Consider the following 55,973-nt stretch of genomic DNA (forward strand, 5'->3'; position numbering starts at 1 on the left):
CCTCCGGCCTGAATGCAGCGCCGCTGGCAAGCGCCGGCCTCGGCCCGCTTCAACTTGCCGCCAATGGCAGCTTCGCCCGCAACAGGGTGCAGCTTGCAAGCCTCACCGCCAATGATCCCAATGGTCTCGCCATTCAGGCCAGCGGCAGCGTGCCCCTTTCGGGCTCGGGCCTCGGCATCAATGTGTCGGGCACCGCGCCCCTGTCCATCGCCAACCGCATGCTTGCGACGCGCGGGACGCAGCTTTCCGGCACAGCGACGGCAGATGTGCGTGTTTCGGGCGCTCTCTCCAATCCGGTGATCAACGGCACGATCTCCACCGCCAATGCAGCAGCCGTCGATCCGCTCACCAATCTGCGCGTCAATGATGTGCGGCTTGCCGCCACGCTGACAGGCGACCGCGTGTCGATCACCGAAGGTTCGGCAGCACTTGCCGCCGGCGGCCGGGTTTCCATCTCGGGATCGGTCTCGACCAATGCCCAGGCCGGCTTCCCCGCCGATCTGCGGATCAGCCTCGACAATGCCCGCCACACGGATGGCGAGATGGTGACCGCCACGGTGGATGGCGCACTGTCGCTGACAGGCGCCCTCACCCGTGATCCGCTTCTGGCCGGCGAGGTCAATATCGAGCGCGCCGAAATCATCGTCCCGGAAAATCTGGGCGGCGGCGCTGCGGCCATCAATGTGCGCCATGTCGATCCGCCCCGCGCGGTGGCGCTCACGCTTGAACGCGCCCGCGCCGACGACGGCACGCCGATGCCAACCGCGCGACCGAGCGTCATGCGGCTGAACGTCAATGTCACGGCCCCTGCCCGCATCTTCGTGCGCGGCCGCGGCCTCGACGCCGAGCTTGGCGGTTCGGTCCGCCTCACCGGCCCGGTCACCAACATCCAGCCGGTCGGCGGCTTCAAGCTCATTCGCGGCCGTCTCTCCATCATCGGCCAGCGTATCACCTTCGATGAAGGCGAAGTCACGCTGGTTGGCGATCTCGACCCGCAGCTCAACTTCGTCGCCCGCTCGCGCGGCAATGACATCATCGTCTTCATCAATGTTCGTGGCCGTGTTTCCGATCTCAACATCTCGTTCTCCTCGCAGCCGGAGCTGCCGGAAGACGAAGTGCTCGCCCGATTGATCTTCAATCGCGGCGTGAACGAGCTTTCCGCCGTGCAGATCGCGCAGCTGGCCGCAGCGGCGGCGGAGCTTGCCGGTGGCGCCAACACGTCGCTTCTCGGCTCGCTGCGCAACGCCACCGGGCTTGATGACCTGGATGTGATCACCGACAGCGAAGGCAACGCGGCGGTGCGCGCCGGGCGCTACATCCAGGACAACATCTATCTGGGCGTGGAGGCCGGTGCGAAGGGCACGACGCGCGGTACGGTCAATCTGGACATCACCGAAGACCTGAAAGCGCGCGGTTCGCTCGGCTCCGATGGCGATTCAAGCGTCGGCATCTTCTTCGAGAAGGACTACTAGGGTCAGGACGCCAAGTCGTCGACAGAGCAAAAAGAAAGCCGGCCAGAAAACTGGCCGGCAATCGGCGCGCATGGTTCGGGTCGGGGGGATGGTGGGGCGCGCGCCTGGAGCAAGAACACACACGCCCCGCAAAGGTTCCACACCGTTTCAATTTTATCGAACGCGCACGAACACCTGCGCGTGAGACCGCCTCAGCGCTGCCAGCCCTGTGCGCCGATGAGCGGAACGAAGGACACCGGCGCGAGATCCTCGGTGCGGAAGTTCTCCTCCCCGTCCCGCGTCACGCATGTCAGCTTCTGGGGACCGGAGGCGGAGCCGACGGGCATGATCAGCCGCCCGCCCATGGCAAGCTGCGCGCGCAGTGCCTCCGGCACACGTGGCCCGGCCGCAGCGATGATGATCGCATCAAACGGCGCTTTCTCGGGAAGCCCGAGCGTTCCATCGCCCACGGAAAGCGTGACATTGTCGAGATAACCGCCCGTCTCCAGCCGCTCGCGGGCGGCTGTGGCAAGCGTGTCATGCCGCTCGATCGAAAAGACGTGGCCGGCGAGCAGAGAGAGGATTGCGGTGGAGTAGCCAGACCCCGTGCCCACTTCGAGAACCCGGCTTTCAGGCCCGAGCTCCGCCGCTTCCGTCATCAGGGCAACGATATAGGGTTGGGAAATGGTCTGCCCGTCGCCAATGGGCAGGGCCCCGTCTTCATAGGCGAGTTCGGCGAGATGATTGGGAACGAAGCGTTCGCGCGGCACCTGCGCCATGGCGTCCAGAACCGCTTCGGAGGCAATGCCGCGCCGCCTGAGCACCGCCAGCATCTCTGCGCGGCGCACTGTCTGCATGTCTGTGTCGTCGTCTCTGCTCACGCCTGCCCGGCTCGATCAAGGATTGGTTCCACAATCCCTATAATGTCGCCAAAGGGGCTGCAACGTCCATAGTTGGATGTGATGCGGCAGGCATTCCGGCGGACAAGATCCACTAGGAGGGCTGTAACGATCTGAGCCGCTTCAGAACGGGCTTTGCGTAACGGGCGGCAAAACGCCTTGCCCGGCGATATGCGACCTGAGGAAGCCAACCGAACCGGCCCCAGAAATAGACGCTCCTGATCTTCTTCTCCTGCGTTTCCCAGGAGTACTCCTGATCAAAAATACGTCTGCTTTCTGCAGTATAGGCATAGTTAGAAGGATTACCGAGCAACGTGCGAATGCCACGTGCGATATCGGACGGATCTGTAGGGTTGACCACTTCACCAATGCCCAATCGCTGCACGAAGGTGCGCATGTCGGGGAAGTCAGAAGCGCAGATCGGAATGCGGGCAAGCGTCGCCTCGAACAGTTTGTTCGGCATGGAGTAGCGATAGCTCAGGGCAACCGGCTCAATCACACAGATGGCAACATCCGCATCACTGATGGCAGAAGGCACCTGGTGGTGCTCGACGGGATCAAGCAGATGCACACGATCACCGACACCGTTCTCCTCCGCCACCGACATAAACCATTCATCGCGATTGCTGCGAGGGCCCATCACCGCGAGATGCGCGTCGGGCAATTCGCACAAGGCTTTCACCGACGGCACAAGGCCTCTTCCGGTTTTCATGACATGCCCCGTGTAAACAATCAGTGGCGTGTTTTCCGGAAGGCCAATGCGTGAACGGAGATTCGGCACCGCCAAACTGTCAGTTTCAACTGCTTTCGGCGCATTGAACACGACGGTTGGACGCGAACCAAAGCGCTTTCCATATTCTGCAGCGATGGACTCACTGCACGTAATCATGTGCCCTACCGAAGGAAACAGCGCATTCTCGGTCCTGATGGCCATGCTCTTGGCATCTCTGGACATCGGTGGATTGCGGTCATACTCCAGTTCATGCGCATCATAGATCACACGTCCGCCGACACGACGCGACAGAGCCACGCCAGCCGCAAGTGTCTCGATGTCGTGGCAGTGGATGAAAGCGGCGGGCTCTGATATCGCCTGCTTCATCAGAGCTTCAGAATAGAAGTAGCGCTCAGTAATTCTCAGCTGTTCTCGTCTAGCGGTGCGCTCATGCCAGGGCTTTTCGAATTTCCTCGCCTGCTCATCCCAATCCAGCGTCAATCGCTGGACCATCTCCTCTCGCAATGCGCCGAAGGCCTGAAGCGTTTCCTCGCAGAATGGCGGCTCTGACCTGAAATGCCGGATATCAAAACGACGAATCTCGAAGCCATTCCTCGTTTCCCTTTCCGGATGATCAGGGCTGAAACGCGCGAAAACGATTACGCGAAACCCCTGTTTCGCTATCGCTTCTGTTTCCTTCAACACCCGTGCATCCTGAGCACAATGGTTGTTGACCAAAACATACACAATCTTCTGAGGCAAAATTCAGCTCCCGAGCTCTGCGCAAGCTGTAAAGCGAAACCGACCGGTCGCACAAGTCATCAATTACGACTGACTTTAAAGCCGCTTGAATCCTGCTGTCGCGTCCTCAAAAAAGGAGCGCTGTTCACGATGAGCGAGATAGGCAAACGCCGACGCGCCCTGGCAGCACAACCGCTTTGGCAGATGATCTTCGACAATTCATCGCCAGCCCCCCGGCTCAGCGGAGTTTCTTTCTGCAAACCAGAGGGAAATACCCAATTCGACCGGGCACAACCGTCGAACAAGGAATAATGCGATACAATGTCTGAAGGAAATTTGGTGGGTGATACAGGGCTCGAACCTGTGACCCGCTGATTAAGAGTCAGCTGCTCTACCAACTGAGCTAATCACCCGACCGATCCGTGCGGCGAAGAAGTTGCCGTCAACCGAATGACCGGCTCCTTAAAGGGTTTTTCTCAAGCTGGCAAGACACTCTGACACGGGTTTGTCACTTTTCTCAAATGAACAGCCTTCCCTCCGCCACGCGAACCGCCTGGCCACCGATCCGGGCAGCCTCGATACGGCCCGCAAACGCTTCAATTTCAAGGCGTATGCTCGATGGACGGCCCATTTCCAGCCCCTGCTCGATCAGAAAGCCGTGCGCGCCGTCCACAAGCGCGTCATGGCGCATTATTGCGCCGGCAAAGGCTGCCGCGGCCGATCCCGTGGCCGGATCTTCACTGATTCCCAGATCATTGCCGAACATGCGGGCATGAAAGGCGTGATCGTGATTCACCGTCTCGCGGCAATAGACATAGGGATTGGCCACGCGCCCGTTCAGCTCCGGCACCAGAGAGGACCAGAGCGCCGGATCGAACCTGGCGCGCGCGGCCACATCGAGATTGGCGACCGGCACGCAGACATAGGGAACGCCAGCGCTCCACACGCCAACAACGTGGTTCTCAAAGCCGATCTCGTGATGGCCGAGCCCAAGTGCGGCCGCCACCGCCTCCGGCTCAAAAGAACCTGCCACGGGTTCGGGAAGCTTCGGCAGGTCGAATTCGGCATAAGCGGCCTGCGCGCCAAGCGACACCGCACAGCGCACCGGCCCGACCGTCTCTTCCAGCATAAGAATCGAAGTCTGCGCGCTCCCCCGCCCTTCGCCCGCCCGTTCCGCCAGGGCAATGGCCGTGCCCACCGTGGGATGGCCGGCAAAGGGCAGTTCACACCCCGGCGTGAAGATGCGCAGTCTGGCGGCGTGGTTCTTTTCGTCAGGCGGAAAGACGAACACGGTCTCGGACAGATTGAACTCGCCGGCGATCCGCTGCATGGCCGCATCGTCCAGTCCTTCGCTGTCAAGAACGATGGCCAGCGGGTTTCCCGTGAGGGCCTCGGCGGAAAAAACGTCATAAATATAATAGTTTCGCCCGTTCATCCTGCCTCCAGATAAAAATGCACTGCCCGGAGCGAAAGAGTGCTCTCGTCCAGTTTCCTGCCATCTTTTGTCCACTTTCCTGTTACCACGTTAACGTCATAGGCGCGCGCTCAATGCTGCGATGGGTCCATGAAAAAGACAGGCAGCGATCCACAGGGGATCGCATCGACGCATGTTCGAGGCACTAGCCAAAAAGCCAAGCCTTCCCAGAGAAAAAAACGCCGATGGCCGCTAGCGCTGCCAGTCGCCGGGCTTGTTGCGACCGGCGCATGGTTTTTCGCCGGCGCGCAATCCGGCCAGACCATGGCAGGCTATATGAGCCAGCCGGTGGAACGCGGCGATCTGGTGGCGCGCGTGGCAACGACCGCCGTCTTGCGGCCACGCACGCAGATCCAGATCTCCAGTGAGCTGAAAGGAACAGTGCAGTCCGTCCCCGTGATGCAGAACCAGCGCGTGAAACGCGGCGATATCCTCATCCAGCTTGATTCCACCATATTCGAGTATGAGCTGGAGCGCTCGGCCGCACTGGTCGAAGCCGCCGAGGCGGGCCTTTCCGATGCGCTGATCGCCCTTGAAGAAACCGACCAGAAGCTCACCCGCGCAAAGGCGCTGCGCCATCGCAATGCGCTCAGCGAGCAGAAGCTGGAAGACGTGCAGGCCGAGCGAAACCGCGCCGCCAACCGCGTCGAGACAGCCAAGGCCGATCTTGCGGTCAAGCAGGTGGATCTGAAACTCCGGCGCTTCGACCTGAGCCGCAGCAGAATCCGCTCGCCCATTGATGGCATCGTGCTGGCGAGAAAGGCCGAACCCGGCCGCACCGTCTATGCATCTTCGGAAGACAGCGTGCTGTTCATCCTCGCCGAGGATCTGGAAAGGATGGAACTCATCGCCAAGGTGAACGAAGCCGATATCGGATCGATTGCCGAGGGACAGGAAGCAACCTTCCTGGTGGACGCCTATCCCGACCGCACCTTCAGGGCGACGATCCGTGACGTGTCGTTCGCACACCGGCGCGAAAACAATCTCGTGACCTATGAAGCCAATCTGGATGTGCGCAATGACGATCTGAAGCTCAGGCCGGGGATGACCGCATCCGTTTCGATCACCACCGACGAAACGACAAATGCGCTTCTGATCCCCACCAGCGCGCTGCGCTATCGGCCGCAGACGGTTGAGCCCGAAAGCTCCGAGGAAACGAACGCCGAAGACGCACCGGGCAAGGCGCTCGTTCATGTGCTCGGAGAGGATGGAGAGCCGCAGCCGGTGCGGGTTGAGCTCGGGGTGCGCAACTGGGAGAAAGCGGAGGTTCTTTCCGGCTTGACAGAGGGGCAGCGCGTCATCACCGGTGATGCGCTGCACACGCAATAGGGATGGACGCCGAAAGCGCTCCCACGCCGCTCATCGCCTTCGAGGCCGTCTGGCGCAGCTATGGCGCCGGAGACACGCAGGTGCATGCGCTGGCCGGCGCGAGCTTTGACATTGCCCGTGGCTCCTTCGTGGCGGTGACCGGTCCCTCAGGCTCGGGAAAATCGACCGCGATGAACATTCTGGGCTCGCTCGACGTGCCGACGGGTGGCGCGTACCACTTCATGGGCGAAGATGCCGGCACGTTCGACAAGCCCCGCCGCGCCGACCTGCGCAACCGGCATATCGGCTTCGTCTTCCAGGGCTACAATCTCCTGCCCCGCACCACTGCGCTGGAAAACATCGAGCTCCCCCTTATCTATCGGGGCCTGCCAGGGCGCACCCGGCAGGAACTCGCGGAAGAAGCGCTCCTGCAAGTGGGGCTTGAAGGCCGTGGCCACCACAAACCAAACGAGCTTTCCGGCGGACAGCAGCAGCGCGTGGCGATTGCGCGCGCACTGGTTTCTGAACCCACACTCCTTCTGGCGGACGAGCCGACCGGCAATCTCGACACCGAACGCAGCCATGAGATCATGGAGCTTCTGACCGCGCTCAACCGCGAACACGGGCTCACAATCGTGATGGTGACGCATGAGCCGGACATCGCGGCATTCGCCGGTCGGCAGATCGGGTTTCGCGACGGGCGCATCGCCTTCGACAGCGCCACGGGGGATGCGGCGTCATGCTGATGCAGTCGATCCTGCTTGCGCTGCGCTCCATCGCTCGCAACAAGCTGCGCTCGCTGCTCACGCTTCTTGGCGTGATCATCGGCGTTGCCGCAGTGATCGCGCTTCTCACCATCGGCGGAGGCGCACGCGAACACATAAATGCGGGAATGGCGAATATGGGCAGCCGCCTCATCTTCGTGTTCGCAGGCGAACGGCCAGATCCCTCGGCTCCGGTGATAAACGAGGCCAAACCACTCACCAATGCGCATTTCAACGGCCTCGAAAAGGCCATTGGCAGTCAGGCCATTGTCGCGGCCGTCGCCACGACCAGTATGCGCGCCTCTTTTGGTGCGCGAAGCGTTTCTGCGCAGGTCACGGGCGCCAGCGAAAATCACTTCCTGCAACGCGAATGGAAGCTTGGACGTGGTCGCCTCTTTTCACCAGTGGAAGCCGAGAGCAGCGCCAGCGTCTGCGTTATCGGCAGCCAGGTTTCAAAAGCGCTGTTCGGCCAGGAGAGTGCGCTAAGCGCGCGCATCAGGATCGGCCCGGCGCATTGCAGGGTGGTCGGCGAGTTGAGCGCGAGAGGCTCTTCCTTCTCCGGCCAGCAGGACATGCAGGTCTATGTCCCGCTCGGCCTGTTCCAGACCCGGCTCAGCGGCAAGTCGCAAATCGATGAAATATTGATCAATGCGCCAAACCAGGCCGCAATCGAACCGCTGAAAGCCCAGATCACGCAGGAAATGCGCAATCTGCGCCGCATAGGCCCCGGCCGCAATGACGATTTTCAGGTCGAAGACATGGCGGAATACATCCAGCAGACGAATGAATTCATCGGCGGCATCACGGCCTTTCTGAGCGCTATCGCCGCCATCAGCCTTCTGGTGGGCGGCATCGGCATCATGAACATCATGCTGGTCTCGGTCACCGAGCGCACACGGGAGATCGGCATCCGCATGGCAATAGGCGCGCGTCAGCGGGACATTCTGGTGCAGTTTCTGACCGAGGCTTGCGTGCTGTCGCTGCTGGGCGGCCTGACCGGCATAGCGCTTGGGCTCGCCATCGCATGGGGCGTGACCACACTCATGGGGGTGCACTTCGCGCCCGGCCTTGCCGACATTGCCGCCATCACAGCCATCTCCATCGCCATCGGCATCGTTTTCGGCTTTTTCCCGGCGCTGCGCGGCGCGCGGCTCGATCCAATCGAGGCCCTGCGGCACGAATAGAGCAATTTTGGGAAAAGTGGACACCGGATTTCAGCCCGGAATTGCGCAAAAACGCTCTCGATCAGGCGATGTCGAGCTGAACCACAACCGGGCAATGATCGGATGCCTTGGGGCGGTCCCAGCCGACGCGCGGGAAACGCGGCACATCCTGCTCGGGCGGAAAGATGGTGCGCCAGGGCTGGCCGGCGCGGATGATCTCCGGCACGGCCCGCGTGTTGTGGCGGGCGAGCGCCTGCGACGCCAGAAGATAGTCGAGCTGGCACAGATGCCGCTCTTCCGGCCCGCGCGTGTGATAAAGCGTCCAGCGGTCCATTTCCGGGCGGCGCTCCACGAGGTTTTCGCAGAAATCGCCCGCCGTCAGCGCATTAACGCTCGATTGTTCTTCCGTCGCCGGCTCGAACCGATAGCCCAGATGCGCCTCACCGGTGATGATGACGCGCTCGCGATAATCGTTGAGATCGCCGCAAATGACCCAGCGCTTTTCCGCCGCCCGTTCAGCACCACCAAAACGCTGCTCGATGATGTGGCGCACCGCCGCCGCTTCAGCCATGCGCACCGGCATGGAAGCCGTGCGCCCGTCCATGCCATTGCGCGGCGGGCTCATCGCCTTGAAATGCACCACATAAAGCGTGAGCGGCCGGCCACCGACCTTGATGTCCAGCTCCAGACAATCGCGCCGGAAAATGCGCTCATGCGGCTCGATGCCAAGTTCGGCCAGTTCCTCATTGTGCAGATCGAGATCGGCGAAGGTCAGATGCGCATGGCTGGTCATGCGCACGAACTCGATGGGCTGGCCATGCGCGGTCTCCGGCCGCATCATCACCGCCACATCAATGCCGCGGGAATCATTGCCGGAAGCGGAATATTTCTCCCGGTAGCCATTGCCGATCATCTTGAACAGATAGCCATATTCGAACGCCTTGAGCGCTGCGAGATTGTCGACCTCCTGAAGGCACAGAATGTCCGCGCGCGTTGCGGCAATGGCCAGCGCCGTCAGCTGGCGCGCATCATCCGTCAGCGCAATGGCACGGGCCTGTTCAAGCGCACGGTAATGCGCCTCGTCCTCGATCTCATAGAGCGCGAGGGCGCGATCCCTGCGCAGATCATTGCGGAAACCGGAGAAATCGAACCGGTTCATCAGGTTTTCGACGTTGAATGTGGCAAGGCGGAGGGACATGCAAGCACGTTTAACCGGCATGGCGATGAATACAAGCCCGCGTTTTGACGAACCCGCCTCGCAACCGTCTCATTCATCACGCGTTCATGGTGGATATGATTGGTTATGATACCATCAGCACATGCAACAATTCTTGGAAAATGGGGTTGAAGGGCATCTTGGGGGCGCCTGAAAACAGGAGACCATCATGAAACGCAATCTCGTCAACATCGCCTGTTCAGGGCTGCTTGCGTTAGGCTTCGCTGTCATCGGCGCACCGGCCAACGCCAATGCACTGGGCATTGCCGGCAGCGCGACGACAAACGCGGTCGAGCGCTCTGCAACGCAGGCACCCGTCGTGCAGGTTGACCGCCGCGACCGCCGGAACTGGCGCAGGCACAATGACCGTCGCAAATGGCGGCACCGCCACAATCGCCGCGACTGGCACAGACGGGGCCCAAGCGCCGGCTTCTATTTCGAGTTCGGCCGCCCTGCCCCGTATTACTACCGTCCGCGCTATGTGCGCCCGCCGCAGTATCGCCGGCCGGTAAGGCTTTCGCGCGCACATGTGAACTGGTGCTATGACCGCTACCGCTCCTATCGCGCGTCGGACAACACGTTCCAGCCCTATCACGGCCCGCGCAAGCGCTGCATCTCGCCCTATTACCGCTAGGGCACCGGTCTGACGGAACACGAAATGGCGCGGCGAAAGCTGCGCCATTTTTCGTTCACCCGGGCAATCTGAATTTTCAAAAAGTCTGAATACAATCAGACTTTTAAATCGAAACGGCACGCATAGGCTTCAGGACGTCACCCTGGAGTTGCGCCTCATGTTTCATCTGAGACTTATCCTGATTGCCCTGTTTTGCCTGCTCGGTGTGGAAACGACTTCTGCCGGCAGCCTCGTCGGCTGGGTGGATGCGAACCGCGCCTGCGCCGATGGCTGGGCCGATGACTGGGCCGATGGCTGGAACGAGCGCCGCGCCATGCGCCGGCTGTTTCCGGGCCGCATGCAGCTGACGCTCGGCGAAGCACACCGCCGGCACTGGCGCGAGCGCTGCGCCCACGAACGCCGCTGGCGCGACCGCGCCGTGCCCTTCTGGTCACGCTGGCACGATCCCCATGGCCGCTTTGCCGGCGAATTCTATGGCTTCAACGATGTCTACGGACCCGGCCGGCCGATCCTGCGCCCGCGCCATGGCGCGCGCAGCTTTCACTGGCGGTATGAACGGCAGCCGGAACAGCGCAGCACCGCAAGGCGGGCCTATCCCGGCCACGATGCCCGCGCGGCGCATCTTGCCTGGTGTCACGACCGCTATCGCTCCTACCGCGCGCACGACAACACGTTCCAGCCTTATAAAGGGGGGCGCAGAGCGTGTGTTTCGCCTTATGGGCGTTAGGGCGCGATTGGCCCGGTCGGGTGTCACGACGTGGGGTATATGAGGATTTCAGGTGCGCTCGATCCTGTTGCAGCAGCGTTGTGCGTGGTTCGCCCTTCGACAAGCTCAGGAAGCTCACCATGAGGGGGTGGGTTAATCACTGCAGTCACGGAGCCAGACGCACTGCAAAGCGCCCCCTCCCTCATGGTGAGCTTGTCGAAGGGCGAACCACGCGCAACGTCAATGCAACGCGCCATCATGCACAGTGCAACACTGATGGCGTATCAGACCTTTCACGGTGCTCGACTTCCCCGAAAGCCAACAGCACCCCCATCAGCCGCGAAAGAGTGCGCGATAGGCGCGTGGCGTCATGCCGCGCAGCGCCTTGAACTGGCGGTTGAAATTCGCCAAAGCGCGATAGCCGACCGCCTCGGCCACATGGCCGATGGGCTGATCGCCGGATGAAAGCCGGGCGCACGCCTCGCCGATGCGCAGCCGCATCACATAGTCCGAAATGCTGGTGCGCATGTGGCGGCGAAAGAGCCGGTGCAGGCCGGACGGGCTGAGCGCCGCGATCCCGGCCAGATCCTCATTGGCGATGCCGGCGGCATAATGCCTGTGAATGTGAAGCAGCACGCGGTCGATGCGCTCGCGGTCGGCGCTGTCGAGATCACGGGCGGCAACCGTGCCCGCCAGCGGCGCGGCCCCGTCATCGCCGGCCAGAACCAGAAGCACCCGCACCAGCGCCAGAAAGCGCTCGGCCAGCTCCGCCTCGAACAGCGCCTCGATCATCGGCCGGGCGCGCGACGCCGCCTGCGGCGAAAAGGCGAGCCCCGCCTCCGCCCGCGCCAGAAGCCCGGCAATGGGCCGCAACTCGGCAAACCCCTCGCCCAGCGCCTGCGCCCATTCATGGCGAAACCACATGACCAGCGCCACATGCGGGTGCGCGGGGTCCGGTCTGGTGCGCGAGGCCCAGGTGTGCGGCAGGTTCGCGCCCACCAGAACCAGATCGCCATCGCCATATTCGCCCACATGATCACCAACAAAACGCTGCCCCTGAGAATTAAGCGTCAGCGTCAGCTCATATTCGGGATGGTGGTGCCACTCGAAGGGAATGCCCTCCTCCAGCCGCCGGTTCAAAAGGCTCCACGACGCGCCGGGAATGGCGGGCAGCTTTTCCAGAAACGGTCTCATAGAGCGCACTCACAGGACATGACGCCAGAATAGTATCAATATCGGCCATGTGAGTACAACACCGCCCGCGCAAGCGCGCTAGGCTTGCAAGGCAGGATATCTGGGAGGAAGCCATGCAGGAAGCAGCCATCAAGCGCGATGCGCATCCCTCGTCGACCAAGGTCGGCTCACAGCTCAAGGACATCGAGAAGACCCTGCCGCTGCGCGTTCTCTCGAAGGACGACTGGCAGCACTGGATCACCAAGGGCTATGTGATCGTGCGGCAGGCCGTGCCGCGCGAGAATGTGGAGCGGCTGGCGGACCTCCTGTGGGCGTTCGACGAGAAAGACCCGAACGATCCCTCCACCTGGTATGCCCCGCAGCGCCGCGCGCACAAGATGAAGGAGCTCAACAACACCGGCATGCTGGAGATCTACAATCACCAGTATCTGTGGGACAACCGCATGGAGCCGCGCATCTATGACGCCTTCGTGGACATATGGGACCGCGAAGATCTGTGGGTGACCATCGACCGCGCCAATCTGAACGTGCCGAAGAAGAGCCCCGGCAATCCCGATGGCTTCATCCACTGGGACGCCGACACCTCGCTCCGCCCGCTGCCCATCGGCGTTCAGGGCGTGCTGAGCCTGAAGAAGCAGGACGGCGATGTGGGCGGTTTCCAGTGCATTCCCGAACTGTTCGAGCATTTTGACGAATGGGTGAAGACCCAGCCCGCCGACCGCGACCCGATGCACCCGGACATAACGGGCCTTTCGATCACCAATATCGACATGGAAGCCGGCGACCTCCTGATCTTCAACTCGCTTCTGGCGCATGGCGTGCGGCCCAACCATTCGAAGGACCGGGTGCGGATGGCGCAATATGTGTCGATGCATCCGGCCGAGTTCGAGAACGAAGCGGAGCGGCGCGAGCGCATCCACCTGTGGCGCGAACGCGACCACCCCAAACGCGACGCCTTCCCCGGCGACCCGCGCGAATGGGAGAAGAAGAATGCGAAAACGGCGAAGCTTACGGAGCTGGGGGAGAAGCTCTTGGGCTTGAAGGGGTGGGATTGAGGGGTGAGCGAATGGCGCGGCTCGAAACCTGCCCTCCGCTGAAGGAGGATGTGGGGCCGCAAGGAGACTGGCCACTAATCTGCTCCGATTGCGGTTAGCTGACATTCGGTGGTGCTGAATGCGCTGGTGCTTCCGGCCCAAACCAGACATTCAAGGTATATTCGGACGTTACGTCAGAACCTTCGCGAAGCTGCCGTTTCCTCCTCGAACCACAAATGCAGAGGCGGTCGCTGCGGGATAGGACTGATGTCGTTCTGTTGAGCAGTCAGATCCGAGCCATCAAAACAATGGAAACGAGGTGCAGAATTGCCGGGTGCGTAACCCTCAAGAGTTGCCGGGTCGAAGGTTTTAGGGCAGAGTCTAGTCATAAGACTAAGAGCAGCGTGTTGAATGTCAAACCCTTACCAAATTGCCCCCAATTGTATTCTAACTCGACTTACCGAATCGAATGAAAGCTTGGAGAGCTATTGCGCAGGCTTCGAACTATCCGAGTGGCGTTGCTCTGGTCTCGCTGACAATCTGATAGAATGGATTATAGACTACGCTCTAAAGTCTGACGAACTTCGCGACACGAACCATACTAACACCTTTGTTCGCCTCAAGCAGGCAGCCTCCAGAGTTTACACCAGTGAGAAATATGAGCGGCGTGGCGAGGTAGGCGAGGTTGCTGCTCACGCTGTTTGCCGGACCTATTTCAATACAATACCCGTCGCGGCTAGAGTTAACTATCTGAGTGCGTCAAACGATCCGGTAAAGGCATTTGACCTGGTTCATGTGCGGTACGTCGGAGTTGATGATATAGAACTTTGGTTGGGCGAAGCGAAGTTTTTCAAAGACCGGAATGACGCGATTAAGGATGCAATCGGATCCATAAAAGGGCACATCACGGCGGGTTTCCTCAAGAACGAGAAGTTATTGCTTGGGCCACAGGTATCCAACGACATTCCACACAGCGCAAAGATCAAGAAACTCCTGTCGGCGGAAGCTTCTTTAGACGATCTAATTGCGAGTGCAGTTTTCCCCGTTTTGATCGCCGCGAATAGCGATGCGACAGCGAGCCACGTGTCAGCAAGTGAAGATTACAGCGCGGAGGTGGACGCCGAGATGAAAGCCTTGTGGGAAAAATTGAGGGCATCAGAGCTGACTGAAAAAATAAAACTCAAACTCATTTACGTCCCGTTGGGTGACAAGGATGCGCTCAACAAAGCCTTCGATGACCGCCTTAAAGGGCTGCAAATTGGATAAGGTGTAATAAATGCCAGTTTTGGATATTAACTGGAATGACCTAAATTTGCTTTCTGGCTCCGATTTGAAGCGCGAAACGTTTCGAGTGCTGCAAGCCGCGTCCTTTGCCATTCAGTCAACCGACGCCGATGACCCAAACTTGCTTGAGGTTGTTCCCAGACTTGCCGACCTCTTAGACACCCACCCAGAAGAACTCCTAAGTTATCGGCCCCTAGTAAGCTCTTTGGCCCGTTCAACAGGACTGTGGAACTACATCGAAACGGAGTGGGCAGACGAGACAGACGCACTTGTCGCTGAAGCTGTAACTGCTCCCGAATTAGGAGGGGTAACGTTTCACCGCGAACAAATCAAAGCTCTGGATGCTCTCCTTGCGGGCCGTAATCTCATCTTGAGCGCCCCAACCAGCTTTGGAAAGAGCCTGCTGATCGACGCTCTGCTCTCGACTGAACGTTATCGTCGTGTGGCTGTTGTACTGCCGACGATTGCGCTACTCGACGAATTCAGAAGGCGCTTTCGGGATCGTTTTTCCGAAAAGTTCAAGCTGGTGATGCACCAGAGCGAAACATCGACGGATGATCCGACCATTTTCCTTGGGACCCAAGAACGACTGATATATCGAGAAGACTTGGGAGATTTGGACCTCACCGTTGTTGACGAGTTTTACAAACTTGATCCGGACAGGCGTGACGAGCGAAGCATCACACTTAACGCTGCGGTCTACCGTTTGCTCAAGAGGTCGAAGCAGTTCTTTTTTCTTGGCCCCAATATCGACAAGATATCTGTTGCACCAGATGCCCGCTGGAACTTTGAATTTCTGCGAACTCGGTTTTCTACGGTCGCGGTAGAGACCTTGGACCTTCGAGCGGTATCGGACAAGCGTGAGCGCTTGATCGAAGAAATTGGCGAGGATAAAAACTGGCCTGCGCTTGTCTTTATCTCGTCACCGGGCAAAGCCAACAAACTTGCAATCGAGCTTTCTGAAAAGATGGCCGTGGCAGAAGACACAAGCGACTTCTCCGTTTGGTTGAAGAACAATATTGGGCGAAACAATTTCCTATCTGTGGCAGTCGACTATGGGTTTGGTGTCCATCATGGCCGCATTCCGCGAGCAATTGCTGCGCAAATGGTTCGCCTCTTTAATCAAGGTAAACTGCCCATACTGCTTTGCACCTCAACGCTCATTGAAGGCGTCAACACGGCGGCAAAGACAGTCATGATCTTTGACAAAAAGATTAATCGGGATTCGTATGACTTCTTCACTTACTCAAATATCAAGGGACGCGCTGGGCGGCTCGGACAGCATCACGTCGGCCAAGTTATGGTCTTCAATGATATCCCTGAGCACACCGAACTGGAAGTCAGCCCAACACTGTTTTCAGAGGATGACGATTTACCCGACGAGTACATCGTACATATCGAAAAACCGGATAGGTCAAAGCGGTCAGATGACAGATTTCGTTACTACCGGGATAGGTTAGGTCTTGAGGGCGACGAACTTAAATTGGCGTCTTCGATCGGGTTGGAAAAAGCTATAGCCATAAAAGAGCAAGTAATCGGCTCCCTTGAAGAGAGCGACCGATTGATTTGGGCAAACCGGCCAAGATGGCCCGAGATTCTCGAAGTCTGTGATGTATTCTGCTCTCAACAGAAGGTCGGCTCCTTTGGAGCGTTCAATACCAAACAACTTGCTACACTCATCGACAGACTTCGAAAGGCAACAAGCCTAAAAAATTTCCTTCTGAGTCAGGATCAAAGCTACAAAGGGCAACCCGAGAACCAAGACAACATCTTCAAATTCTTGCGGGCTTGCGAGTATGGATTGCCGCAAAACTTTGCATTGGTAGAGCTATTTGTCCGCCAGTCGTCGCCACAAGCCGACTACAGTCTGTTTCTTGGCAGCATTGGTAGCTGGTTTCAGCCGGAAATTCTCAAGGAATTGGACGAGGAAGGCGTGCCCATTCAGATTTCGCAGGCGTTCTACGTTGATGGTGACACCAAGACTACCTTGAGGAACCGCTTGTACGAAGCCATTCAGGATCCTAAGGGAGCGCTATCAGAATTTGAGCGTGAGTGGTTACAGCAAGCGCTGTGAAGGTGGTTCGGCTAAAAACATAAGTAATTTACGTGCCAGTTCTCGCATTTGCGGCAAACGTCCGCTGCCCACCCGGCGTGCCTGAGCTGGTAGGTTCTGGCCAGGTATGCGGTTGAATGTCCGCTTCCTCATGGTGCACGAGATTCCTTCGCACGCGCAGCGAATTCACACTTCCCGCCCATATGAGCTTTTCTACGCCGCACATCGAACGGCACAGCAGGAGCCGCGTTGCCGCAAAAGTGTAGTCGGGACCCAAATGACCGCCTCCCCAAATTGGTCGCCAGCCCCCCCCTCACTCAAACGCCACACCAATCTCCGTCAGGCTGCGCCAGCGGATGACCGCCGAGCGGACGCGGTCGCTGCCTTCTATCTCTATGTAGAAGGCGTCCGGCACGGCGCAGATGTCGCCGAAGCGGATGCGCGCACCGTGCGCGTTCTGGTCCAGAACAACGCCCAGAAGCATGCAGCCGCCATGGTTCCAGAAGAGCCTCGCGTGACGCGTCGCATCCTCACGCCCGGCCGCGCGGCGCTCTGAGGGAAACGGGCTGCCTGCGTGCGCCGGTTTTCCGCCCGCCCGTCTTTCGTCCACCCGCCTTTCCCCCACCGGCCTTTTCATGTCCGACATCATCTTCGCCTCCTAGTCTTTCCCGCGCCCGCAGGCGCGGCTGGCTTTTCGCCTCCATGCCTCTTCGCCTCCATGCCCGTCAGGCGCGCCTGACCGGTGGCAAGAGGCACATGCGGTTCTTGCGGTACTTACGGGTCATGCAGCGAAAACCGTGCCAGAAACCTGTTTCATCGCGGGACGGGCAGGCGGAAGACCGGCAAAGAAAAAGGCCGCGGGCAATGCCGCGGCCTTCTGTCTGAGACTTTGGAAAAGATCAGTTCTTTTCCTTGTCCACCAGCTTGTTCTTGGAGATCCACGGCATCATGCCGCGCAGCTTCTCGCCAACTTCCTCGATCGGATGCTCGTCGTTCAGGCGACGGGTCGCCTTGAAGCGGGCCGCACCTGCGTGCCACTCCTGCATCCACTCGGTGGTGAAACGGCCGGACTGGATGTCGTGCAGAACGCGCTTCATCTCTGCCTTGGTCTCTGCCGTGATGATGCGCGGGCCAGAGACATACTCGCCCCACTCAGCGGTGTTGGAGATCGAGTAGTTCATGTTGGCAATGCCGCCCTCATAGATGAGGTCGACGATCAGCTTCACTTCGTGCAGGCACTCGAAATAGGCCATTTCGGGAGCGTAACCGCCCTCGACCAGCGTCTCGAAGCCGGCGCGGATGAGCTCGACCAGACCGCCGCACAGAACGACCTGCTCACCGAACAGATCCGTCTCGCACTCTTCGCGGAACGTGGTCTCGATGATGCCCGAACGGCCGCCGCCAACGCCGCAGGCGTAGGACAGGCCGAGGTCCAGCGCATTGCCGGAAGCGTCCTGGTGAACGGCGACCAGGCACGGCACGCCGCCGCCCTTCTCATATTCGCCGCGCACGGTGTGACCCGGGCCCTTCGGCGCGACCATCAGCACGTCGACGGTCTTCTTCGGCTCGATCAGGCCGAAATGCACGTTGAGGCCGTGCGCGAAGGCAATGGCCGCACCGTCGCGGATGTTCGGCGCGATCTCGGAATTGTAGATGCCGGCCTGCAGCTCGTCGGGCGTGGCCATCATCATCAGGTCGGCCCATGCAGCAGCCTCGGCCACCGACATCACCTTGAGGCCATCGGCCTCGACCTTCTTGGCGGTTGCAGAACCCGGACGCAGCGCCACGGCGATTTCCTTGGCGCCGGAATCCTTCAGGTTCAGCGCGTGCGCGCGACCCTGGCTGCCATAACCGATAATGGCGACCTTCTTGCTCTTGATGAGATTGAGATCGGCATCGCGATCATAATACACCCGCATACTCAATTCCTTTCCTGATCCAACTGACTGTAGTTCACCTTCGACCGCCTTAGACGCTGTCGCGGCCGGTCGTCTCGTTTTTCCGCACCCCGAAAAGCACGAAAAACTGGTCCACCGCCTCTTCTGCAAGGACGGCGTAATGTTCAGGCCGGCGCACACCGGCCTCGCCCAGAAGCATGCGCACATGAAGGTCGCGCACGATCAGGCCGTATAATGTGTGATAGGCAGTTTCGCGGTCGTGATAGGCAATAAGGCCGCGCTGCCTGCCGGCCTCCAAAAGCGCGCCGGCACGTTTATCAATACCATGCCGACCCCGCTCAATAAGAAGCGCGCCAAGCCGGCTACCTTCCCGGCTCGCCTGTCCAATGGCCAACCGGTTAAGCGCCAGCGATACATCTCCACCGAGAACCTGCAAGAGGTCATTTGCGAAATCCACCAGATGCGTGCGGAACCGGCCAAGATCCAGCCGCTCGCCGCCGTCGATCTGGGCGCGCACCTTGCTCGCCTGATGGGAGATCATGGCCGCCAGAAGACCGTCGCGGTCCCCGAACCATTTGTAGAGGCTTTCCTTGGAGCAGTTGGCCGCGCGCGCCAGCCCGGCGGTCGTCAGCGCGCGCTCGCCACCTTCCAGCAGGAGGCCCAGCGCCTTGTCCAGAACCGCGCGCTGGCGCGGTGTGAATGTATCCTGCATTTCCGACATGTGGCGCACGAAGGTCTCTGTTCCCGTTTACGGATCGTACCGTACGGTACGGTTCTGTCATAGGGAAAAACAAAATGCAAGCCGCTTTGCCACAGGGTCCGGGGAGATTGCGCCCTCTCCCGCCCGGCCCTGCGAAACGGCATCGGCCCCGCATCCGGTGGATACGGGGCCGAGCGATGAAGAGATGCGGTCAGGCGAATGCGGAAAGCAGGTCGTTCAGCGCCCGCACTGGCGCATCTGGCGGCCGTAATTGCTGGACATGGTCGCCGCTTTGCGGGCGGATTTCTGCATCTGCGGATTGTTGCGCCATACGCCGCGCCGATAGCCCGCATGGCCGGCATAATAGTTCAGGTAAAGGCTGTAGGCGTCGTTGAGCGCCACGCCATTGGTGCGGTTGCTGGTCTGGTGATACCAGCCGACGAAATCCACCGCATCGGCGAAGCTGCTGCGCCGCGCCATCATATTGCCGGTCTCGCGCTTGTAGCGCTGCCAGGTGCCATCAAGCGCCTGCGAATAGCCATAGGCGCTGGAGGCGCGCTTCCACGGAATGAAGCCAAGCAGCTTGCGGCGCGGCGGGCGCGCATCGGCGTCGAAGCCGGATTCGATGCGGATGGTGGCCATCAGCACTTCCGCCGGCACGCCATATTTGCGCTCGGCGCGCTTGGCCTGCGTATACCAGCCGCCGAAAAAGCTCTGCTTCTGGTCGAACACGGTACAAACATTGTTGATGCTGCGCGGCGTCGAGGCACAGCCTGCCAACGCCAGCGCGAGCAGCACGGTCACTGCAACGATACGCATTAAAACACCTCAAAACCCACCCCATGCATAGGTCAGGGAATCCTAAGAAACCCTGTCCATGCGCGTTAACGGTCTGGGCAATGCCGTGACCATTTGCGGGCGATTTGGAGGTGGATCAGCCCTCGCAGGCGCGGATGAAGCGGCGCACGGTTTCCGCCATGCCGTATTCCAGCGCGTCGGCGGTGAGACCGTGGCCAATGGAAACCTCGCAGAGTTCCGGCATGCGGCGCGCAAGGGCCGGAAGGTTCGCCACCGTCAGATCGTGACCGGCATTGACGCCGAGCCCGTGCGCAGCAGCGGCGTCCGCCGTTTTGCCGAGCTTTTCCAGTTCGATAGCGGCCTTTTCGGAATCATCATGGCAACCGCCATAAGGGCCGGTGTAAAGCTCGATCCGGTCCGCCCCGAGTGCTGCCGCCGCCGGCACCTGATCGGGATCGGGGTCTGCGAAAAGCGAAACGCGAAAGCCCTGCTTCTTGAGCCGCGCGATGACGGGTTTTAGAAAACCGCCCTGCCCGGCAAAGTCCCAGCCATGGTCGGAGGTGGCCTGTGCCGGATCGTCGGGCACCAGCGTCACCTGTTCGGGCTGATGCTCTTCGACGAGCGCCAGGAATTCCTCGGTGGGAAAGCCCTCGATGTTGAACTCGCGGCCGGGGAACTCGTCATCGAGCAGCGCGCGAATCTCCGGCAGGTCGGAAAAGCGGATATGGCGCTGGTCGGGGCGCGGATGCACGGTCAGCCCGCAGGCGCCCGCTTGAAGCGCGATGCGGCCAAGCCCGGTCACGCTCGGCCATGGCAGATCGCGCCGGTTGCGCAGCATGGCGACAGCGTTGAGATTGACGGAGAGTTTTGCCGGCATTGTTGCGTCCCGCTTTTCTGTTGCGCTCGATGCGTTACCATCGCTCCATACCGCGTTCGGGTCGGAACGGACAGGCCCAGATCGCGTTGTCGATACAGACAAGCCGGGTCGATAGAGGCAAACCGGAAAGCGTCAGGAGCAGACCATGACCGTCAACGACAATCCCCCCAATGTGCGGCGCATCGAGACAGACCGCGACGACGCCTATGCCTTCGAGATCGTCGGCCACATCACGGCAGCCGACATGGAAAACCTCTACGGTCTTCTCGAAGGCGCTTATGAAGTGCACGACAAGATCGACGTGCTGGTCATCATTCACGACTATGAAGGCTTCGACTGGCATGCCGCCTTCAAGGAACAGACGATGATCGGCAAGACCAACGCACTGAAGCACATCCGCAAATATGCAGTGGCCGGCGGACCGGCCTGGATGGGCACGACCATCGCCTTTTTCCGTCCGTTCTTCTCCATGGAGATGGAGTATTTTCCCTATGAGAAGGTGGAGGACGCCTGGAATTGGCTGGGCGCGGAACCAGCCCCGCCGCCGGGCTGACCGGCATTGGCCAGTGCCCTATCGCATTTGTGCTGCGCCGGATGCGCACATCCGGCTGCAAAATGCTCTCTGCATTCCCGCATTTATGCGACGCCGGATGCGCGCATCCGGCTGCAAAATGCTCTTTGATTTCCCGCATTTGTGCGACACCGGATGGACGCATCCGGCTGCAAAATGCTCTCTGCATTCCCGCATTTGTGCGACGCCGGATGCGCGCATCCGGCTGCAAAATGCTTTAGCGCACGATGGTCAGGCGCTCGGAGGCACGGGTAATGGCGGTGTAGAGCCAGCGCTGGCGCGTGTCGCGGAAGGCATAGCTCTCATCAAAGAGCACCACCTCATCCCACTGCGAACCCTGCGCCTTGTGCACGGTCAGCGCGTAGCCATAGTCGAAATCGTCGTAACGCTTCTTGGTCTGCCACGGAATTTCCGCCGTGGGATCCTCGAACGCCGCCTTTAAAAGCTTGATCTTGGCCACCCCGCGATCGGGATCGTCCTCTTCGGGCGAGACCAGAAGGTTGATGCCCGGCTTCACGGTCTCGCGCGACGAGGTCATCACCTTCCACAGCGAGCCGTTCAACAGCCCCTTGGCGGGATCGTTGCGCAGACACACCAGCTTGTCGCCGGCCTGCGGATAGTCGGCGTCGAACCCCTTCAGCTCGCGCAGGCGCTGATTGTAGCGGCGGCGCGTGCGGTTGGTGCCGACAAGCACCTGATCGGCAGAAAGCACCAGATCCTGATCGACCTCGGCCTTTGAAATGACCCTGGCCGCACCATAATCCCCATAGGAGATATCCCGCCCCTCGCGCACATCGAGCGCAAGCTGGATGATGGGATTGTCGCGCGCCTGCCGGTGGATTTCGGTCAGGAGATGGTCCGGCTCATGCTCGGTGAAGAACCCGCCACCGGAGATCGGCGGAAGCTGGCCGGGATCGCCCAGAACGAGGATCGGCGTGCCGAACGACAGGAGGTCGCGACCAAGCGCCTCATCCACCATGGAGCATTCATCGATGATCACCATCGCAGCCTTGGCGATGGGGCTCTGGCGGTTGAGCGAGAAGGTGGGCGACATGGAGGTCCGTCCCGTCACCTCGTCTTCCACCTCTTCCTCGCCGCGCGGGCGATAGATCAGCGAATGGATGGTGCGGGCATTCTTGGCGCCGCGCGAGCGCAGCACCTGCGCGGCCTTGCCGGTGAATGCGGCGAACTGCACCTCGCCATCGACATGCTCTGCGAAATAGCGCGCCAGCGTGGTCTTGCCCGTTCCGGCGTAGCCGAACAGACGGAAAACCTGGGTCTGACCGGCCTTGAGCCAGCTCGCCACAGCGTTAAGCGCTGCATCCTGTTGCGGGGAGAATTCCATGCCGTCCAGAAAGCAGATTCGGCCCGAAATGAACAGGCTGCAATCACACCGGAGGCAGCAGGATCGCTCACGCCATTCGTGCTCAAACCCGTTGCAACAGTGTTGTGCGTGGTTCGACAGGCTCACCATGAGGGTGGGGTATGGGACGGCAAAAACCCGTCTGAAGCATCATGGAACAAGCCTCTGGCGCAAAGCCGGCCTCCCTCATGGTGAGCCTGTCGAACCACGCACAGCAGCGCAATGCAGCGGGGCATTGAAACCGGTGTCCGCCCCCTCCCTAGCGCGTGTGCGGCGAGAGGTCCCGGCCGGGCCAGGTGGTCAGGGGCGGCTCGGGCATCACGTCTTCGCCCAGATGGCTGCTCACATAGATGATGTCGCTCCACAGCTCTTCCTCGCCCTGATCGTTCAGAACCCGCAGCATGACGAGATAGCGCTTGCGCGCCCGCACCCCGCAAACGGGCGGTGAACGCAGGCTGTAGCGCTTGCGCCAGCGCTGCACGCGCTCGCGCACCACATAATAGCCATTGCCCGCAGGGTCCTCGAAGTCGGCCTCGATGATCATGCCGTGGCGCAGATGGCGGATCTCCCGCACCGCCAGATCGTAGTGAATTTCCGAAGAGTTGTGATCGATCGTGAAACCACCGCCCAGGACGGCGAGCAGCGGCTTCTCCTCGGCGCGCTCACAGGTCACCCAGCCTATGGCCAACAGCACAAGGCATATGCCAGACGTCACCAGAAACAGTCGCCAGGTAACGGCGGCCTCGTCGAATTCCGCCATTTGCTCGCTCCGCGTTTCACGCGGGGCGCATTCAATCATATAGCCGACTAACTATCTAGCCGCAGAAATTGTGGCTGAGAGACCCGCTCACCCCGCATTTTGTGGAATGGATTGTTGTCAGCCTGCCCGCGAATGCTAGCGCATCATCGGCCATAAGGTGGCGGCGAGCGCCAGCCCCATGGCGATGTTGAACCATTTGAGCCGCACGGGATCGGCCAGAAAGCCGCGCAGAACCACGCCGAACCCGGCCCATACGGAAACGCTCGGGAAATTCACGATGACGAAGGCGAGCGCGACAAGGAGAACCGTCGCAAAAGGTGCGGTGGGGTCGGTGTAGACCGCCATGGCGGTCAGCGCCATGACCCAGGCCTTCGGATTGACCCACTGGAACGCGGCGGCCTGCAGGAATGTCATCGGCTGCGCATTGCCTTCACCGCCCTGCCCCAGCGCGCGCGACATGGCGATGCGCCAGGCGAGGTAGAGAAGATAGGCCCCGCCGGCGATTTTCAGGATCGTGTGGAGCGCGGGAAACGCCGTCAGAACAGCGCCAAGCCCGAAGCCAACCGCGAGCAGGAGCGACGCGAAGCCACCGGCAATGCCAAGCATGTGGGGGATGGTGCGGCGGAAACCGAAATTCACGCCCGAGGCCAGCAACATGAAATTGTTCGGCCCCGGCGTCACCGAAGCGACGAAGGAGAAAACCAAGAGGGCAAGGAAAACGTCCGGCGACATCCGCCAACTCCCAAACGGTCGCCCGGCACAGGGGCAATTAGGTCAGTATTATTGACCTTATTTTTCCTGCGAGCAAGATACAGATCGCCCTGCCCGCAGAAAATATCCGTTCACTGAGAGGCTGCGCCTACATGCCTTCCGGGCCGCGGTTCATGGCGGCAACGCCCGTGCGGCACACTTCGACCAGGCCGAGCGGCTTCATGATGGCGATGAACTGCTCGATCTTGGAGACACGCCCCGTGATCTCGAAGATGAAGTGCTCGGTGTTGGCGTCGATCACCTGAGCGCGGAAAGCGTCTGCCAGGCGCAGCGCCTCGACGCGGTCCTCGCCCTGTCCGCGAACCTTGACCAGCGCCAGTTCACGCTCCATCGGGCGGTCATGGCCGCGCTCATCGGCGACGATGGAGAGGTCCACCACGCGGTGTACCGGAACGATGCGCTCGAGCTGATGCTTGATCTGCTGAAGCACATGGCCCGTGCCGCGCGTCACGATGGTGATGCGCGAAAGGTGGCGTTCGTGCTCGGTCTCGGAGACGGTGAGGCTGTCGATGTTGTAGCCGCGACCGGAAAACAGGCCGATCACGCGGGCAAGAACGCCCGGTTCGTTGTCGACGAGGACGGCCAGGGTGCGCGTCTCGGCAACCTGGGTTTCCTTGGTGATGAAATAGGCAGAGCCGGTGGGTTGTAGCTGCGCGTTCATTGCATGAATCTCTTTTGCAAAACCATCGTGTAACTGACTGAAAACAAAGCGTCCTGCCGCTGAGACAGGACGCCTCATAACCGTCACACCAATTGCCGGCCCTCTTCGTCGATGGCGTTGGCCACCGCCTCGTCGCTGGCCTCGTCGGGAAGCAGCATCTCGTTATGCGCCTTGCCCGACGGGATCATCGGGAAGCAGTTGGCGAGTGCGGCAACACGGCAATCGAAGATCACCGGCTTGTCGACTTCAATCATCTCGCGGATGGCGTCATCCAGCTTGCCCGGCTTGTCGCACATGATGCCGTGGCAGCCATAGGCTTCGGCCAGTTTGACGAAGTCAGGCATCGCTTCCGTATAGGAGTGCGACAGGCGGTTGCCATGCAGCAGCTGCTGCCACTGACGCACCATGCCCATATACTGGTTGTTCAGGATGAAGATCTTGATCGGCGCATTGTGCTGCACCGCCGCACTCATCTCCTGAATGGTCATCTGCACCGACGCATCGCCTGCAATGTCGATGACCAGCGCGTCGGGATGCGCGATCTGCACGCCAAGCGCCGCCGGCAGGCCGTAGCCCATCGTGCCCAGACCACCGGAGGTCATCCAGTGGTTCGGCGCATCGAAACCGAAATGCTGCGCCGCCCACATCTGGTGCTGACCGACTTCGGTCGTCACATAGACATCGCGCTCCCTGGTCAGCTCATAGAGCCGCTGGATCGCGTATTGCGGCATGATGATGTCGTCATTCGGCTTGTAGGCGAGCGAGTCGCGTGCGCGCCAGATGTCGATCTGCGTCCACCAGGGTTTGAGCGCGGCCTTGTCCGCCTTCGCAGTCGCGCGCCACAGGCGCACCATGTCTTCCAGAATGCGGCCTGCATCGCCGATGATCGGCACGTCGACATGCACGTTCTTGTTGATCGAGGACGGGTCGATGTCGATGTGGATCTTGCGCGAATGCGGCGCAAAGGCGTCGAGACGGCCGGTGATGCGGTCATCGAAGCGCGCACCGATGCACAGCATGACGTCGCAGTCATGCATCGCCATGTTGGCTTCATAGGTGCCGTGCATGCCCAGCATGCCGAGCCAGTTGTCGCCGGATGCCGGATAAGCGCCCAGTCCCATCAGCGTGGAGGTGATCGGGAAGCCCGTCAGATCCACCAGCTCGCGCAGCAGATGGCTCGCCTCCGGACCGGCATTGATGACGCCGCCACCCGAATAGATCACCGGCCGCTTGGCGTTGGCCATCAGTTCGATGGCCGCCTTGATCTGGTTGATGTCGCCCTGCTCCTGCGGGTGATAGCTGGTGCGCGGCGCGGTCTGCGGCGGGGTGTAGGTGCCCTTGGCAAACTGGATGTCCTTGGGAATGTCCACGACGACCGGTCCCGGGCGGCCCGTGGTCGCCACGTGGAAAGCCTCGTGAATGATCGCGGCAAGCTGGTTCACGTCCTTCACCAGCCAGTTGTGCTTGGTGCAGGGACGGGTAATGCCGACCGTGTCGCACTCCTGGAAGGCGTCCGAGCCGATCAGCGCGGTGGGAACCTGACCACTGATGCAGACGAGCGGGATGGAATCCATCAGCGCGTCCTGCAGCGGCGTCACCGCATTGGTAGCGCCGGGGCCGGAGGTCACCAGCATGACGCCGGCCTTGCCGGTAGCGCGCGCATAGCCCTCGGCTGCGTGGCCTGCTCCCTGCTCGTGGCGTACAAGAATGTGCCGGACATCTTCCTGCTGGAAGAGCTCGTCGTAGATGGGAAGTACGGCACCGCCCGGATATCCGAAAATATCCTCGACACCATTGTCCTTGAGCGCCTGCACGACGATCTCTGCGCCCGTCATCTCGTTTTGGGCGGATGCGTCCGCTGCTGGCTCCGACACTGCCTTGTTCATCTTGGTCTTTCCGTTCTCTCTACCGGCGATTTGTTTAGCTGCCCAACGCCCCCAAGGAAACACCGGGCCAATAAAAAAGGCCCCCGAGGGAGCCTGTGTTTCGCGCATGGGGTGCTTTCGCCAGACAGCTACGCTGCCTTGCCCATGCGCCTTCCTACGATAAGAATGTTTCCTGTCATCATGGCTGCGCACAATAAGGTTGCTTGAACGCATCGTCAACCAGCTTGATAAGGCCAATTTGAAGAGCCCCGTTTACCCCTCCTCAACCATCCCGCGACACGCCGCCTTAACTTCGCGGCACTAGCCTTGAGCGTTAGGGATAATGGGGTGGCATGATGTTTGTGGAACGCGGAACGACGCAGGGCGAGACGACATCTCAGGAAAGGCGCGCAGCCGATCAGCCGCGCACGCGCCTGCTTGGCCATGTCGTGCATTGCGACGGCTCCCGCGCCACGATTGCCGCCGAGACCGACACCGATGACAGCGGCCAGTCCAATTACTGGACCGTCGGCAAGATGATCTCCATCAATCTCGGCGCAATCCGCACGGTCGGTCTCGTCTATGCGGTGGAGCGGCCCGAACACCGCTGGCGCGATGGCGAGGCGAACCCCATCGCGATCTCGGTCGAGCTGGTCGGCGAAGTGCGCGACCGTGGCGCCGAGCCCGTGTTCGACCGCGGCATCACGGAATATCCGCATATCGGCGCTCCCGCCCACCGCATCCGCTCGCGCGACCTGCAGGCGGTCTACGATCTGGCCGGCCGCCAGCAGGCCGTGATCGGCAAGCTGTCGCAGGACGAAAGCATCGATGCCTGTATTGCGGTGGATGACACGCTGAACCGCCATTTCGCAGTGGTCGGCACCACCGGTGTCGGCAAATCGTCGGCCGTATCGCTTCTCCTGCGCAAGACCATCGCCTCACGCCCGGATCTGCGCGTGCTCATTCTCGACCCGCACAATGAATTCGCCTCCGCCCTGCCGGAATACGCGGTGCGTATCGACACCAACACGCTGGACCTGCCGTTCTGGCTGTTTCGCCTTGAAGAACTGGTGGAAGTGCTTTTCCGGGGCCGCGAGCCGGTGACGGAAGAGGTGGAATTGCTGCGCGAGATCATTCCCGCTGCCAAGCATCTCTACCGCAATCCGGGAAGCGCTGCCTCGCTGCGACGGTCAAACGACACGGGCGGGCTGACGGCGGACACGCCGGTCCCCTACCGCATGGCCGATGTGCTGAAGGAAATCGAGGAGCGCACCGGCCAGCTTGCCAACAAGTCCGACCGGCCGATCTATCGCAGCCTGCGCACACGCATCGAGGCTGCACAGAACGATCCGCGTTACCGTTTCATGTTCGCCTCTCGCCTCATTGAGGATTCGATCCACGAAACGATCGGCAGGCTCTTCCGCATCCCCAGCCACGGCAAGACGGTGACCTGTTTCGAAATGGCCGGCATGCCGCCGGAGGTGGTCAATTCCGTCTGCTCGGTCATGGCCCGCCTCGCCTTCGATCTGGCGCTGTGGAGCAATGGAAAGCTCAATCTTCTGGTGGTCTGCGAGGAAGCACACCGCTACATGCCCGCCGATCCGCGCCTGGGCTTTGCGCCGACGCGCCATGCGCTCGCACGCATCGCCAAGGAAGGCCGCAAATATGGCTGCTATCTCGGTGTGGTGACACAGCGCCCGGGCGAACTCGACCCGACGGTCCTGTCGCAGTGCTCCACCGTGTTCGCCATGCGGCTCGCCAATGACCAGGACAAGGCGATCATCCGTTCGGCAATCGCGGACTCCTCTGCGTCCATGCTGTCATTCCTCTCGGCCATGGGCCGGCGCGAAGCCATCGCCTTTGGCGAGGGTGTCGCGACGACCATGCGCATGAAGTTCGAGCAATTGCCGGCACATGCGCTTCCGGGCCAGCGGGACGATGCGAAGAAAAAGGCGTCGCGCCCCGAAGACATCGACAATGACGTGGATCTCGCCTCGATCGTGGCAAATCTGCGCGATGCCGGCCGCTCCATGCGCTCGCAGGTGCAGTCGCCACCGGATATCGGCTCGCCCGTCCCCGCAGACATGCAGGCCGGCGACCGCGACTACCGGCCCCGGCCGGCAAGGACGCCTGTTCAGCCCGAGACCTTCGAACAATGGTCCCGGCCGTCCGACGATTACGCGCGTCCGGCGAGCTACACAGTGCCGTCGCGCAGCCATTTCGGAAACCGCTAGCGCTCTTCATTTTTTCAGTGCACGGCTCATGAAGGTTCCGGCAAGCTGCCGGAGCCGGACGCCATGCATGCGGGAGCACGCCACGCGCCAGCGCAGCGTTCAGCTCTTTCAGTTGAGCGTAGGGAAAGTGTCGCCTCTCAGGCGCAGACGCGGTTACGGCCCAGGCGTTTGGCCTCATAGAGCATCTTGTCGGCGCGACGGTAGAATTCCTCAGCCGATTCCCGCCCGTCCCAGATGGACAGGCCGACGCTGATCGTCACCCGGATGTTCACATTGCTCGCTTCGATCAAGAGCTGTGACACGGCGCGGCGAATGCGCTCGGCAAGCTTGACCAGAGATTCATTGTTCATGTTCGGCGCGACAACGGCAAATTCCTCGCCGCCCATGCGCGCGACCACATCATGATAGCGGGTCAGGTCTTTCAGGCAGCGCGCCACTTCGCGCAGCACATCGTCACCCACATCGTGACCATGCGTGTCGTTGACCTGCTTGAAATGATCGAGATCGAGAACCATCAGGCCGACCGGCTTTTCGATGCGGCGGAACTCCTGCAGATATTCGCGCAGCGCATCATCGAAGAAGCGCCGGTTCTGCATGCCTGTCAGGCTGTCGGTCAGGGCGGCGTGCTGAAGGGATTCCGAACGGGCGCTGAGCGTTTCCGTCATGGCCCGTAACTTCCCCTCCTCGCGCACCTGGGTGCGGATCAGCGGATAGATGAAGAAGATGCCGAAAATGATGGCGGTCGCCAGAAGGACGCCGGTGACGAACAGAATCTGGATAAAACTCTTCAGATCCTGCGGAGCCGGAAAAATGCTGATGTCGGAGCGTAAAAGCCAATAGGCGTAGGCAAGCAGGGCACCCGCGCCCAGCACCAGCAAAATGAAAACAAAGAACGCGGATTCCGCTTTGTGGAAACGCATGCCTGCCCCGAATGACACCCTTTATCGCCTTCTCGCACAGTCTCACTTACGCAAGGTTAATCTCCACAGGCGGAATGCTTCTATTCCGCCGGTTTGGCGCTCGCCTGAAGAACCCCGGCAAGACTTCGCGGCAGCGTTGTTTCCGCAGAAAGCGGCACACGGAGCCAGTCTTCGCCAAGCTGGTTGCGGAACCAGGTGCCCTGGCGTTTGGAATAGCGCCGCGTGGCGGTTTTCGCCCGCTCGATTGCGTCTTCCAGCGTGCATTCATTGGCGAGACAGGCTGCCAGTTCGGGCACGCCAATGGCTTTCATCGCCGGCAGTTCGGGTGGCAGATCAAGCGCCAGTAGCGCCTTCACCTCTTCCAGAGCGCCTTCCTCCACCATGCGGTCGAAGCGCTGGCCGATGCGCTGCCTGACAAATTCGCGTTCCGGCTCCAGAACAATGCAGCGGCTGGATGCCCGGTCGACCAGCGGCGGCGTGTTTTCCTGCTGCCAGGCGCTCAGCGGACGCCCCGAAGCCTCGAAAACCTCGAGCGCGCGGGTGATGCGCTGCGCATCTCCCGTGCCTATGGCGGAAGCGGCGTCAGGGTCGCGCTCGGCCAGAAGCCCGTGCAGCGCCTCCGGCCCGTCTTTCTCCATGCGCTGACGCCAGTGCCGGCGCACCGCATCGGGCACCGGCGGCACCGGCGCAATGCCTTCCAGAAGCGCGCGGAAATAAAGCCCCGTACCACCCACGAAGACAGGGCGCTTTCCTTCAAGCGCGCCGCTCTCGACAAGCTTCGCCACATCGTCGAGCCACGCGCCGGTTGAATAGGCGACCGATGGCGACACATGCCCATAGAGAAAGTGCGGCGCGCGTTTCAGATCTTCGGCAGAGGGCCGCGCGGTCAGGAGCGAAAGCACGTCATAGACCTGCATGGAATCGGCGTTGATCACCACCCCGCCCGTTTCCTGCGCAAGCGCCAGCGCCAGAGCGGACTTGCCGCTGGCAGTCGGCCCCGCTATCAGGATCGCATTATTCAACATGCCCGCCGCTCACTATTCCGGAAACGCCCATGTCCCTCGTCGCCACACTCATCTCTCATCCGGCAAAGCGCGCTCTCACGCCCGCGGTTGCGACTATGGCCATGGAGGCGCTCGATGCAAGCGCCATCGACTGGCTGGGTGAAAACCTGGCCTGCGACATCGCCCTCGCCCCCGGTTCCGATGCCGCAGAGGCCGAAGCACGCCTGCGCACGGCACTGGCCGATGCGCCCATCGATGTCGCGGTGCAGAAAACCGACAACCGGCGCAAGAAGATGCTGATCGCCGACATGGATTCCACCATGATCGATCAGGAGTGTATTGATGAACTGGCAGCAGAGCTTGGTCTGAAGGACGCCGTTGCCGGCATCACGCGGCGCGCCATGAATGGCGAGATCGCTTTCGAACCGGCGCTGGAAGAGCGTGTAGGGCTCTTAAAAGGACTGCCGCTCAACGTCATCGACAGCGTGATCGAAAAGCGCATCACGCTCGCTTCCGGCGGTCCGGCGCTCGTCGCCACGATGAAAGCCGCAGGCGCATTCACCGCTCTCGTCTCGGGCGGATTCGAACAGTTCACCGGGCCGGTCGGCGCAAAACTCGGCTTCCACACGCAGCAGGCCAACCATCTTTTGACCGATGGCGACCGGCTGAGCGGTGAGGTCCGGAAACCCATTCTGGGGCGGGAGGCAAAGGCCGTCGCGTTAAACCGCTTTGCCGCAGAACACGGCCTGACGCCGGACGATGTGCTGGCCGTGGGTGACGGCGCCAATGATCTCGACATGCTGGTTCTGGCCGGCCTCGGCGTTGCCCTCCATGCCAAGCCCGCCGTTGCGGAACAGGCGCGGGTGCGCATCGACCATGGCGACCTCACCGCCCTTCTCTTCCTGCAGGGCTATCGCGAAACGGACTTCGTCACATGACGATTCTTGAGACCGAGCGCCTGATCCTGCGCAACTGGGGCGAGGAAGACCGCGCCTTCTTCCACCACATCAACTCCGATGAGACGATCATGGAGTTCTTCCCCTATCGTCGCAGCCGCGAGGACGCCGACGCAGCGATGGATTTCATCCGCGATGGCATCGAGCAGAACGGTTTCGGCTTTGCAGCGGTGGAACTGAAGGAAACCGGCGACCTTATCGGCTTTGTTGGGCTTCACCGCCCGCGCGGGCTCTCCAACCTGCCCGAAGACGCCATCGAGATCGGCTGGAGGCTTGCGCCTGAATTCTGGGGCAAGGGCTATGTCAGCGAGGCTGCGCGCGCATGGCTCGCCCACGGTTTCGAAACGCTCGGCCTTGATGAAATCGTTTCGTTTGCGGTTGCCGGCAATGAGCGCTCCACCGCCGTCATGCGCCGCATCGGCATGCGCCACGACGCAGCTGACGATTTCGACCATCCCGCCGTGCCCGACACGCACCCCGGGCTGAAGCGCCACGTGCTCTACCGCCTGTCCCGCGCGGACTGGAAAGCCCGGCAGGCATAGCCGGCACTTTTCTCCCCAAATATAAGAGAACGGCCCGGAAACCATCGCTTCCGGGCCGTTTTGCATTGATCTGGCAAGTTTGCCTGAAGATCAGTCCATCCGCAGCGTTACGAAGCGCAGCTCGCCATTCTTGGAAGCCAGCATCAGAAGCGCATTGCGGCGGCCCTGCCCTTTCAGCTCCTCAAGACGGTCCAGCGCCTCCTTCGGCGTAGAGACCGTCGCCTGGGCGATCTCAACGATGACATCGCCAACGGCAACGCCCTTGTCTGCGGCAACCGAATCCTCATCCACCTTGGTGATGACGACGCCGTTCACATCGGCCGAAATCTCATACTGCTCGCGCAGCGCGTCATTCAGCTCGGCCATGTGCATGCCCAGAACGGCGGCAGACGACACGGCTTCACTCTCGCTGGCCTGCTCATCGCCCGGCGTTTCGGTGGAAGCCAGCTTCTCACTGTCTTCAAGACGACCGAGCGTGACCTTCACGGTCTCTTCTTCGCCCTTGCGGACAACGGTGACATCCACTTCCTTGCCCACCGGGCTTTCAGCGACGATGCGCGGCAGTTCGCGCACATTTTCGACCGTCTGACCGTCGAAGGTGATGATCACGTCACCGGGCTGGATCGACCCGTCATCGACCGGACCTCCTTCGATCACGCCGCTCACCATCGCACCCATGGCCTCGTCCATGCCGAGGCTCTCGGCAATGTCGTCGGTCACTTCCTGAATGCGAACGCCGAGCCAGCCGCGACGCGTCTCGCCGAACTCGCGCAGCTGATCGACAACCTTGATCGCCAGCGCCGAGGGAATGGAGAAGCCGATGCCAATGGAACCGCCGGTCGGCGAAATGATCGCCGTGTTGATGCCGATCACCTCACCATCCATGTTAAAAAGCGGGCCACCGGAATTGCCCCGGTTGATGGCCGCATCCGTCTGGATGAAATCATCATAGGGGCCGGAACCAATTTCGCGGTTGCGGGCCGAAACGATGCCCACCGTCACCGTGCCGCCAAGGCCAAACGGGTTGCCGATGGCCATGACCCAGTCGCCGATGCGCATCCTGTCGGAATCGCCAAACGGCACTTCCTGCAATTCGCGCTTGCTCGCATCCACCTTGAGAACGGCAAGATCCGTCTTCGTGTCGACGCCCAGCAGCTCGGCGTCCAGCTTGCCGCCATCGGTGAAGTTTACGACGATCTCGTCGGCATCGGAGATCACGTGATTGTTGGTGACGACGATGCCTTCCTTGGCGTCGATCACGAAACCCGAGCCCAGGGACTGGGCCTGACGCGGACCGCGATCGGCCTCCGGCTCATCCTGAAAGAAATCGTCGAAGAACTCCTGCAGGGGCGAGCCCTCGGGCAGCTTGGGCAGCGGCACCCGGCCGGAGCTTCCGCCACCTGCGGAGCGCGAGGTGGAAATGTTGACCACCGCGCCGGCAAGCCGCTCGGCAAGGTCTGCAACCGAGGCCGGGCCTTCCGCCCGCGCTTCCTGCGCAACGATGACCGGCGTTGCGGCAAGACCTCCAAGCGCAAGGAGAGCGGCCACTGGCGCCACCCGCGTGGCGCGTAAAATCTTGGATGGGGTCATAAAGAGCATTTCTCCAGATGGCTTGCTTGGTGGAACGACGATTGGCCGGAATTCTACGCCCTATGCTGGGCCGATTCCATTAACAGGCGCTTCAAATTTCCATGATTCGCCGTGATTACGGCACGTTTGCGGCCCGCACGGGATTTCCGTACGGGCCGCAAAATGTTTCATCCTCTGACGAGCCAGACCAAGAACACCCCCAGCATCATGGCGGTGATGCCGGCAGTGCGAAGCGCACTGTCCGGCATTTCGAGGACCTGCTCGGCAAGCCTCTTGGCCAGCCCTGGCATGCCGCCGTAGACCAGACCCTCGATAACGAGGACAAGGCCCAGAGCGGCAAGGAAGTCGCTCATGTCGACCGCCGGCTACTGGCCGGCCGTCGCGCCCTGTGCGGCCGGAGCCGCCGGAGCGGATGAGCCCGAGGCACCGCCGGTCGAGTCGTTGAAGAAGCGGAAGAACTCCGAATCCGGCGAAAGCAGCATGGTCGTGCCTTCCGGGTTCAGCGCCTGCTGGTAAGCATTCATCGAACGATAGAACTCGAAGAAGTCCTCATCGCGCGAGAAAGCATCGGCGAAGATGGCGTTGCGCTCTGCTTCGCCCTCACCACGCAGGATTTCCGATTCACGCTGTGCAGCAGCCAGGATCTCGACGACCTCACGGTCGGCGCGGGCGCGGATGCGGGCAGCGGCCTCACGACCACGGGCACGCAGGCGCTCGGCCTCGGCAAGACGCTCGGCCTTCATTCGGTCATAGGTCTGCTGAGAGACCTCTGCCGTCAGATCGGTCCGGCGAATGCGCACGTCTTCGATCTCCAGGCCCAGCGATGCAGCGGCGGGACGCAGTTCGTCGGCGACTTCACGCATCATCGATGCGCGCTCTTCCGAAAGTGCAGCCTCAAAGCCGCGACGGCCATAGACACCGCGCAGAGCGGAGTCGAGACGCGTGCGCAGACGCTGCTCGGCAAGAGCGACGCTACCCGAAACGGCCTGCCGGAAACGGCGGGGATCGCTGATCGAGTAAGCGATGAAGGCGTCCACTTCGTAGAACTTGCCGCCCGAGACCTGAACGCGGATGTCGTCAAGGTCGAAGCGCAGGATGCGGTCTTCGATGATCTGGACGTTGTCCGCTTCGAGGAAGCCGAACGGAAGTTTGAAGTAGAGACCCGGCTCGGTCTTCACATCGACGATTTCACCGAAGCGAAGAACGATGGCCTGCTGGCGTTCATTGACCACGAAGATCGACGAATAGACCAGGAACAGGATGACCGCGCCAATGACGACGAGAATGGGGAAACGGTTGGACATCAGTTGCTCCCTCCCGCAGTCGTGCGCGGCTGCGATTGCTGGCGAAGTTCAGGCAGCGGCAGATAGGGCACAACGCCCGAACCGCCATCCTGGCCGACAATCACCTTGTTCGAGCCCTGAAGCACGTTTTCCATGGTTTCGAGGAACAGCCTCTTGCGTGTCACGGCCGGGGCCTTTGCGTACTCGTCATAGACGGAGACGAAGCGCTGTGCCTCACCTTCGGCTTCCTGCACGACGCGGTTTTTATAGGCCGCGGCTTCTTCGCGGATCTGGGCCGCTTCACCACGGGCCTGACCGAGCTGCTGGTTGGAGTACTGGTTGGATTCCTCAACGAAGCGGTCTTCGTCCTGCTCGGCGCGCTGCACCTCGTCAAACGCATCGGCCACTTCGCGCGGCGGCGCAGCGTCCTCGATCGACAGGGCGTTGACCGTCAGACCCGTGCCATATTCGTCAAGCGCGGTCTGGATGGTCGTGCGCACATCCTCGGCAATGCCCTGACGGTCATCACGGAAGATGTCCTGAGCCGGCCTGCGACCGACAACCTCACGCATGGCGCTTTCGGCAACCTGGCGCAGGGTTTCGTCGGGATTGGCGACATTGAACAGATAGGCTGAAGGATCGGCAACCTGATAGGCGACGGAGAACTTCACGTCGACGATGTTCTGGTCACCGGACAGCATGAGACCGCTGGACGTGCCGCCCCGCGTCTCACCAATGTCCACCAGACGCTCGGCGACCGTGGCCTTCTCGACCGTTTCGATCGGCCACCAATGGAAGTGCAGGCCCGGCTCGGAGAGTTCCGGCTTCGGCTTACCGAAACGCAGTTCCACCGCCAGTTCGTCCGGCTGAACCGTGTAAACGGATTTGAACAGCCACAGACCGGCCAACGCAACGAGCACCAGAACGATCATGGCCGGGCTGACGCCACCGCCACCGGGCAGTGCGTTCTTCAACCGGTCCTGTCCGCGTTTGATGATCTCTTCCAGATCGGGCGGAGATCCCTGCGGTCCGCTCGGCCCACGCGGTCCCTGGTCCCAGGGCCCCCCGTTATTGCCGCCGCCCCAAGGGCCGCCTCCGCCACTTTGATTGTTCCAGGGCATTCGTGTTCCTTTTCTTGATCCGGGCTCCGGCCCAAAGGCCAGCTCTCCCATCCGGTCAGTTATAGGTAGCGGCAAATCCCCTTTCAACGCGGCAGCCCGCCGCGTTCCCTGATCTTTGCAGGGAAAAGAGTGCCTTGCCCAGCCTGTTCAGCGCCGTTGGTAGACCACATAGGTTGTGGCGTAAACGTCCTTTTCGCCTTCGGGCACGTCCTCACGCGAGACTTCTTCCCAGATTTCCGGGTCGATTTCGGGAAACACCGTATCACCGTCGATCTCGGCATGCACATGCGTGACATGCAGACGGTCGGCCATCTCCATCGCCTCGCGGTAGATCTGCCCGCCGCCGATGACGCAGACATCGGCCTTCGCATCGCCACCGCCAGCCAGCGCAAGCGCAACGGCAAGCGAAGAGACGCATTCCGCCCCTTCAGCCTCGTATCCCGCCTGCCGCGTGATGACGATGTTGCGTCGTCCCGGCAACGGTCTGCCGATGCTTTCCCAGGTCTTGCGCCCCATGACCACGGGCTTGCCCGTGGTGATCGCCTTGAAGCGCTTCAGATCGGTCGACAGCCGCCACGGCAGGTCGCCCTCGCGGCCGATCACACCGTTTTCGGCCATTGCCACAACCAGTTCGATGCTCATCGCCCCCTCCCCGCTCAAACGGCAATCGGCGCACGGATCGTCGGATCCGCGACATAGCCATCGAGACGGAAATCCTCAAAGCGGAACGCAAAGAGATCCGTCACATCCGGGTTCATCCACATGGTGGGCAAGGGCTTGGGCGTGCGCGTCAGCTGCTCGCGCGCCTGATCGAAATGGTTGGAATAAAGATGGGCGTCGCCCAGCGTGTGCACGAAATCGCCGGCGCGCAGCCCGGTCACCTGGGCGACCATCATCGTCAAAAGCGCATAGGAGGCGATGTTGAAGGGCACGCCCAGAAAAATGTCGGCGGAGCGCTGGTAGAGCTGGCAGGAAAGCCGCCCGTCGGCCACGTGGAACTGGAAAAGGCAGTGGCATGGCGGCAGCGCCATGGAATCCACCTCGGCCGGGTTCCACGCCGACACCACGTGACGCCGCGAATGAGGATTGTCGCGCAAACCTTTCAGAAGATTCGCGATCTGGTCGATATGCCCGCCATCCGGCGCCGGCCAGGAGCGCCACTGCGCACCATAGACGGGCCCCAGATCGCCATTCTCATCCGCCCACTCATCCCAGATGGAAACACCGTTTTCCTTCAGGTAGCGAATGTTGGTGTCGCCCTTCAGAAACCAGAGAAGCTCGTGAATGATCGAACGCAGATGCAGCTTCTTGGTGGTGAGAACGGGAAAGCCTTCTTCCAGATCAAAACGCATCTGATAGCCGAACACGCCGCGCGTGCCGGTTCCCGTGCGGTCGTCGCGGTCGACACCGTTTTCGAGAACATGGGAAAGAAGATCGAGATACTGGCGCATGGCTGTCCGATTCGGGCTGGCGTTATCGCGCCATCATAAAGCAGCCACCTGCCACGAAAAGTGCGCGCCACAGGGTTTGGCGACGCCATCCACATACGCCGGCGCACATTCGGGCAACAGGGTTAAAGGGAAAGCCGCCCCTCCCCCCGGCAGAAAGAGGCGGCGAAGTTCAGCGAAGCCGGAACCTCAAAGTTCGGAAAGCTGACCCAGATGCTTCGCAACCAGATAGTAGAACGTCACGCGGCTCTTGGACCGGTCGCCAGACATGGTTTCGCACACGGTCTCGATCACGGCATCGCATTTTGCGGCGTCGGTCTGTCCGAGCTTCTTCATGCACCAGCTGGTGCGAACGCGGTCAAGCTCGCTGGAATCGCTGCAGGAGACCAGGGAGGAATCCCTGTTGCGCAACGCGATGCCAAGATGCTTCACGATCTTGTTGACGACTTCCTCACTCGCGGTGGCATCGTATTTGCGGACATCCGCAAGATAATCGGCCATGATCTTTTCCCTCACTTTTCAACGTGGGTACGCTTCCACAGAAACGGCCGGACATCACGCAACCTGTGCGTTTGCCAAAGCCGCCTCACACCAAAAAAGACATTTATTATAGGTTGACGTTAAGTCAATGTGAAAACCCCACGGGTTTCACGCGAAGACCCCTTTTCTTGCGAAGGCCGGGTCACTATATTCGCTGCGTCGGCTTGACCGACTATGGCGATAAACTGCCGGTGAAATAAGCCATTCGGACCCGGGGGCAGTGCCCGGCGCCTCCACCACAAACCGCCGCAGGGCTCCGGCCCGAGGGCGGCTTCTGATGGGGGCGAAACAGGATCGACGAGGGTGTAAAGATCGGACTTTCGCTCGGCATGATACCACCGTTATCGGGTCAAACTAGTAGTTGCAAACGACAACTATGCGGAGGCACGTCTCGCTGCTTAATGCAGTGCGACAGCTTCACTTGAACTCCTAAGGGTTCGCACCTTTAGGCGGGGTCCGGAGGCACCTGGCAACAGAAGCCTCCACTCTTGCCCCGCTCTCGACCTCTCCTTTCAATCTCCCCTTCCCTGCATCGACATTCGCGCGCAGACAGCGAAGCTGTCAGGCAATGTCTCCGGCGCAGTGCAGCGTCCCGCAACGATTGTCTGCAATACAGACAAGAGGGCCATGGTTGAAAAAACTGGTCTGTCAGGCGGGTGGGAGCGTGCGAACAGACATAAGCCGCCTTTTGCCGGTTTACGTGAGCACGGTCCTTGATTAGAGGTAAGTCAAAGATTCAACAACCGGTTCGCAGAATGGCCGAAGACCGCATTAGATACGATATTCTCGCTCAGGATGCGCTGCGTGGCGTCATGCGCAAAGTCCTGACTGAAGTTGCGCGCACGGGGCTTCCCGGCGAGCATCACTTCTTCATCACCTTTCTGACCAATGCACCCGGTGTCCGTGTATCGTCACGCCTGCGTGAACGTTATCCCGAACAGATGACAATCGTGTTGCAGTATCAGTACTGGGACCTGAAAGTCAGCGAGACGGGTTTCGAAGTGGGCCTCTCCTTCGCCGATGTGCCGGAAATGCTCAGCGTTCCCTTCTCTGCGGTGCGCGGGTTCTACGATCCGTCCGTGAATTTCGAGCTCGAATTCGATGTGAAGCCCGAGCAGGAAGACGCTCCCAGCGCCGAGATCACCGCGGTTCACACCGATGGCGACGAGGCGGATGAGGGATCGGCGAAAAAGGCCGGCGCAAGGAAAGCCGCCCGCAAGCCGAAGAAGAAGGAAAAGACCGAAGCGGATGCCGAGACGGCAGCCGATGAGGCAGAAGACGACGCCGGGCCGGGGAACAAGGGTGCGGAAGTGGTTTCCCTGGACGCCTTTCGGAAGAAGTGACGATGGGCGAGCTGGTCAATCTTCGCCAGCGCCGCAAGCAGCGTGCGCGTGCGGAAAAAGAGCAGCGCGCCGCCGAAAACCGCATCCTGCATGGCCGCAGCAAGGCCGAGCGCATGCGCGATGAGAGCGACAGATCGCAGACCATCGCGCAGCTGGACGGGCACCGGCTCACCGGTCGCCCGGAACGCGATCCCAAATGAGCGGAATTGCCAAGCGTTCGGTCAGCATTCGCGGCCACCGCACGAGCATTTCCCTCGAAAAACCATTCCTTGAGGAACTTGAAGCCATAGCCCGGCGGCAGAACATGCCGCTGGCCACGCTGATTGCCGAGGTGGATGAGAACCGCAGCGCGGACAACAATCTGTCCTCCGAGCTTCGCCTCCATGTGCTGCGTGATCTCAAGGCGCGTCTTGAGGAAACGAACGACAAGGCATGAGAGCCTGCCGGGAGAATTGAGCGGCGACCGCTCTACTGGCCACCGTCCAGAAGTTCGCGCAGACGATCCGCTGAAAGATCCTTGGCCCGGAAAAACTCCGACACCGCATCAGGCGTATTGATGCCGCCTGACGGCGGCTCAAGCGGCGCACGCTCGATCTCTGATGCGGAGCCATTTCCAGAAGGAGCCGGCGCGACACGCTGCGTACGCTTAAGGGCTTCGGCGGCGCGAGCGGCTTCCGCCTCGCGGCGGCGGGCCTCTTCAGCCTCCAGCCGGGCCGCTTCCTCGGCTTCACGGCGGCGGGCCTCTTCCGCCTCACGCGCCTTGCGCTCCGCCTCTTCAGCCGCGCGGCGCTCGGCCTCCTCGCGCTCCAGCCGGAGTTCGCGCTCAAGCCGCTGCCGCTCGGCTTCGGCCTGCTCGCGCTTGACCTCAAGCTCTGCGAAATAACGCGCTTCACGGCGTAGGCGCTGCTTCTCCAGAAGCACCGACTGCATGCGCTCCACACGCACCTGCTCGCGCTCAAGCGCGCGCTGGGTGAGATACTGCGCCAGAGGTTCGACCGAAAGCCCGGAACCAACAAAGCCGAATGGCCCGGAGGCAACCACCTCGACACGCGGCTCCGCCCCCACCACCGCATCCACACCGGGATCGAAGACCAGCGCGCCATCGGTGGAGACTTCCATCTTCTGCAAATCGGCCGTGGCCGTCGTGCTGAAGGTCGCGCCATCCGTCGCCAGTTGCACGGGCGGCGTGCGCGCCATGCCGCCGGCAATGGTGAAGGCGAATTCCGTTTCGCCTGCGGAAAACTGTCCTTCGCGGATCAGCCGCGGCGCGAAAGCCTCGGTCTTTTCAAGATCGATCCCATTGCCCACCGCATCGGCTTCTTCAAGGATCTGCGGCAGCGCCTTCGGGTTCAGCCCATTGATGACCAGATCCTTCAGCGTCGCGGAACCGGAGCCCGTCAGGGCCGCCGCCATCGCATTCACGCTCTTGCCGCTGGCGGTCACGCTGGCGCGCGCGCTCATGCGCCCTTCCAGGCTGCCCTGCGGCATCAGCGTATCAAGCGCCGTGTCGTTGAGACCGATCTGCGCCGAAAGAAGCCCGGTGCCTGCATTGTTTTTCAGCGTGGCAAAGCCTTCAACGGAACCATCGAACAGGGACGCCTTGAGATCGGAGACCGTCAGCCCCTCATCGTCCAGCCTGAGTTTCAGGCGCGCATCGCGGCCAGCCGAGAGAAATCCCGTCCAAAGCGCATCCGTGCGCAGGTCGAGATTGGCCGAGAACGGCAAAGACACGTCGTTGCCGAATGGCGCCTGCGGCCATGCCCCGTCTTCTTCGCCCGAAAGCACGTCCGGCCCCATGACGAGTTCGGCAGCCGGTGCGAGATCAAAGCGCGTCATGGTGAGCGCGCCATCGATATGCGGCTTGCCGCCATCGAGCGCGATGTTCAGATCCCCCGTCACACCGCTGCCGGCCACCTCGCCTTCGAGATCGGTCAGAACGGCAAGCTTCTCGCTCCATTCAAGATCAGCGGAAAGCGCAACGGGCATGCCAAGCCCGAAACCGGGCAGAACCACGCCGCCAACGGCAAGCCAGGTTTCAATGTCATCGCTGACAAGCTTCACCTCACCGTCGAGCGATGGCGCGGAAAGCGCATTGAGCGCCTGCCCCTTGAAGGAGGCGACAAGCCCCTCGCCCATCACCCGCGCCTGCCCGTCAACCGTATCGGCCAGAGAGCCTTCGGCCGAAAGCTCAAGCCGCGCCTCGCCGACCAGACCAAGCGGCAGGGCCGGAATGCCGGCCAGTCCATAAAGAACGGCGGCTTCGTCGTTTCGCGCCGTCAGCGAGAGCTTGAAATCACCGCGCGCCAGATCGTCCTCTGCACCGCTGTCGGAAAGCGAAAGGCTCAGATCCGTGCCGCCGGCAACGCCTTCGGCACTGACGGCGATGCCCATGGTTTCATCGCCATTCTCGGCGGCACTGGCGACGAGGTTCAGCTCGGCGTCCTGAAGCAGACCGGGAAACGCCTGAACGCGCTGCGCCAGCGCCCTGAAGACACGGTTCTCGGGAAAGCGTCCCGCCAGCGCCAGAACCAGCTCGCCAAGATCGGTCGACAGAACCGTCGCATCGACCTGCCCCGTGGGCATGCCTGCAAAATTGCGCAACTGACCGGTCGCGCTCAGCTGCGCGCCGGCGAACCCGCCGAGCGTCAGCCGGTCAATTTCCAGAACGCCCTCGCGCAGGCGAAGTGCCGTGTCGAGCGTGTTGGCCTGCATGCCCAGCGCCGCCACCGGGCCGGCCTTGATGTCGAGATCCACATCATGGCCCGAAAGCCGGTTCACGCCCGCATCGCTGACAAACAGCGACATGAAGGCCTGAATGCCTTCCAGATCGAGCGCCTCGCCGTCGAGCGTCGCATCGAGCCAGGGCTTTGCGTTCTCCGGCTCCCGGCGCTCGACGCGTCCGTTGAAACGCGCGTCACCCAGGATGAGTTCAAGCCCCTCAAAGGTCTGCGCGCGGCGCGAAAGCGCCACATCGGCGCTGAAACCCGCAGCCGGAAGACGGCGGATCGCATCGTCCACATCGCGCGAAACCCAGGCGGCAAAGCCCGAGGGCTGGGCGATTGCCAGAAGCATGTGCCCGTTGAAGCCCAGTTCTTCATCCGTCGCCAGAAATCCGTTCGCCTCGAAGCGCGTGCGCCCGGGAAGTGTGGCCGCAACGGACCCCACCGCCCAGCCGCCCTCGGCGGGTTCGGCGCGCAGTTCGATGTTGCGGATGGTCGTGTCGCCGGCAACGATCGCCGGCAGGTTGATTGCAACCTCGCCCGGTATGGTTGGCGAAGGCACGGCGCGGATCAGTGCGGCAAACGCCTCAAAACGCCTGGCTATATCCAGACCGCCCGACGCGCTGTCGCCGTCATTCTCGCCGTCGAAACGCAATTGCGCGCCGTCGGCTGAAATGAAGAAGCGCGGTTCGCCGCCAAGCTCCAGACTGGCCCGCCCCTCGGCGGTGTAAGGCGCGTCGGCCGGCCCCGTCTCGAAACGGAACTGCTCGACCGCCAGACGGTCGTGGCGCAGGTCGAAGAGACCCGTCAGCCGGTTGGTGGCGGCGGCACTCGTCAGCGCCAGCGGCCGCTCGGCCTCCTTGCGCAGCCTGGCCATGGCCTCATCGGAATAGGTGTTGAGCGCAAAGGCGCCGTCATAAAAGGCGGCCCCTTCCTCAATCCGCGCCTGTCCATCGGTGGCGAGCCTGACCGGCAGGTCGTCCGGCAGCGCCTCGAAACGCACCCGCATGCGGCCATCATCGCCCAGCGAGCCGGTGGAAACGGAAACGCGCATCGGCATGTCGTCGAGCGAGAGCGTTCCGCCAATACGCCACGGCCCGGCCAGACTGCGGGCGGAAAGCTGCGCATCGATGTCGGTCAGTTCGTGCTGACGCCCGCTTGCCGCATGCGCCAGCGTCACCGAGCCATCGACGATGGAGACATTCTCCAGCGTCACCTGTCGCGCATCGAACGGCCCGGACGGACGCACCGCCCAGTCGATACCGCCATCGGCGGCAATCGCGATCTGCGCATGCGGCCGCGTGAGCTGCATGTCGAAGATCAGCACCTCGCCGCGCAGGAAGGGCGCAAGCTCCGCATGCATGGAGAACTCGTCCACCGTCATGCCCGGCGCCTGCGGCGTCTTCCCGGCCACGACGACATCGGTGAAGGTCAGAGACGGAAACGGCAGAAGCCGCGCGCGCGCAGAGCCTTCCACCCGGACTTCACGGCCAAGCACCCGCCCCGCCTCACGTTCGAAGGCGGAGCGATAATGGTTCCAGTCGATGAAATAGGGAGCCACCAGCGCCGAGGTCAGCGCCAGCACCACAAGTCCACCGAAGAATACGAACAGCCGGGCCAGTTCCGTCTCCTAAATATGCGTCCTCAGCCCCTACACTATGCGTATTTCAGTGGCGTTAAAGGGGCTAACACCATGCATGGTCGCACAAATCCGGCTTATGTGCGCCTTGCCCCGATGATCTTGCCCGGGTTCATGATGTTGTGCGGATCGATGGCTTCCTTGACCGCGCGCATCACGTCCACCGCGTCGCCCAGCTCCTCTTCGAGGAAGCGCATCTTGCCCTGGCCGATGCCGTGTTCACCGGTGCAGGTGCCGTCCATGGAGAGGGCCCGCCGGTTGAGACGCGCAACGAAGGCTTCCGCCTGCTCGATCTCCTTCGGATCGTTCATATCCATCAGAACCAGCACGTGGAAATTGCCATCGCCCACATGGCCGATGACCGTGGCGATCAGGCCCGATTCGGCGATGTCGGCCTCGGTCTCGACAATGCATTCGGCCAGCCGCGAGATCGGCACGCAGACATCGGTGGAAAGCCCCTGCGCGCCGGGGCGCAGCGCCACGCACGCCCAATAGGCGTTGTGACGCGCCTTCCAGAGCTTCGTGCGCTCCTCGGCAACGCTCGTCCACTGGAACGGCCCGCCGCCGAACTCCTCGGCGATCTCGCCAAAGGTCTCGGCCTGTTCCTTCACGCCTGCATCGGTTCCATGGAATTCCAGGAACAGGCACGGGCCTTCCGGGTAATCCAGATCGGAATAGGCGTTGATCGCCTTCATGGCGAGGCCGTTGACGAACTCGATGCGCGCCACCGGCACGCCCATCTGGATCGTCATGATGACCGCCTGACAGGCCGATTCCACATCCGGGAACGAGCAGACGCCGCCGGATACCGCCTGCGGAATGCCGTAGAGCTTGAGCGTCATCGCCGTGATTATGCCGAGCGTGCCTTCGGAGCCGACCATGAGCCGGGTCAGATCGTAACCGGCAGAGGTCTTGCGGGCGCGCCGCGCGGTGGTGATGAGACGCCCGTCGGGCATCACCGCCTGCACATTCACCACATTGTCGCGCATCGTGCCGTAGCGCACGGCGTTGGTGCCGGAAGCGCGCGTCGAGGCCATGCCGCCAAGGCTGGCGTTCGCGCCCGGATCGATCGGGAAGAACAGGCCCGTATCACGCAGATAGTGGTTCAGATCCTCACGCGTCACGCCGGGTTCGACCGTGCAGTCCAGATCCTCGGCGTTGACGGCAATGATGCGGTTCATGTTCATGAGATCGAGCGAAATGCCGCCGGCCGGCGCATTCACATGCCCCTCAAGCGAAGAGCCCGTGCCGAAGGGAATGACCGGCACGCGATGCTCGGCGCACAGGCGCACCACATCCTGCACCTCTTCCACATTGTTCGGCGCGAACACGCCATCGGGCAATTGCGCGGGAATATAGCTGGTCGAGTGGGCATGCTGCTCACGCACCGAATGTCCCGTCAGCAAACGCTCGCCATAGCGCTCCCCGAGGATCTCAAGAACGCGGGCAATGCCCTCTTCGTTGCGATCCAGCTTTTCCAGTTCCGCCAGCGCCATGCCTGTTCTCCAATTACCTGGTCCAACCCTTCGCGTGGTCCAACACTTGTCCAGCGGGGTGGTTTTCGTTTCTATCCGAATCTGCCGCAATAAAGCACCTTTACAGGCAGTTTGGATCAATTTGGGTGACACAAACGCCGCAGGTCCGAAACAGTCCACAGGCCAGAAATACGGAAGAACAATGCCAGACAACGCGCCCTACACTTCCCGCGTCTTCGAATTGCAGAAAGACTGGATCGATTTCAACGGCCATCTGAACATGGCCTACTACACCGTGCTCTTCGACCGCGCCTATGAGGAAGTGGGGGAGAGCCTGGGCATGGGCGCGCACTATGCGGCCACCCGCAGGCTCACCACCTACACGGCGGAAATCCATCTTAGCTATGTGCGCGAACTGCATCTCAGCGACCGGGTGCGCGGCACCTACCAGCTGCTCGACCATGACGAAAAGCGGCTTCACTCCTATCAGGAGCTGCGCCACGCCGACGAGGGCTGGCTGGCGGCCACCTGCGAAACCATGACGCTTCACATCGACATGTCGGGGCCGAAGGTCACCCCCTTCCCCCGTGATGTGCTTGAGCGGGTCGAAGCGATGCGCACGCTCCACGCGACGCTCGAAACACCCGCCCGCGCCGGCCGGTCAATCGCAATCCGCCGCCGAAAGAGCTAGATCGCCAGCGTCCCTTCGGACGCAAAAGGCCGATCTAAACTATTGATGGAGCACCGGAATAGCCGAATACCGGATTCCACTTTCCGGTCCGATGCTTTAGGCTCGGGAAAACGGGGCAGGCATGTCGATTCTCAGGCTGATACAGCGGCTTCCGCAAATTCTGCGGACGTGGATTGAACCAAACGTCAGCGCGTTCCTCAACGCGCGCCTGCCGCTTGTCTGGCTTCTGTCGCTGTTTCTCGGGCTCGGCGTCGCCATTGCCGCAATCATTTTCCGCGAGCTGATCGGCGTCTTCCAGCTTTTCTGGCTCGGCACGCGTTCGGAGCGCGTGTTCACCGCCGCCCTGTCGCTGCCCTGGTACTGGATCGTGGCCGGCCCCACCGTGGGCGGGCTTTTCGTCGGCCTGCTGCTCACGCGGCTTGAAGCGCGCCGCACCGGCGCGGTGGCCGACGTGATCGAGGCGCGCGCGCTTTCCGGCCGCAGCAAGCTTTCCTTCCGCGAAGGCATCCTGTCCGCATTCATCACCGCGCTTTCGCTCGGTTCGGGCGCAAGTGCGGGGCGCGAAGGGCCCGTGGTGCATCTGGGCGCAGTGCTTGCCAGCGCCATCGCCTGGCGCGCAAACCTGCCCGAATGGTGCCGGCGCACATTGCTTGGCGCTGGCGTTGCAAGCGCCATCTCCGCCTCGTTCAACGCACCCATCGCCGGCGTCCTGTTCGCCCATGAGGTCATCCTCGGGCATTACGCCATGCGCTCCTTCGTGCCCATCGTCATCGCCTCGGCGGCGGGTGCGGTGGCCTCGCGCCTCTGGTTCGGCAGTTCGGCTGCCTTTCTGGTGCCCACCCACCAGATCACGTCCTTCTGGGAGTTTCCGGCCTTCGCGCTGCTCGGCGTGACCGCCGCCGTGGTCGCAATCCTGTTCCAGTTCTCGCTCTTCGTCTCCGACTATGCGGCGCGCGGCGTGCGCATTCCCTTATGGACGCGCCCCGTGGTCGGCGGGCTCATCGTCGGCGGCATGGCCGTGGTCTTCCCGCAGATCCTCGGCGTCGGTTACGAGATCACCGACATGGCGCTGTGGAACCGCCTGCCGCTCATGACCATGCTGGCGCTCATCGTCGTCAAGACGGCCGCAACTTCCATCACGCTCGCCATGCGGTTTGGCGGCGGCATCTTTTCCCCAGCCCTCTTCCTCGGCGCGCTCACCGGCGGCGCGTTCGGCATCATCGCCGCCGCAGCCTTCCCCAACATGGCATCGAGCGAAGGGCTCTACGCCATCCTCGGCATGGGCGCCGTTGCCGGAGCCGTTCTCGGCGCCCCCATCTCCACCACCGTCATCGTGTTCGAACTGACCGGCGGCTACGAGCTGTCCATCGCGCTCCTGCTCACCGTGGCGGTGGCGCATGGCATCACCCAGGCCATTCACGGCCATTCCTGGTTCCAGTGGCAGCTGGAGATGCGCGGGCTGTTTCTCGTTGAGGGGCCGCACAAGACGCTCGGCCACATGACCCGTGTGATGGATTTCATGGAGCCGCTGCCGGAGGATGAGGAACCTGTGGCCTTCGACCCGGAAACGGGCGCGCCGGCGCTCAAACCGACCGACACGCTGGAGGCGGCGCTGCGCGCCTTCGACAAGGGCGGCTACGACCGCCTGCCGGTGGTCGATCTGCAGGATCCGGGCCGCGTCATCGCCTTTGCCAGCCATGTGCGGGCGCTGCGTTTCTTCAACCGCGCGCTGGTGGACATCAGCGAGGAAGAACACCGATAGTTCTTTTGCGCCAGAGACTTAAAGGGATAAGGACTGGTTAAAGGCTCCGTTAACCATAACGCCAGCGGCCAGATCTTTGCACAAGTTTAACCATGTCGCCCGCTTGAAGCGGCCCCTCCCCGCGCAGACCATCGCCTGAAACCAGTCGATTCGTAGGCGGCGAGAAGCCAGTTGTTGAACGAGGAAGCCAGAGCCCTGTCGGAGAGTCTCGCGCATTCGCACGAGATCTCCGATTATGATTTCTGGCGCGCGCTCAAATCCATCGAGGACGAGCTCTACTGGCTGGAGCGCAACCGCAGGCCCATTCCCATCGATCTGATCTATGTACGCGCCATTGTGCGCACCGCGCGCCAGAAACGCATTTTTCTGGACTTCGATCCCCTGCCCTTCGGCTCATACTGAAGTCAGGTCAGGTTCTCCTTCAGAAACGCAATCGTGCGCTCCCAGGCCAGTTCCGCCGCAGCACTGTCATAGCGGGCTTCGGACGTGTCGTTGTTGAACGCGTGGTTCACCCCTTCATAGACATGGATGGTGAAGGTCTTGCCCGCATCTTCAAGTGCGGCCCGATAAGCGTCGATGCCCGCATTCACGCGCTCATCCAGCCCGGCATAGTGCAGGAGCAGCGGTGCTTCGATCCGCACCACATCTTCCGCCGCCGGCTGCGTGCCATAATAGGCGACGCCCGCATCCAGTTCGGGATCGGCAACGGCCAGATTGTTCACCAGCGCCCCGCCCCAGCAGAAGCCGATCACGCCCACCTTGCCGGTCGTGGCGTCATGGCCTGCCAGAAAAGCCTGCGTGGCCACCGCATTGCCCACCGTCTGATCGCGATCCAGTTCGCCGAACAGACCGCGCGCCTTGTCCTCATCCTCCGGCGTGCCGCCCAGCGGTGAGAGGAAGTCCGGGGCAAGCGCCACAAAGCCTTCCAGCGCAACACGCCGCGCCACATCGCGGATATGCGGGTTCAGGCCGCGGTTTTCGTGAACGACGATCACAGCGGGCAGTTTCTCGCCCGCATCCGCAGGCCGCACGAGATAGCCCTTCATCTCGCCGCCCTCACCCGGATAGGTGATGTCTTCGGCTTCAAGGCGTTCGTCATCGTCTGCGACCATGGCCGCGCGGGCGGAATTTGCCGCCAGCAGAGGCGCGATGGCGGCCGCAGCTGCACCCGATCCGGCCAGTCGCGTCAGCCTGTTCATGAAGGCGCGGCGGTCGAGGGTCAGATGGGTGTATTCGTCATAGGCGTCGATCATCGCCTGGGTGATCTTCGGCTGATCCTGCATGAATTCACTCCCATTTCGTTGACTGGTTCCCGCCGAAGTCCAAGGTAGGGCCAGCCGGGAAAACGTCCATTCACGCCCGCGTGAACCAATTTTCTCTTCGCCCGCCCCCCGTCTGGCTTTCCCCCTTGGCCTTTCGCAGAAGACCGGCAATACCTATATAGACTAGAGATTTTGAAGGAGCCGCGCGGCATGTGGTCAATTGGCGAACTGTCGAAACGGGTGGGCGTGAAGGTGCCAACCATCCGTTATTACGAGGAAACCGGGCTGATCGAACCGCCCGAGCGCTCCTCCGGCAACCAGCGTCGCTATGGAAAGCAGGCGATGGAGCGCCTCGCCTTCATCCGCCACGCCCGCGACCTGGGGCTGGGCATCGACGCAATCCGTTCGCTGATCGAACTGAGCGGGCATCCCGAAAAACCCTGCGAAACGGCGGACAGCATTGCCCGCGAGCACCTTACCGAAGTGCGCGAGCGCATTGCCCGCCTGCAAAGGCTGGAGCATGAGCTCCAGCGCATCGTCGACAGTTGCGACAGCGGCTCGGTTTGCGATTGCTATGTGCTGCGGGCGCTATCCGACCATTCACTCTGCGAAAGCGAGCACTGACGACGCTGTTCCCCCGCTTTTTGCCGGCTTGGCACCCCCTTGGTTCGTGAGGCGCAAACCGGTACAAATAGAAAACATCCATGGGCTATGCCCCCCGAATCACCATAAGCAGGTGCGATGTCCGGCTTTCCTGATGATATTCCGTTCTTTGACGAGGACGAACCCGCCCCGACGCCCCCGGCTGCGCAGAAGCCTTCAGGCATCGCAGCGCGCGCCATGGCTGCGCGCACGGGCGGACCCGACACACGCTATCTCGATGCGCTCAATCCCGAGCAGCGGCTGGCGGTGGAAACCACCGAAGGCCCGGTTCTGGTGCTTGCGGGCGCGGGCACCGGCAAGACACGCGTTCTGACCACGCGCATCGCGCATATTCTGGCCTCCGGCCGCGCCTATCCCTCACAGATCCTGGCCGTGACCTTCACCAACAAGGCCGCGCGCGAGATGAAAGTGCGTATCGGCACGCTGGTCGGCGAGGCCATCGAGGGCATGCCATGGCTCGGCACCTTCCACTCCATCGGTGTGAAGATCCTGCGCAAGCATGCCGAGCTGGCGGGGCTCAAAAGCTCCTTCACCATTCTCGACACCGATGACCAGATCCGCCTCATCAAGCAGATCATTCAGGCCGAAGGGCTGGACGACAAGCGCTGGCCGCCGCGCCAGTTCGCGCAGATGATCGACGGCTGGAAGAACAAGGGGCTGGCACCAAAGGAAATTCCCGAGGGCGACGCCCGCGCCTTCGCCAATGGCAAGGGCCGTGAACTCTACACCGCCTATCAGAACCGCCTGAAGACGCTCAACGCCGTCGATTTCGGCGATCTCCTTTGCCATCCGATCCGCATTCTGCGCGATCATCCCGATGTGCTTGCGGACTATCACCGTCGGTTCAAATACATTCTGGTGGACGAGTATCAGGACACCAACACCGCCCAGTACATGTGGCTGCGGCTGCTCGCCCAGCGCCCCAAGAGCACGGAACCGGTGAACATCTGCTGCGTCGGTGATGACGACCAGTCGATCTATGGCTGGCGCGGCGCGGAAGTGGACAACATCCTGCGCTTCGAGAAGGATTTCCCCGGCGCTGCCGTGATCCGGCTGGAGCGCAATTACCGTTCCACCAAGCACATTCTGGGCGCTGCCTCGCACCTCATCGCCAACAATGAAGGGCGGCTTGGCAAAACGCTCTTCACCGAGCATTCCGACCCCGACGATCCCAAGGTGAAGGTGCATGCCGCCTGGGATTCGGAGGAAGAGGCCCGGGCCGTGGGCGAAGAGATCGAGGCGTTGCAGTCCAAGGGCCACGCGCTCAACGACATCGCCATCCTCGTGCGCGCCTCCTTCCAGATGCGTGAGTTCGAAGACCGCTTCGTCACGCTGGGGCTCAATTACCGCGTCATCGGCGGACCGCGCTTCTATGAGCGCCTCGAGATCCGCGACGCCATGGCCTATTTCCGCATCGTCGCGCAGGCCGCCGACGATCTGGCATTCGAGCGCATCGTCAATGTGCCCAAGCGCGGGCTGGGTGAAGCCAGCGTGCGCCAGATCCACGATGTTTCGCGCATGCGTGAGGCAACGCTCCTGCAGGCCGCACGCGATCTGGTCGGCACCGAGGAGATGAAGCCAAAGCCGCGCGCCTCGCTGCGCACGCTGGTGGAGAACATCGAGCGCTGGCAGAGCATGCTCGACCGGACGCCCCACACGGAACTGGCCGAGATGATCCTCGAGGAATCCGGCTACACGGAAATGTGGAAGAACGACCGTTCGGCAGAAGCGCCGGGACGGCTTGAAAACCTCAAGGAGCTGATCCGCTCCATGGAGGAATATGAGAGCCTGCGCGGTTTTCTGGAGCATGTGGCGCTGGTGATGGACGCCGAGCGCCATGAAGAGCTCGACGCCGTAAGCCTGATGACGCTGCACTCGGCCAAGGGTCTTGAATTCCCGACCGTGTTCCTGCCCGGCTGGGAGGAAGGCCTCTTCCCGCATCAGCGCGCGCTTGACGAAGGCGGTCGCTCGGGCCTCGAGGAAGAGCGGCGGCTGGCCTATGTGGGCCTGACGCGCGCCAAGAAGAACCTGCACCTGTGGTTCGCCTCAAACCGGCGTATCCACGGTCTGTGGCAGTCGACAATTCCTTCCCGCTTTCTGGACGAGCTTCCCGAAGCGCATGTGGACGTGGCCGAAGAGAGCAACAGCTATGGCGGGTATTCCGTCGGCCAGCCCGGCCGGCCCAACCCCTATGGCAAATCGCGTTTCGACGACCAGAGCGTGTTCTCCAACAGCTACGCGACGCCCGGCTGGCAGCGCGCCCAGAAGAACCGCACCGACGCAACCGCGCGCAACTGGGGCAATCGCTCCGGCCATCAGGTCGAGCGCATCGGCTATGGCGAGGCGGATTCGGGCTATGGCGCGGGGCGCGGCTCGGTGAAGGGCCGTGTGATCGAGGGCGAGCTGGTCGCCAGATCCGTGTCCGAAAAGCCGTCCACCTTCAAGGTCGGCGACCGCGTGTTCCATATGAAGTTCGGCAATGGCAATGTCTCGGCAATCGAGGGCAACAAGCTCACCATCGATTTCGACAAGGCCGGCCAGAAACGCGTTCTCGAAGGCTTCGTGAAGCCGGCCTAGACCCAGCGGCAAAATCGGGAAACGGTTTTCCGTCCAGAATTTCGTGAAAACAGGAACAAGGGGTCAGGTGGAATCACCTGACCCGCAAAATGCGCGGCCCCGACGGGAAGCGAGCGTTTCGGTTTTCTGGAAGGAGCAAACCCGGGCGGCTGTAAACGCACTCACCCGGCCCGCAATGTGTGCGCGCTGCTCTAGGCAGCCTTTTGCGGATCGACGTAGACGAACTTGCCGTCTTCATTTTTCTCGCGGGTCAGAATGCCGTTGCGGGCATGGCGCGAGAGCGGGCCTGAAAAGGCGTTCGACTTGTAGCGCGTGCCAAACTGGCTCTGGCAGTGGGCGACGACATCGCCAATCGTGCGCGGCTCGCTGAAGAAATCGCCTTCAAGCAGCTCATTCAGCGCCGCGACCGCGCCCCTGGCGCTGTCGGTGGTCGTCTTCTTGCGTCCGGGACGCGGCGTGTTGCGCACAATGTGCATCATGCCCGGTCCGGCAATGTATCCATCGATACCATTTTCGGACAGGCCGGCAACCTGACCGTCGCGCTGGCCCAGAACAAGCTCCACGACGCGCAATTGCACCGCTTCAGACTCGAACTTGTTCACCGCCTCGGAAAGCTCGGCAAGTTGCTGCTTTAACTTGTCAAAATCCTTGATCATAAAATCCGCCCCGATGCCGCAGCTGCCCAAAACAAGCGCGCTGCCTGAACACATATGTCTCTGTCTGTATGAATGAAGTCAAGAGAGAGCCCCTGCGTATACGCTAAAGGCAAACAGGTTTCATTACCGGCTCTACTCTTTTTTACAAGAAACAGTCATTTGCGAAAAAGTACAATGGCAGGTTGCCGTTTTCAGAATTCGTATACTTTTTCCCTCAGCCATCCGTGCTTTCTTGAAGAAGATTGCGGATCACAGCCGCCTGATTGCGCTCACGGTCCCGCGCCGAGAAAAGCAGCGTCACTGGTCCTTTCCGCGCTTTTTCACGCAAGTCTTCGAGAAGATCAGGCTGCGCCTTCAATTCAGCGCAATATCTGTTGCAGAACGTGTCCCAGCGCTCCGGCTGATGCGCAAACCACCGGCGTAGCTCGTGGCTCGGCCCGATCTGAGGCCGCCAGCTTTCAAGTGCCGCGCGCTCCTTGCTGACGCCGCGCGGCCACAGCCGGTCGACGAGGATGCGCGCCCCATCTTCCGGCTCGACAGGATCATAGATCCGCTTGAGACGAATGCCCGCAATCGACATTGCCCGGTCTCCTGCTGATTGGCGATACAATCATCCACACCCGATGATTGAAGATCAAGGACACCATTTCCTAGCCGTGAATGCCTATTGTGTTCCTGCGGGCCAGAAACCCGCGCAATGCCTCCAGGCAAAACACCTCAACCCCGCAGTCCTCCCGTCGCGCTCCCGGCGACGGGAGGTTCCCTCCCCTTCCGATTTTCTGCACAGGCTTGCGACAAGATGGGCTTTGCGTCCGGCAGCGCATTTCGCCTATCATGGGGCATGAAAACAAACGGCTCCAGGCCTTTGGCCAACTGGATCGTGATGGGCGCGGCAGCATTGGTTCTTGCCGCCCTGACCGGTCTTGTCTTTGCCATGTGGCTGGAAAACGGAGCCGACATCTTTCTCGCGCTGGCCCAGTCCGGGCTGGCCTGGTGCCTCTGACACCGCCTTTCAGCGCTTTCTTGTTTCCGGGTGAACTTCAATGATGCGATCCATTCTTATCGGCATTCTCGCGGTCATGGCCGTGGGCGTCGGACTTCTTACCTTCCAGTGGTACCAGCAGCAGAATTCCGGCAGGGCCTTCGGCGTGCCGTTCGAACTGGTCGATCAGGATGGCAACACCATCACCGAGGCCGCCTTCAGGGGCGGGCCGCGCGTCGTCTTCTTCGGCTTCACCCATTGCCCGGAAGTGTGCCCCACCACGCTGTTTGAACTGGATGGCTATCTGGAAGAGCTTGGCGAGGAAGGCGAGGAGATCGAGCCCTATTTCGTTTCCATCGATCCCGAGCGCGACACGCCCGAAGTGATGAAGACCTATCTCTCCAACTTCTCCGACCGCATCACCGGCATCACCGGCGATCCCGAGAAGGTGGCGGCCATGGCCAAGGGCTTCTCCATCTATGTGCGCAAGGTCGAGCTTGAAGGTGACGACTACACGATGGACCACACCGCATCGATCCTGCTGCTCGACAGCGATGGCGACTTTTTCGGAACGATCGCCTATGAAGAAAATCGTGATACCGCAATCGCCAAGCTGAAGCGTCTGGCGAACGAAACCTGACATCGGAAATCCATGGGCCAGACACGACTTTTCCTGACCGCTCAGCGCGAACAAGCCGAAGCGATCTTTTCTATCCTCGATACCCGTTTTGAAGAGGATGGGCTGCCGATCAGCATCTTCGAACCGGAAGAAGACAGCGGGATCTTCCAGATCTCCGTCTACACGGAAGACGATGTCGACCAGCTCGAAAAGCAGGTTCTCGAATGTCTGGCCGACATATCGCCCATGCCCGCGCTGGAGCGCGAGACGGTGCCGGACATCGACTGGGTCAGCCATTCGCTGGAAGGGCTGCAGCCCGTCCGCGTCGGGCGCTTTCTGGTTCATGGCAGCCACGACCGGCATCTGCAGCGCATCGGCGACATCGCCATCGAAATCGATGCGGGTCTCGCCTTCGGAACCGGCCATCATGGCACCACGGCCGGCTGCCTTGAAGCGATTGCCGATGTCCTGAAATGCGAGCAGCCGCGCAATGCGCTGGATCTGGGCACCGGCAGCGCCGTTCTGGCGATTGCCGTGGCCAAGGCCGCGCGCATCCCGGTTCTGGCAACCGACATCGATGACATCGCCACGCAGGTCGCCCGCGCCAATGTCCAGCTCAACGGCGTCACCAGCCTGGTCGACACGCAGACGGCGCCGGGCTTTCACCACGCGATCTTTGCCCAGCAGAAACCCTTCGACCTGATCGTGGCAAACATTCTGGCCCGGCCGCTGATGGGCCTTGCACCGGCCATGGCCCGGCATCTCACGCCGGGCGGCTCGATCATCCTGTCAGGCATTCTCGAGCGTCAGCGCCGCGCCGTCATCGCGGCCTACAGCGTTCAGGGCTTCCGGCACATTCGCACGCAGGCGCGTGAGGGCTGGGTCACCATTCACATGAAGCGCTAGGGTCAGGAAAGCGGAACCCGGCACCGCCCGGGTTCCCTGTCAGCCCAGGGCGCGACGTCTGTCTTCCCCTTCGGGCACATCCGTCGCATAGCCGTTTCGGCCGGAGCGCTTGGCGTCGTAAAGGGCGGCATCGGCGCGCGTGA

At 61.5% G+C, this 55,973-nt stretch carries 54 protein-coding genes, 1 tRNA gene and 1 other RNA gene (2 of these 56 running past the window's edge); 25 read left to right on the forward strand and 31 right to left on the reverse strand.

All coding sequences use genetic code 11. The features are described from left to right. Positions 1–1,472 carry the 3' portion of a translocation/assembly module TamB domain-containing protein gene (locus ACRTG1_RS10995; protein WP_432516272.1) on the forward strand. Its footprint begins 3,151 nt before the window's first position, so 1,472 of the gene's 4,623 nt are visible here — the last part of the coding sequence; its start codon lies off the left edge, out of view; its stop codon occupies positions 1,470–1,472. 191 nt (positions 1,473–1,663) lie between these two features. Here ACRTG1_RS10995 and ACRTG1_RS11000 read toward each other — a convergent pair whose 3' ends face one another. The 4 genes from ACRTG1_RS11000 to ACRTG1_RS11015 form a co-directional block, all read right to left on the reverse strand. Further along, complete coding sequence (locus ACRTG1_RS11000) at positions 1,664–2,308, reverse strand: protein-L-isoaspartate(D-aspartate) O-methyltransferase (protein ID WP_432516273.1); 645 nt, start codon at positions 2,306–2,308, stop codon at positions 1,664–1,666. 136 nt (positions 2,309–2,444) lie between these two features. Next, complete coding sequence (locus tag ACRTG1_RS11005) at positions 2,445–3,824, reverse strand: glycosyltransferase (protein WP_297560133.1); 1,380 nt, start codon at positions 3,822–3,824, stop codon at positions 2,445–2,447. A 316-nt stretch (positions 3,825–4,140) separates the two neighbouring features. Next, positions 4,141–4,216 (reverse strand) — tRNA-Lys (locus ACRTG1_RS11010). 104 nt (positions 4,217–4,320) lie between these two features. After that, a complete protein-coding gene (locus ACRTG1_RS11015; protein ID WP_206994196.1) occupies positions 4,321–5,238 on the reverse strand; it encodes a PhzF family phenazine biosynthesis protein in 918 nt (305 codons plus the stop codon). A 303-nt stretch (positions 5,239–5,541) separates the two neighbouring features. On the opposite strand from ACRTG1_RS11015, the gene ACRTG1_RS11020 reads away from it, so the two are divergent. Genes ACRTG1_RS11020 through ACRTG1_RS11030 form a run of 3 tightly spaced genes read left to right on the forward strand, consistent with a single transcriptional unit; the run spans position 5,542 to position 8,533 of the window. Next, complete coding sequence (locus tag ACRTG1_RS11020; protein ID WP_299935054.1) at positions 5,542–6,606, forward strand: efflux RND transporter periplasmic adaptor subunit; 1,065 nt, start codon at positions 5,542–5,544, stop codon at positions 6,604–6,606. Positions 6,607–6,608: 2 nt separating this feature from the next. After that, entirely contained in the window at positions 6,609–7,331 is a 723-nt protein-coding gene (locus ACRTG1_RS11025; RefSeq protein WP_432516274.1) for an ABC transporter ATP-binding protein, read from the forward strand. Continuing rightward, positions 7,325–8,533, forward strand: coding sequence for an ABC transporter permease (locus tag ACRTG1_RS11030; protein WP_206994193.1), 1,209 nt, complete (start codon positions 7,325–7,327; stop codon positions 8,531–8,533). The genes ACRTG1_RS11025 and ACRTG1_RS11030 overlap by 7 nt, the downstream gene beginning before the upstream one ends. Positions 8,534–8,594: 61 nt before the next feature. Here the strand turns inward: ACRTG1_RS11030 and ACRTG1_RS11035 are convergent, their stop codons facing one another. Further along, on the reverse strand, positions 8,595–9,710 hold the full coding sequence (locus ACRTG1_RS11035; protein ID WP_432516275.1) for an endonuclease/exonuclease/phosphatase family protein: 1,116 nt from the start codon (positions 9,708–9,710) through the stop codon (positions 8,595–8,597). A 187-nt stretch (positions 9,711–9,897) separates the two neighbouring features. On the opposite strand from ACRTG1_RS11035, the gene ACRTG1_RS11040 reads away from it, so the two are divergent. Together ACRTG1_RS11040 and ACRTG1_RS11045 are read left to right on the forward strand one after the other, a co-directional pair. Next, positions 9,898–10,362 carry a BA14K family protein gene (locus tag ACRTG1_RS11040; RefSeq protein WP_206543852.1) on the forward strand — a complete coding sequence of 155 codons (465 nt, stop codon included), beginning with the start codon at positions 9,898–9,900 and terminating at the stop codon, positions 10,360–10,362. A 157-nt stretch (positions 10,363–10,519) separates the two neighbouring features. Continuing rightward, entirely contained in the window at positions 10,520–11,089 is a 570-nt protein-coding gene (locus ACRTG1_RS11045; protein WP_432516276.1) for a BA14K family protein, read from the forward strand. Positions 11,090–11,401: 312 nt separating this feature from the next. Here the strand turns inward: ACRTG1_RS11045 and ACRTG1_RS11050 are convergent, their stop codons facing one another. Next, positions 11,402–12,262, reverse strand: coding sequence for an AraC family transcriptional regulator (locus ACRTG1_RS11050; protein ID WP_432516277.1), 861 nt, complete (start codon positions 12,260–12,262; stop codon positions 11,402–11,404). Between the two features lie 113 nt (positions 12,263–12,375). On the opposite strand from ACRTG1_RS11050, the gene ACRTG1_RS11055 reads away from it, so the two are divergent. From ACRTG1_RS11055 to ACRTG1_RS11065, 3 genes are all read left to right on the forward strand, one after another. Then, positions 12,376–13,317, forward strand: a complete 942-nt coding sequence (locus tag ACRTG1_RS11055; RefSeq protein WP_432516278.1) for a phytanoyl-CoA dioxygenase family protein — start codon at positions 12,376–12,378, stop codon at positions 13,315–13,317. Positions 13,318–13,773: 456 nt separating this feature from the next. Continuing rightward, a complete protein-coding gene (locus tag ACRTG1_RS11060) occupies positions 13,774–14,562 on the forward strand; it encodes a HamA C-terminal domain-containing protein (protein ID WP_432516279.1) in 789 nt (262 codons plus the stop codon). A gap of 10 nt (positions 14,563–14,572) precedes the next feature. Continuing rightward, positions 14,573–16,654 (forward strand): DEAD/DEAH box helicase, encoded by a 2,082-nt coding sequence (locus tag ACRTG1_RS11065; RefSeq protein ID WP_432516280.1) that lies wholly within the window; start codon positions 14,573–14,575, stop codon positions 16,652–16,654. Positions 16,655–16,946: 292 nt separating this feature from the next. Here ACRTG1_RS11065 and ACRTG1_RS11070 read toward each other — a convergent pair whose 3' ends face one another. The 5 genes from ACRTG1_RS11070 to ACRTG1_RS11090 form a co-directional block, all read right to left on the reverse strand. Then, entirely contained in the window at positions 16,947–17,279 is a 333-nt protein-coding gene (locus ACRTG1_RS11070; protein WP_432516281.1) for a hypothetical protein, read from the reverse strand. A gap of 253 nt (positions 17,280–17,532) precedes the next feature. Beyond that, the gene (gene ilvC / locus ACRTG1_RS11075) at positions 17,533–18,552 is read right to left on the reverse strand and encodes a ketol-acid reductoisomerase (RefSeq protein WP_113155591.1); all 1,020 of its coding nucleotides are present in this window, start codon (positions 18,550–18,552) and stop codon (positions 17,533–17,535) included. Between the two features lie 49 nt (positions 18,553–18,601). After that, a complete protein-coding gene (locus ACRTG1_RS11080) occupies positions 18,602–19,252 on the reverse strand; it encodes a TetR/AcrR family transcriptional regulator (RefSeq protein WP_206548118.1) in 651 nt (216 codons plus the stop codon). A gap of 216 nt (positions 19,253–19,468) precedes the next feature. Next, on the reverse strand, positions 19,469–20,050 hold the full coding sequence (locus ACRTG1_RS11085) for a hypothetical protein (protein WP_113155593.1): 582 nt from the start codon (positions 20,048–20,050) through the stop codon (positions 19,469–19,471). 115 nt (positions 20,051–20,165) lie between these two features. After that, positions 20,166–20,906, reverse strand: coding sequence for a pyridoxine 5'-phosphate synthase (locus ACRTG1_RS11090; RefSeq protein ID WP_206994186.1), 741 nt, complete (start codon positions 20,904–20,906; stop codon positions 20,166–20,168). A 145-nt stretch (positions 20,907–21,051) separates the two neighbouring features. Between ACRTG1_RS11090 and ACRTG1_RS11095 the strand changes: the two genes are divergently transcribed. After that, positions 21,052–21,459 (forward strand): STAS/SEC14 domain-containing protein, encoded by a 408-nt coding sequence (locus tag ACRTG1_RS11095; protein WP_206543858.1) that lies wholly within the window; start codon positions 21,052–21,054, stop codon positions 21,457–21,459. Between the two features lie 235 nt (positions 21,460–21,694). Here ACRTG1_RS11095 and ACRTG1_RS11100 read toward each other — a convergent pair whose 3' ends face one another. The 5 genes from ACRTG1_RS11100 to ACRTG1_RS11120 all read right to left on the reverse strand — a co-directional run bounded on the left by ACRTG1_RS11100 (position 21,695) and on the right by ACRTG1_RS11120 (position 26,918). Further along, positions 21,695–22,822 (reverse strand): ATP-dependent DNA helicase, encoded by a 1,128-nt coding sequence (locus ACRTG1_RS11100; protein WP_206543859.1) that lies wholly within the window; start codon positions 22,820–22,822, stop codon positions 21,695–21,697. A 277-nt stretch (positions 22,823–23,099) separates the two neighbouring features. Then, positions 23,100–23,600 carry a hypothetical protein gene (locus ACRTG1_RS11105; protein WP_432516282.1) on the reverse strand — a complete coding sequence of 167 codons (501 nt, stop codon included), beginning with the start codon at positions 23,598–23,600 and terminating at the stop codon, positions 23,100–23,102. Positions 23,601–23,735: 135 nt separating this feature from the next. Further along, positions 23,736–24,332 (reverse strand): LysE family translocator, encoded by a 597-nt coding sequence (locus tag ACRTG1_RS11110; protein WP_113155598.1) that lies wholly within the window; start codon positions 24,330–24,332, stop codon positions 23,736–23,738. Between the two features lie 127 nt (positions 24,333–24,459). After that, entirely contained in the window at positions 24,460–25,032 is a 573-nt protein-coding gene (gene ilvN / locus ACRTG1_RS11115; protein ID WP_113155599.1) for an acetolactate synthase small subunit, read from the reverse strand. An 83-nt stretch (positions 25,033–25,115) separates the two neighbouring features. Further along, on the reverse strand, positions 25,116–26,918 hold the full coding sequence (locus ACRTG1_RS11120) for an acetolactate synthase 3 large subunit (RefSeq protein WP_113155600.1): 1,803 nt from the start codon (positions 26,916–26,918) through the stop codon (positions 25,116–25,118). A gap of 335 nt (positions 26,919–27,253) precedes the next feature. On the opposite strand from ACRTG1_RS11120, the gene ACRTG1_RS11125 reads away from it, so the two are divergent. Beyond that, positions 27,254–29,131, forward strand: coding sequence for an ATP-binding protein (locus ACRTG1_RS11125; protein ID WP_206548298.1), 1,878 nt, complete (start codon positions 27,254–27,256; stop codon positions 29,129–29,131). 137 nt (positions 29,132–29,268) lie between these two features. On the opposite strand, the gene ACRTG1_RS11130 is transcribed toward ACRTG1_RS11125, so the two are convergent. Together ACRTG1_RS11130 and miaA are read right to left on the reverse strand one after the other, a co-directional pair. After that, entirely contained in the window at positions 29,269–30,051 is a 783-nt protein-coding gene (locus ACRTG1_RS11130) for a GGDEF domain-containing protein (protein WP_113155601.1), read from the reverse strand. A gap of 80 nt (positions 30,052–30,131) precedes the next feature. Beyond that, positions 30,132–31,076: a tRNA (adenosine(37)-N6)-dimethylallyltransferase MiaA gene (gene miaA, locus ACRTG1_RS11135; protein ID WP_432516283.1), complete on the reverse strand. Its 945-nt coding sequence runs from the start codon at positions 31,074–31,076 to the stop codon at positions 30,132–30,134. A gap of 29 nt (positions 31,077–31,105) precedes the next feature. Here miaA and serB point away from each other — a divergent pair, with 29 nt between their 5' ends. Together serB and ACRTG1_RS11145 are read left to right on the forward strand one after the other, a co-directional pair. After that, positions 31,106–31,993: a phosphoserine phosphatase SerB gene (gene serB / locus ACRTG1_RS11140; protein ID WP_432516284.1), complete on the forward strand. Its 888-nt coding sequence runs from the start codon at positions 31,106–31,108 to the stop codon at positions 31,991–31,993. Further along, positions 31,990–32,553, forward strand: coding sequence for a GNAT family N-acetyltransferase (locus tag ACRTG1_RS11145; RefSeq protein ID WP_432516285.1), 564 nt, complete (start codon positions 31,990–31,992; stop codon positions 32,551–32,553). Before serB ends, ACRTG1_RS11145 begins: the two co-directional genes overlap by 4 nt. A 90-nt stretch (positions 32,554–32,643) precedes the next feature. Here the strand turns inward: ACRTG1_RS11145 and ACRTG1_RS11150 are convergent, their stop codons facing one another. The 7 genes from ACRTG1_RS11150 to ACRTG1_RS11180 all read right to left on the reverse strand — a co-directional run bounded on the left by ACRTG1_RS11150 (position 32,644) and on the right by ACRTG1_RS11180 (position 38,496). After that, on the reverse strand, positions 32,644–34,143 hold the full coding sequence (locus ACRTG1_RS11150) for a DegQ family serine endoprotease (protein ID WP_432516286.1): 1,500 nt from the start codon (positions 34,141–34,143) through the stop codon (positions 32,644–32,646). Positions 34,144–34,310: 167 nt separating this feature from the next. Further along, complete coding sequence (locus ACRTG1_RS11155; protein WP_206543865.1) at positions 34,311–34,496, reverse strand: DUF2065 domain-containing protein; 186 nt, start codon at positions 34,494–34,496, stop codon at positions 34,311–34,313. 12 nt (positions 34,497–34,508) lie between these two features. Next, entirely contained in the window at positions 34,509–35,447 is a 939-nt protein-coding gene (hflC, locus tag ACRTG1_RS11160; RefSeq protein WP_206543866.1) for a protease modulator HflC, read from the reverse strand. After that, complete coding sequence (gene hflK, locus ACRTG1_RS11165) at positions 35,447–36,547, reverse strand: FtsH protease activity modulator HflK (protein ID WP_206543867.1); 1,101 nt, start codon at positions 36,545–36,547, stop codon at positions 35,447–35,449. The genes hflC and hflK overlap by 1 nt, the downstream gene beginning before the upstream one ends. 147 nt (positions 36,548–36,694) lie before the next feature. Further along, complete coding sequence (locus tag ACRTG1_RS11170) at positions 36,695–37,189, reverse strand: dihydrofolate reductase (RefSeq protein ID WP_206543868.1); 495 nt, start codon at positions 37,187–37,189, stop codon at positions 36,695–36,697. A 14-nt stretch (positions 37,190–37,203) separates the two neighbouring features. After that, positions 37,204–37,998: a thymidylate synthase gene (locus tag ACRTG1_RS11175; protein ID WP_297563842.1), complete on the reverse strand. Its 795-nt coding sequence runs from the start codon at positions 37,996–37,998 to the stop codon at positions 37,204–37,206. A gap of 186 nt (positions 37,999–38,184) precedes the next feature. Continuing rightward, positions 38,185–38,496, reverse strand: coding sequence for a DUF2853 family protein (locus ACRTG1_RS11180; protein ID WP_206543870.1), 312 nt, complete (start codon positions 38,494–38,496; stop codon positions 38,185–38,187). 158 nt (positions 38,497–38,654) lie between these two features. Between ACRTG1_RS11180 and ssrA the strand changes: the two genes are divergently transcribed. The 4 genes from ssrA to ACRTG1_RS11200 all read left to right on the forward strand — a co-directional run bounded on the left by ssrA (position 38,655) and on the right by ACRTG1_RS11200 (position 40,314). After that, positions 38,655–39,022: a transfer-messenger RNA gene (gene ssrA, locus ACRTG1_RS11185) on the forward strand. A 268-nt stretch (positions 39,023–39,290) separates the two neighbouring features. After that, positions 39,291–39,878, forward strand: a complete 588-nt coding sequence (locus tag ACRTG1_RS11190) for an SspB family protein (RefSeq protein ID WP_432516287.1) — start codon at positions 39,291–39,293, stop codon at positions 39,876–39,878. Positions 39,879–39,880: 2 nt separating this feature from the next. Next, positions 39,881–40,078, forward strand: coding sequence for a DUF4169 family protein (locus ACRTG1_RS11195; protein ID WP_206543872.1), 198 nt, complete (start codon positions 39,881–39,883; stop codon positions 40,076–40,078). Then, positions 40,075–40,314, forward strand: a complete 240-nt coding sequence (locus ACRTG1_RS11200; RefSeq protein WP_432516288.1) for a ribbon-helix-helix domain-containing protein — start codon at positions 40,075–40,077, stop codon at positions 40,312–40,314. Before ACRTG1_RS11195 ends, ACRTG1_RS11200 begins: the two co-directional genes overlap by 4 nt. Positions 40,315–40,346: 32 nt before the next feature. Here ACRTG1_RS11200 and ACRTG1_RS11205 read toward each other — a convergent pair whose 3' ends face one another. Together ACRTG1_RS11205 and ACRTG1_RS11210 are read right to left on the reverse strand one after the other, a co-directional pair. Then, on the reverse strand, positions 40,347–44,219 hold the full coding sequence (locus ACRTG1_RS11205; protein WP_432516334.1) for an AsmA family protein: 3,873 nt from the start codon (positions 44,217–44,219) through the stop codon (positions 40,347–40,349). Positions 44,220–44,314: 95 nt separating this feature from the next. Continuing rightward, positions 44,315–45,733 carry an FAD-binding oxidoreductase gene (locus tag ACRTG1_RS11210; protein ID WP_206543874.1) on the reverse strand — a complete coding sequence of 473 codons (1,419 nt, stop codon included), beginning with the start codon at positions 45,731–45,733 and terminating at the stop codon, positions 44,315–44,317. A gap of 181 nt (positions 45,734–45,914) precedes the next feature. Here ACRTG1_RS11210 and ACRTG1_RS11215 point away from each other — a divergent pair, with 181 nt between their 5' ends. The 3 genes from ACRTG1_RS11215 (at position 45,915) to ACRTG1_RS11225 (ending at position 48,567) form a co-directional block, all read left to right on the forward strand. After that, positions 45,915–46,403, forward strand: coding sequence for a thioesterase family protein (locus ACRTG1_RS11215; protein ID WP_206543875.1), 489 nt, complete (start codon positions 45,915–45,917; stop codon positions 46,401–46,403). Between the two features lie 121 nt (positions 46,404–46,524). Then, positions 46,525–48,165 (forward strand): chloride channel protein, encoded by a 1,641-nt coding sequence (locus ACRTG1_RS11220; protein WP_113155618.1) that lies wholly within the window; start codon positions 46,525–46,527, stop codon positions 48,163–48,165. Between the two features lie 171 nt (positions 48,166–48,336). Then, complete coding sequence (locus ACRTG1_RS11225) at positions 48,337–48,567, forward strand: hypothetical protein (RefSeq protein WP_224873487.1); 231 nt, start codon at positions 48,337–48,339, stop codon at positions 48,565–48,567. 2 nt (positions 48,568–48,569) lie between these two features. Here ACRTG1_RS11225 and ACRTG1_RS11230 read toward each other — a convergent pair whose 3' ends face one another. Beyond that, positions 48,570–49,448: a dienelactone hydrolase family protein gene (locus ACRTG1_RS11230; RefSeq protein WP_206543876.1), complete on the reverse strand. Its 879-nt coding sequence runs from the start codon at positions 49,446–49,448 to the stop codon at positions 48,570–48,572. 189 nt (positions 49,449–49,637) lie between these two features. On the opposite strand from ACRTG1_RS11230, the gene ACRTG1_RS11235 reads away from it, so the two are divergent. Together ACRTG1_RS11235 and ACRTG1_RS11240 are read left to right on the forward strand one after the other, a co-directional pair. Then, positions 49,638–50,051 (forward strand): MerR family transcriptional regulator, encoded by a 414-nt coding sequence (locus ACRTG1_RS11235; protein WP_206543877.1) that lies wholly within the window; start codon positions 49,638–49,640, stop codon positions 50,049–50,051. A 117-nt stretch (positions 50,052–50,168) separates the two neighbouring features. Next, positions 50,169–52,667: an ATP-dependent helicase gene (locus ACRTG1_RS11240; RefSeq protein ID WP_113155622.1), complete on the forward strand. Its 2,499-nt coding sequence runs from the start codon at positions 50,169–50,171 to the stop codon at positions 52,665–52,667. Between the two features lie 191 nt (positions 52,668–52,858). Here ACRTG1_RS11240 and ACRTG1_RS11245 read toward each other — a convergent pair whose 3' ends face one another. Both ACRTG1_RS11245 and ACRTG1_RS11250 read right to left on the reverse strand, forming a co-directional pair. Beyond that, entirely contained in the window at positions 52,859–53,323 is a 465-nt protein-coding gene (locus tag ACRTG1_RS11245; RefSeq protein WP_113155623.1) for a hypothetical protein, read from the reverse strand. 214 nt (positions 53,324–53,537) lie between these two features. Next, entirely contained in the window at positions 53,538–53,903 is a 366-nt protein-coding gene (locus tag ACRTG1_RS11250) for a DUF488 domain-containing protein (RefSeq protein ID WP_432516289.1), read from the reverse strand. 261 nt (positions 53,904–54,164) lie between these two features. Between ACRTG1_RS11250 and ACRTG1_RS11255 the strand changes: the two genes are divergently transcribed. From ACRTG1_RS11255 to ACRTG1_RS11265, 3 genes are read left to right on the forward strand one after another with little or no spacing between them, the layout of a single operon-like run. Continuing rightward, positions 54,165–54,326, forward strand: a complete 162-nt coding sequence (locus ACRTG1_RS11255; protein ID WP_206544343.1) for a hypothetical protein — start codon at positions 54,165–54,167, stop codon at positions 54,324–54,326. Between the two features lie 40 nt (positions 54,327–54,366). After that, positions 54,367–54,945 carry an SCO family protein gene (locus ACRTG1_RS11260; protein ID WP_236042179.1) on the forward strand — a complete coding sequence of 193 codons (579 nt, stop codon included), beginning with the start codon at positions 54,367–54,369 and terminating at the stop codon, positions 54,943–54,945. A gap of 12 nt (positions 54,946–54,957) precedes the next feature. Further along, positions 54,958–55,830, forward strand: coding sequence for a 50S ribosomal protein L11 methyltransferase (locus tag ACRTG1_RS11265; protein WP_432516290.1), 873 nt, complete (start codon positions 54,958–54,960; stop codon positions 55,828–55,830). A 39-nt stretch (positions 55,831–55,869) separates the two neighbouring features. On the opposite strand, the gene ACRTG1_RS11270 is transcribed toward ACRTG1_RS11265, so the two are convergent. Beyond that, positions 55,870–55,973, reverse strand: the end of a protein-coding gene (locus ACRTG1_RS11270; protein WP_283799670.1) for a GGDEF domain-containing protein. 1,075 nt of this gene lie beyond the right edge of the window; only the last 104 of its 1,179 coding nucleotides appear in the window; its start codon lies off the right edge, out of view; its stop codon occupies positions 55,870–55,872.

The sequence above is a fragment of the Nitratireductor sp. PBL-C9 genome, from assembly GCF_050877045.1.
GTDB lineage: Bacteria > Pseudomonadota > Alphaproteobacteria > Rhizobiales > Rhizobiaceae > Nitratireductor > Nitratireductor aquimarinus.

Coding starts and splice junctions, on each gene's coding strand:
- ACRTG1_RS11000 (WP_432516273.1), bottom strand. CDS start 2,308: ATGCAGACAGTGCGCCGCGCAGAGATGCTGGCGGTGCTCAGGCGGCGC.
- ACRTG1_RS11015 (WP_206994196.1), bottom strand. CDS start 5,238: ATGAACGGGCGAAACTATTATATTTATGACGTTTTTTCCGCCGAGGCC.
- ACRTG1_RS11020 (WP_299935054.1), top strand. CDS start 5,542: ATGGCAGGCTATATGAGCCAGCCGGTGGAACGCGGCGATCTGGTGGCG.
- ACRTG1_RS11025 (WP_432516274.1), top strand. CDS start 6,609: ATGGACGCCGAAAGCGCTCCCACGCCGCTCATCGCCTTCGAGGCCGTC.
- ACRTG1_RS11030 (WP_206994193.1), top strand. CDS start 7,325: ATGCTGATGCAGTCGATCCTGCTTGCGCTGCGCTCCATCGCTCGCAAC.
- ACRTG1_RS11035 (WP_432516275.1), bottom strand. CDS start 9,710: ATGTCCCTCCGCCTTGCCACATTCAACGTCGAAAACCTGATGAACCGG.
- ACRTG1_RS11040 (WP_206543852.1), top strand. CDS start 9,898: ATGAAACGCAATCTCGTCAACATCGCCTGTTCAGGGCTGCTTGCGTTA.
- ACRTG1_RS11045 (WP_432516276.1), top strand. CDS start 10,520: ATGTTTCATCTGAGACTTATCCTGATTGCCCTGTTTTGCCTGCTCGGT.
- ACRTG1_RS11050 (WP_432516277.1), bottom strand. CDS start 12,262: ATGAGACCGTTTCTGGAAAAGCTGCCCGCCATTCCCGGCGCGTCGTGG.
- ACRTG1_RS11055 (WP_432516278.1), top strand. CDS start 12,376: ATGCAGGAAGCAGCCATCAAGCGCGATGCGCATCCCTCGTCGACCAAG.
- ACRTG1_RS11065 (WP_432516280.1), top strand. CDS start 14,573: ATGCCAGTTTTGGATATTAACTGGAATGACCTAAATTTGCTTTCTGGC.
- ACRTG1_RS11070 (WP_432516281.1), bottom strand. CDS start 17,279: ATGTCGGACATGAAAAGGCCGGTGGGGGAAAGGCGGGTGGACGAAAGA.
- ilvC (WP_113155591.1), bottom strand. CDS start 18,552: ATGCGGGTGTATTATGATCGCGATGCCGATCTCAATCTCATCAAGAGC.
- ACRTG1_RS11080 (WP_206548118.1), bottom strand. CDS start 19,252: ATGTCGGAAATGCAGGATACATTCACACCGCGCCAGCGCGCGGTTCTG.
- ACRTG1_RS11085 (WP_113155593.1), bottom strand. CDS start 20,050: ATGCGTATCGTTGCAGTGACCGTGCTGCTCGCGCTGGCGTTGGCAGGC.
- ACRTG1_RS11090 (WP_206994186.1), bottom strand. CDS start 20,906: ATGCCGGCAAAACTCTCCGTCAATCTCAACGCTGTCGCCATGCTGCGC.
- ACRTG1_RS11095 (WP_206543858.1), top strand. CDS start 21,052: ATGACCGTCAACGACAATCCCCCCAATGTGCGGCGCATCGAGACAGAC.
- ACRTG1_RS11100 (WP_206543859.1), bottom strand. CDS start 22,822: ATGGAATTCTCCCCGCAACAGGATGCAGCGCTTAACGCTGTGGCGAGC.
- ACRTG1_RS11105 (WP_432516282.1), bottom strand. CDS start 23,600: ATGGCGGAATTCGACGAGGCCGCCGTTACCTGGCGACTGTTTCTGGTG.
- ACRTG1_RS11110 (WP_113155598.1), bottom strand. CDS start 24,332: ATGTCGCCGGACGTTTTCCTTGCCCTCTTGGTTTTCTCCTTCGTCGCT.
- ilvN (WP_113155599.1), bottom strand. CDS start 25,032: ATGAACGCGCAGCTACAACCCACCGGCTCTGCCTATTTCATCACCAAG.
- ACRTG1_RS11120 (WP_113155600.1), bottom strand. CDS start 26,918: ATGAACAAGGCAGTGTCGGAGCCAGCAGCGGACGCATCCGCCCAAAAC.
- ACRTG1_RS11125 (WP_206548298.1), top strand. CDS start 27,254: ATGTTTGTGGAACGCGGAACGACGCAGGGCGAGACGACATCTCAGGAA.
- ACRTG1_RS11130 (WP_113155601.1), bottom strand. CDS start 30,051: ATGCGTTTCCACAAAGCGGAATCCGCGTTCTTTGTTTTCATTTTGCTG.
- miaA (WP_432516283.1), bottom strand. CDS start 31,076: ATGTTGAATAATGCGATCCTGATAGCGGGGCCGACTGCCAGCGGCAAG.
- serB (WP_432516284.1), top strand. CDS start 31,106: ATGTCCCTCGTCGCCACACTCATCTCTCATCCGGCAAAGCGCGCTCTC.
- ACRTG1_RS11145 (WP_432516285.1), top strand. CDS start 31,990: ATGACGATTCTTGAGACCGAGCGCCTGATCCTGCGCAACTGGGGCGAG.
- ACRTG1_RS11150 (WP_432516286.1), bottom strand. CDS start 34,143: ATGACCCCATCCAAGATTTTACGCGCCACGCGGGTGGCGCCAGTGGCC.
- ACRTG1_RS11155 (WP_206543865.1), bottom strand. CDS start 34,496: ATGAGCGACTTCCTTGCCGCTCTGGGCCTTGTCCTCGTTATCGAGGGT.
- hflC (WP_206543866.1), bottom strand. CDS start 35,447: ATGTCCAACCGTTTCCCCATTCTCGTCGTCATTGGCGCGGTCATCCTG.
- hflK (WP_206543867.1), bottom strand. CDS start 36,547: ATGCCCTGGAACAATCAAAGTGGCGGAGGCGGCCCTTGGGGCGGCGGC.
- ACRTG1_RS11170 (WP_206543868.1), bottom strand. CDS start 37,189: ATGAGCATCGAACTGGTTGTGGCAATGGCCGAAAACGGTGTGATCGGC.
- ACRTG1_RS11175 (WP_297563842.1), bottom strand. CDS start 37,998: ATGCGCCAGTATCTCGATCTTCTTTCCCATGTTCTCGAAAACGGTGTC.
- ACRTG1_RS11180 (WP_206543870.1), bottom strand. CDS start 38,496: ATGGCCGATTATCTTGCGGATGTCCGCAAATACGATGCCACCGCGAGT.
- ACRTG1_RS11190 (WP_432516287.1), top strand. CDS start 39,291: ATGGCCGAAGACCGCATTAGATACGATATTCTCGCTCAGGATGCGCTG.
- ACRTG1_RS11195 (WP_206543872.1), top strand. CDS start 39,881: ATGGGCGAGCTGGTCAATCTTCGCCAGCGCCGCAAGCAGCGTGCGCGT.
- ACRTG1_RS11200 (WP_432516288.1), top strand. CDS start 40,075: ATGAGCGGAATTGCCAAGCGTTCGGTCAGCATTCGCGGCCACCGCACG.
- ACRTG1_RS11210 (WP_206543874.1), bottom strand. CDS start 45,733: ATGGCGCTGGCGGAACTGGAAAAGCTGGATCGCAACGAAGAGGGCATT.
- ACRTG1_RS11215 (WP_206543875.1), top strand. CDS start 45,915: ATGCCAGACAACGCGCCCTACACTTCCCGCGTCTTCGAATTGCAGAAA.
- ACRTG1_RS11220 (WP_113155618.1), top strand. CDS start 46,525: ATGTCGATTCTCAGGCTGATACAGCGGCTTCCGCAAATTCTGCGGACG.
- ACRTG1_RS11230 (WP_206543876.1), bottom strand. CDS start 49,448: ATGCAGGATCAGCCGAAGATCACCCAGGCGATGATCGACGCCTATGAC.
- ACRTG1_RS11235 (WP_206543877.1), top strand. CDS start 49,638: ATGTGGTCAATTGGCGAACTGTCGAAACGGGTGGGCGTGAAGGTGCCA.
- ACRTG1_RS11240 (WP_113155622.1), top strand. CDS start 50,169: ATGTCCGGCTTTCCTGATGATATTCCGTTCTTTGACGAGGACGAACCC.
- ACRTG1_RS11245 (WP_113155623.1), bottom strand. CDS start 53,323: ATGATCAAGGATTTTGACAAGTTAAAGCAGCAACTTGCCGAGCTTTCC.
- ACRTG1_RS11250 (WP_432516289.1), bottom strand. CDS start 53,903: ATGTCGATTGCGGGCATTCGTCTCAAGCGGATCTATGATCCTGTCGAG.
- ACRTG1_RS11255 (WP_206544343.1), top strand. CDS start 54,165: ATGAAAACAAACGGCTCCAGGCCTTTGGCCAACTGGATCGTGATGGGC.
- ACRTG1_RS11260 (WP_236042179.1), top strand. CDS start 54,367: ATGATGCGATCCATTCTTATCGGCATTCTCGCGGTCATGGCCGTGGGC.
- ACRTG1_RS11265 (WP_432516290.1), top strand. CDS start 54,958: ATGGGCCAGACACGACTTTTCCTGACCGCTCAGCGCGAACAAGCCGAA.